The 57,671-nt window shown below is 62.1% G+C and carries 49 protein-coding genes, 2 tRNA genes and 1 pseudogene (1 of these 52 running past the window's edge); 24 read left to right on the top strand and 28 right to left on the bottom strand.

All coding sequences use genetic code 11. The features are described from left to right. The 3 genes from NKH71_RS20425 to NKH71_RS20415 all read left to right on the top strand — a co-directional run. A protein-coding gene (locus tag NKH71_RS20425; RefSeq protein WP_352789688.1) for a putative bifunctional lysylphosphatidylglycerol flippase/synthetase crosses the window boundary here: on the top strand, positions 1–230 show its 3' portion. The gene continues 703 nt to the left of window position 1, outside the view; only the last 230 of its 933 coding nucleotides appear in the window; its start codon lies beyond the left edge, outside the window; its stop codon occupies positions 228–230. Between the two features lie 119 nt (positions 231–349). Then, a tRNA-Gln gene (locus tag NKH71_RS20420) sits at positions 350–423 on the top strand. Between the two features lie 113 nt (positions 424–536). Next, positions 537–1,166 carry a hypothetical protein gene (locus tag NKH71_RS20415; protein ID WP_352501487.1) on the top strand — a complete coding sequence of 210 codons (630 nt, stop codon included), beginning with the start codon at positions 537–539 and terminating at the stop codon, positions 1,164–1,166. Positions 1,167–1,486: 320 nt separating this feature from the next. Here the strand turns inward: NKH71_RS20415 and NKH71_RS20410 are convergent, their stop codons facing one another. Next, positions 1,487–1,918: a YybH family protein gene (locus NKH71_RS20410; protein WP_352789634.1), complete on the bottom strand. Its 432-nt coding sequence runs from the start codon at positions 1,916–1,918 to the stop codon at positions 1,487–1,489. A 447-nt stretch (positions 1,919–2,365) separates the two neighbouring features. Here NKH71_RS20410 and NKH71_RS20405 point away from each other — a divergent pair. Continuing rightward, positions 2,366–2,439, top strand: a tRNA-Gln gene (locus NKH71_RS20405). 164 nt (positions 2,440–2,603) lie between these two features. Here NKH71_RS20405 and NKH71_RS20400 read toward each other — a convergent pair. The 8 genes from NKH71_RS20400 to NKH71_RS20365 form a co-directional block, all read right to left on the bottom strand. After that, positions 2,604–3,074, bottom strand: coding sequence for a hypothetical protein (locus tag NKH71_RS20400; RefSeq protein WP_352789637.1), 471 nt, complete (start codon positions 3,072–3,074; stop codon positions 2,604–2,606). Between the two features lie 28 nt (positions 3,075–3,102). Then, positions 3,103–5,361 (bottom strand): multicopper oxidase domain-containing protein, encoded by a 2,259-nt coding sequence (locus tag NKH71_RS20395; RefSeq protein WP_352789640.1) that lies wholly within the window; start codon positions 5,359–5,361, stop codon positions 3,103–3,105. 253 nt (positions 5,362–5,614) lie between these two features. Next, a complete protein-coding gene (locus NKH71_RS20390) occupies positions 5,615–5,983 on the bottom strand; it encodes an acyl-homoserine-lactone synthase (protein ID WP_352895303.1) in 369 nt (122 codons plus the stop codon). A 322-nt stretch (positions 5,984–6,305) separates the two neighbouring features. Beyond that, complete coding sequence (locus NKH71_RS20385) at positions 6,306–6,875, bottom strand: hypothetical protein (protein ID WP_352789645.1); 570 nt, start codon at positions 6,873–6,875, stop codon at positions 6,306–6,308. Positions 6,876–6,926: 51 nt separating this feature from the next. After that, positions 6,927–8,402 carry a tyrosinase family protein gene (locus NKH71_RS20380; RefSeq protein ID WP_352789648.1) on the bottom strand — a complete coding sequence of 492 codons (1,476 nt, stop codon included), beginning with the start codon at positions 8,400–8,402 and terminating at the stop codon, positions 6,927–6,929. A gap of 94 nt (positions 8,403–8,496) precedes the next feature. Next, the gene (locus NKH71_RS20375) at positions 8,497–9,024 is read right to left on the bottom strand and encodes a hypothetical protein (protein ID WP_352789651.1); all 528 of its coding nucleotides are present in this window, start codon (positions 9,022–9,024) and stop codon (positions 8,497–8,499) included. A 16-nt stretch (positions 9,025–9,040) separates the two neighbouring features. Continuing rightward, positions 9,041–9,694: an acyl-homoserine-lactone synthase gene (locus NKH71_RS20370; protein ID WP_352789654.1), complete on the bottom strand. Its 654-nt coding sequence runs from the start codon at positions 9,692–9,694 to the stop codon at positions 9,041–9,043. Positions 9,695–9,777: 83 nt separating this feature from the next. After that, a complete protein-coding gene (locus NKH71_RS20365; RefSeq protein ID WP_352789657.1) occupies positions 9,778–10,500 on the bottom strand; it encodes a LuxR family transcriptional regulator in 723 nt (240 codons plus the stop codon). A 152-nt stretch (positions 10,501–10,652) separates the two neighbouring features. Between NKH71_RS20365 and NKH71_RS20360 the strand changes: the two genes are divergently transcribed. Genes NKH71_RS20360 through NKH71_RS20350 form a run of 3 tightly spaced genes read left to right on the top strand, consistent with a single transcriptional unit; the run spans position 10,653 to position 13,392 of the window. Further along, a complete protein-coding gene (locus NKH71_RS20360) occupies positions 10,653–11,300 on the top strand; it encodes a cysteine hydrolase family protein (protein WP_352789660.1) in 648 nt (215 codons plus the stop codon). Continuing rightward, complete coding sequence (locus tag NKH71_RS20355; protein WP_352789662.1) at positions 11,297–12,616, top strand: type I glutamate--ammonia ligase; 1,320 nt, start codon at positions 11,297–11,299, stop codon at positions 12,614–12,616. The genes NKH71_RS20360 and NKH71_RS20355 overlap by 4 nt, the downstream gene beginning before the upstream one ends. Further along, positions 12,616–13,392, top strand: coding sequence for an N-formylglutamate amidohydrolase (locus NKH71_RS20350; RefSeq protein ID WP_352789665.1), 777 nt, complete (start codon positions 12,616–12,618; stop codon positions 13,390–13,392). The genes NKH71_RS20355 and NKH71_RS20350 overlap by 1 nt, the downstream gene beginning before the upstream one ends. A 60-nt stretch (positions 13,393–13,452) precedes the next feature. On the opposite strand, the gene NKH71_RS20345 is transcribed toward NKH71_RS20350, so the two are convergent. Further along, on the bottom strand, positions 13,453–14,235 hold the full coding sequence (locus tag NKH71_RS20345; RefSeq protein ID WP_023717223.1) for a hypothetical protein: 783 nt from the start codon (positions 14,233–14,235) through the stop codon (positions 13,453–13,455). A 149-nt stretch (positions 14,236–14,384) separates the two neighbouring features. On the opposite strand from NKH71_RS20345, the gene NKH71_RS20340 reads away from it, so the two are divergent. Genes NKH71_RS20340 through NKH71_RS20315 form a run of 6 tightly spaced genes read left to right on the top strand, consistent with a single transcriptional unit; the run spans position 14,385 to position 20,338 of the window. Continuing rightward, positions 14,385–15,011, top strand: coding sequence for a DUF4129 domain-containing protein (locus NKH71_RS20340; RefSeq protein WP_352789668.1), 627 nt, complete (start codon positions 14,385–14,387; stop codon positions 15,009–15,011). Further along, a complete protein-coding gene (locus NKH71_RS20335; RefSeq protein ID WP_352789671.1) occupies positions 15,008–16,207 on the top strand; it encodes a DUF4350 domain-containing protein in 1,200 nt (399 codons plus the stop codon). The genes NKH71_RS20340 and NKH71_RS20335 overlap by 4 nt, the downstream gene beginning before the upstream one ends. After that, entirely contained in the window at positions 16,194–17,150 is a 957-nt protein-coding gene (locus NKH71_RS20330; protein ID WP_352816007.1) for an AAA family ATPase, read from the top strand. Before NKH71_RS20335 ends, NKH71_RS20330 begins: the two co-directional genes overlap by 14 nt. Continuing rightward, positions 17,147–18,457: a DUF58 domain-containing protein gene (locus tag NKH71_RS20325; RefSeq protein ID WP_352895302.1), complete on the top strand. Its 1,311-nt coding sequence runs from the start codon at positions 17,147–17,149 to the stop codon at positions 18,455–18,457. Before NKH71_RS20330 ends, NKH71_RS20325 begins: the two co-directional genes overlap by 4 nt. After that, positions 18,454–19,485 carry a stage II sporulation protein M gene (locus NKH71_RS20320; RefSeq protein ID WP_352895301.1) on the top strand — a complete coding sequence of 344 codons (1,032 nt, stop codon included), beginning with the start codon at positions 18,454–18,456 and terminating at the stop codon, positions 19,483–19,485. Before NKH71_RS20325 ends, NKH71_RS20320 begins: the two co-directional genes overlap by 4 nt. Further along, positions 19,472–20,338, top strand: a complete 867-nt coding sequence (locus tag NKH71_RS20315; RefSeq protein WP_023717217.1) for an RDD family protein — start codon at positions 19,472–19,474, stop codon at positions 20,336–20,338. The genes NKH71_RS20320 and NKH71_RS20315 overlap by 14 nt, the downstream gene beginning before the upstream one ends. 751 nt (positions 20,339–21,089) lie before the next feature. Here the strand turns inward: NKH71_RS20315 and NKH71_RS20310 are convergent. After that, the gene (locus NKH71_RS20310) at positions 21,090–21,776 is read right to left on the bottom strand and encodes a D-lyxose/D-mannose family sugar isomerase (protein ID WP_023674428.1); all 687 of its coding nucleotides are present in this window, start codon (positions 21,774–21,776) and stop codon (positions 21,090–21,092) included. 145 nt (positions 21,777–21,921) lie between these two features. Between NKH71_RS20310 and NKH71_RS20305 the strand changes: the two are divergent. Further along, positions 21,922–22,981, top strand: a pseudogene (locus tag NKH71_RS20305) (D-TA family PLP-dependent enzyme). A gap of 240 nt (positions 22,982–23,221) precedes the next feature. On the opposite strand, the gene NKH71_RS20300 reads toward NKH71_RS20305, so the two are convergent. The 10 genes from NKH71_RS20300 to hutI form a co-directional block, all read right to left on the bottom strand. Continuing rightward, positions 23,222–23,986: a heme ABC transporter permease gene (locus NKH71_RS20300; RefSeq protein ID WP_352895300.1), complete on the bottom strand. Its 765-nt coding sequence runs from the start codon at positions 23,984–23,986 to the stop codon at positions 23,222–23,224. A 264-nt stretch (positions 23,987–24,250) separates the two neighbouring features. Then, entirely contained in the window at positions 24,251–24,913 is a 663-nt protein-coding gene (locus NKH71_RS20295; protein WP_352495272.1) for a glutathione S-transferase family protein, read from the bottom strand. Positions 24,914–25,656: 743 nt separating this feature from the next. Further along, complete coding sequence (locus tag NKH71_RS20290; RefSeq protein ID WP_023717425.1) at positions 25,657–26,643, bottom strand: IS5 family transposase; 987 nt, start codon at positions 26,641–26,643, stop codon at positions 25,657–25,659. A gap of 89 nt (positions 26,644–26,732) precedes the next feature. Continuing rightward, entirely contained in the window at positions 26,733–28,502 is a 1,770-nt protein-coding gene (locus tag NKH71_RS20285; protein ID WP_023717211.1) for a glucan ABC transporter ATP-binding protein/ permease, read from the bottom strand. A 364-nt stretch (positions 28,503–28,866) separates the two neighbouring features. After that, positions 28,867–37,437, bottom strand: a complete 8,571-nt coding sequence (locus NKH71_RS20280) for a glycoside hydrolase family 94 protein (protein ID WP_352895299.1) — start codon at positions 37,435–37,437, stop codon at positions 28,867–28,869. A gap of 268 nt (positions 37,438–37,705) precedes the next feature. Next, positions 37,706–38,293, bottom strand: a complete 588-nt coding sequence (locus tag NKH71_RS20275) for a HutD/Ves family protein (RefSeq protein WP_023717208.1) — start codon at positions 38,291–38,293, stop codon at positions 37,706–37,708. Between the two features lie 8 nt (positions 38,294–38,301). Further along, a complete protein-coding gene (gene hutU / locus NKH71_RS20270) occupies positions 38,302–39,972 on the bottom strand; it encodes a urocanate hydratase (RefSeq protein ID WP_352895298.1) in 1,671 nt (556 codons plus the stop codon). A gap of 32 nt (positions 39,973–40,004) precedes the next feature. Continuing rightward, the gene (gene hutG, locus NKH71_RS20265; RefSeq protein ID WP_352895297.1) at positions 40,005–40,814 is read right to left on the bottom strand and encodes an N-formylglutamate deformylase; all 810 of its coding nucleotides are present in this window, start codon (positions 40,812–40,814) and stop codon (positions 40,005–40,007) included. Positions 40,815–41,304: 490 nt separating this feature from the next. Beyond that, positions 41,305–42,840: a histidine ammonia-lyase gene (gene hutH, locus NKH71_RS20260; protein ID WP_352895296.1), complete on the bottom strand. Its 1,536-nt coding sequence runs from the start codon at positions 42,838–42,840 to the stop codon at positions 41,305–41,307. Next, positions 42,837–44,087 (bottom strand): imidazolonepropionase, encoded by a 1,251-nt coding sequence (gene hutI, locus NKH71_RS20255; protein WP_352895295.1) that lies wholly within the window; start codon positions 44,085–44,087, stop codon positions 42,837–42,839. The genes hutH and hutI overlap by 4 nt, the downstream gene beginning before the upstream one ends. Before the next feature lie 98 nt (positions 44,088–44,185). On the opposite strand from hutI, the gene NKH71_RS20250 reads away from it, so the two are divergent. Both NKH71_RS20250 and hutC read left to right on the top strand, forming a co-directional pair. Then, positions 44,186–45,538 (top strand): formimidoylglutamate deiminase, encoded by a 1,353-nt coding sequence (locus tag NKH71_RS20250; RefSeq protein ID WP_352895312.1) that lies wholly within the window; start codon positions 44,186–44,188, stop codon positions 45,536–45,538. Continuing rightward, positions 45,535–46,296 carry a histidine utilization transcriptional repressor HutC gene (gene hutC, locus NKH71_RS20245; protein ID WP_352895294.1) on the top strand — a complete coding sequence of 254 codons (762 nt, stop codon included), beginning with the start codon at positions 45,535–45,537 and terminating at the stop codon, positions 46,294–46,296. The genes NKH71_RS20250 and hutC overlap by 4 nt, the downstream gene beginning before the upstream one ends. A gap of 179 nt (positions 46,297–46,475) precedes the next feature. Here hutC and NKH71_RS20240 read toward each other — a convergent pair whose 3' ends face one another. Beyond that, entirely contained in the window at positions 46,476–46,820 is a 345-nt protein-coding gene (locus NKH71_RS20240) for a RidA family protein (protein ID WP_352481272.1), read from the bottom strand. 224 nt (positions 46,821–47,044) lie between these two features. Between NKH71_RS20240 and aztA the strand changes: the two genes are divergently transcribed. The 4 genes from aztA (at position 47,045) to NKH71_RS20220 (ending at position 50,209) form a co-directional block, all read left to right on the top strand. Continuing rightward, positions 47,045–47,860 (top strand): zinc ABC transporter ATP-binding protein AztA, encoded by an 816-nt coding sequence (gene aztA / locus NKH71_RS20235; protein WP_352895293.1) that lies wholly within the window; start codon positions 47,045–47,047, stop codon positions 47,858–47,860. After that, positions 47,860–48,735 (top strand): zinc ABC transporter permease AztB, encoded by an 876-nt coding sequence (aztB, locus tag NKH71_RS20230; RefSeq protein WP_352481316.1) that lies wholly within the window; start codon positions 47,860–47,862, stop codon positions 48,733–48,735. Before aztA ends, aztB begins: the two co-directional genes overlap by 1 nt. A 22-nt stretch (positions 48,736–48,757) precedes the next feature. After that, positions 48,758–49,684 (top strand): zinc ABC transporter substrate-binding protein AztC, encoded by a 927-nt coding sequence (gene aztC / locus NKH71_RS20225; protein WP_023717198.1) that lies wholly within the window; start codon positions 48,758–48,760, stop codon positions 49,682–49,684. Between the two features lie 186 nt (positions 49,685–49,870). After that, a complete protein-coding gene (locus NKH71_RS20220) occupies positions 49,871–50,209 on the top strand; it encodes a protein tyrosine phosphatase family protein (protein WP_023674411.1) in 339 nt (112 codons plus the stop codon). Positions 50,210–50,221: 12 nt separating this feature from the next. Here the strand turns inward: NKH71_RS20220 and NKH71_RS20215 are convergent, their stop codons facing one another. Continuing rightward, a complete protein-coding gene (locus NKH71_RS20215) occupies positions 50,222–50,689 on the bottom strand; it encodes an Lrp/AsnC family transcriptional regulator (RefSeq protein WP_023717197.1) in 468 nt (155 codons plus the stop codon). A 153-nt stretch (positions 50,690–50,842) separates the two neighbouring features. On the opposite strand from NKH71_RS20215, the gene hppD reads away from it, so the two are divergent. From hppD to NKH71_RS20200, 3 genes are all read left to right on the top strand, one after another. Next, complete coding sequence (gene hppD, locus NKH71_RS20210; RefSeq protein ID WP_023717196.1) at positions 50,843–51,958, top strand: 4-hydroxyphenylpyruvate dioxygenase; 1,116 nt, start codon at positions 50,843–50,845, stop codon at positions 51,956–51,958. Between the two features lie 69 nt (positions 51,959–52,027). After that, positions 52,028–52,252 (top strand): type II toxin-antitoxin system Phd/YefM family antitoxin, encoded by a 225-nt coding sequence (locus tag NKH71_RS20205; RefSeq protein WP_023717195.1) that lies wholly within the window; start codon positions 52,028–52,030, stop codon positions 52,250–52,252. Continuing rightward, entirely contained in the window at positions 52,249–52,626 is a 378-nt protein-coding gene (locus tag NKH71_RS20200) for a type II toxin-antitoxin system VapC family toxin (RefSeq protein ID WP_023717194.1), read from the top strand. Before NKH71_RS20205 ends, NKH71_RS20200 begins: the two co-directional genes overlap by 4 nt. Here NKH71_RS20200 and NKH71_RS20195 read toward each other — a convergent pair whose 3' ends face one another. The 5 genes from NKH71_RS20195 to hmgA are packed head-to-tail and all read right to left on the bottom strand — an operon-like array spanning position 52,627 to position 56,770. Beyond that, positions 52,627–53,181: a DinB family protein gene (locus NKH71_RS20195; RefSeq protein WP_023717193.1), complete on the bottom strand. Its 555-nt coding sequence runs from the start codon at positions 53,179–53,181 to the stop codon at positions 52,627–52,629. A gap of 4 nt (positions 53,182–53,185) precedes the next feature. Next, the gene (locus NKH71_RS20190; RefSeq protein WP_352481275.1) at positions 53,186–53,479 is read right to left on the bottom strand and encodes a hypothetical protein; all 294 of its coding nucleotides are present in this window, start codon (positions 53,477–53,479) and stop codon (positions 53,186–53,188) included. Then, positions 53,476–54,498, bottom strand: coding sequence for a fumarylacetoacetate hydrolase family protein (locus NKH71_RS20185; protein WP_023717191.1), 1,023 nt, complete (start codon positions 54,496–54,498; stop codon positions 53,476–53,478). Before NKH71_RS20185 ends, NKH71_RS20190 begins: the two co-directional genes overlap by 4 nt. A 48-nt stretch (positions 54,499–54,546) precedes the next feature. Beyond that, the gene (locus NKH71_RS20180) at positions 54,547–55,446 is read right to left on the bottom strand and encodes an MBL fold metallo-hydrolase (protein WP_352481276.1); all 900 of its coding nucleotides are present in this window, start codon (positions 55,444–55,446) and stop codon (positions 54,547–54,549) included. A 10-nt stretch (positions 55,447–55,456) separates the two neighbouring features. Then, positions 55,457–56,770 (bottom strand): homogentisate 1,2-dioxygenase, encoded by a 1,314-nt coding sequence (hmgA, locus tag NKH71_RS20175; protein WP_352640013.1) that lies wholly within the window; start codon positions 56,768–56,770, stop codon positions 55,457–55,459. A gap of 137 nt (positions 56,771–56,907) precedes the next feature. Here hmgA and NKH71_RS20170 point away from each other — a divergent pair, with 137 nt between their 5' ends. Beyond that, the gene (locus NKH71_RS20170) at positions 56,908–57,357 is read left to right on the top strand and encodes a MarR family winged helix-turn-helix transcriptional regulator (protein ID WP_023717189.1); all 450 of its coding nucleotides are present in this window, start codon (positions 56,908–56,910) and stop codon (positions 57,355–57,357) included. Positions 57,358–57,671 lie beyond the last annotated feature (314 nt).

Genomic DNA, 57,671 nt, shown 5'->3' with positions numbered 1-57,671 from the left:
TGCTCGGCGTGTTCCTGGTGTCGTTCTCGATCGCGCAGATCTCGCATGCGCCGGGCGGGCTCGGGGTGTTCGAGGTGGTGTTCCTGGCAGGCTTGTCGCATATGGACCAGGTCGGCGTGCTGGCGGCGCTGCTGGTGTTCCGGCTGTTCTACCTGATCATCCCGCTGCTGATCGCGCTGGGCGTGGTGCTGTTCTTCGAGCACTCGCAATACAGCCGCAGCGAGAGTTGAAGCGCCGGAAGCCGACGATTGAACCCAGACACAGGGTTGACTATTTTCCGGCGGCGGCTACAAGGCACGCGCGGCGACATCGCCGCCCTGCCCACGCGGTTTTCTCCAACCGCGCCTGCTGGGGAATAGGTTAACGGTAGACCCACGGACTCTGACTCCGTTAGTCCTGGTTCGAATCCAGGTTCCCCAGCCAGTTGATTCCCTTTCAATAACATAGACACGATTTTGCCCGACACTTGTGTAGGGCGATGCTTGCGTCTGCGGTGATCTTGCGCGATGCTTCCCTTTGCCTGGGGAGGGCTGGGGATGAAATATAGAAAGTTGGCCGTTTTTGCGGCTGCATTTGCGCTTGCCGGCTGTCAATATAAAGCCGAGCCAATGCCAATCGCCGCTTATAACGTTTATTCGAGCTACGGCGAAAAGCTCCCTGGAAAATATCTGCTGTTTATAGACTCCGCCGCGCTAAATAGATCGATCAAGCCTTCGGATCTAAATTGCGCCGCTCACAGTTACCCGATCGATATGCGAAGCGGTTTCTCCGGATCTGTCCGCAAGACGCTGGAATCCCTCGTCACAGAACTCGAGATCGTGGATCAGCCAGTCGATGCCGCTGGCCTCGCGGAGCGTAAGAGCCGTGGGATGATTATGGTCAAAGGCGAAGAGATGAATGCCCGACTGCGGGTTGTACCAGGTTTTTGGTCTGCCGGCATAGAAACCGATGTTGACTTGGTTGCTTCGATAACTGTTGACGGTCGAAAAGGTCGATTGCTCGGTTCAACTGTGGAAGGTCAGGGAAATGCACAAGGCGATGCAGGTGTCCTCTGCGAGGGCGGCGCTAAATCGCTAACCGATTCCGCGGAAAAGGCACTGAAACAAGCGGTGGGCCGCCTCGGCGAAGCCCTGACCAATTCGGAACGGGTTCGTAACGGCGTTTGAAGGAAAATAGATGCGCTCGCTTGCATCTGTTCCCCGGAATACCGCTGATCAACGAAGCCTTGCCCGCGTTCCCGGTCTGCCGCATCCCCCAGCACCGTACGGGCGAGCCAAAGTGTTTTCACGTCCGAAGACTATGTGTTCCACAAGAACTGCTCATAGAATATTGCCGCGTCGCCGATGTCGCGGTTTTTCGATACACCCGTGGGCCGAGAGTATCGCCGGGCAAATCGGCAAAGCCGTGAGAACCCGGAAAACGAGGCACGCGGCGAAAGAAATGGTGCACCGTCACCGTAATTCCTAAAACCTCTCGGGCAACCCTTCTACTCCCCGACAATGGACGTCGGCGGGCGTGCCGAGGTTATCGCATCGGCATGACGAAGGACGATCCTCCACGTGCCTTCCTCGCGCCGGAATATGGTAGTGACTCGAAGCGCAATCGGCACCAGTTTGTTGCCACCGCCGACCTTGGATTGGAACCGCTCGACCTCGATGATGTATCCCAAGTCGGCTGTCGCATACTCCGAGATGCGCTCAAAGCCGACGGCCTTGCCGTGCCGGTAATTGGTGGCGGCCCGTTCCATGGTCTCAGCGGCCTTTCTCCATCCCTTCGCCGGCGGGCCAAAGGGATTGGCAATAATGACGTCGTCCTGTCGCGAGTAGAGGTTTTTCAAGGGCTCAGGATCGCCCTTTACGAAGGCGTCCAGAGCCAGATGATCCTGCTCGATAAATTTCGTCAGGTCCGAGGCTAACATCTTAACATCGCCACATGACTACAAAGAGAACTCTATCAAGCGCTTCATCAGCCCTTCGCCTAGGCGTTCGGGCTGGTATCCGGAGTATAGATCAGAATTGCGGTGAGTGCACTTTTTACAATGTCGCCCCGCCGCATGGTGCACCTTGCCGGCGTTCCCGATCTGCCGCATCCCCAGCACCGTGCGGGCGAGCCAAAGTGTTTTCACGTCCGGAGACTATGTGTTCCACGAGAACTGCTCATCGAGGATTGCCGCGTCGCCGACGTCGCGGTTTTCGACGCACCCGTGGGCCGAGCATCGCCGGGCAAATCGGCAAAGCCGTGAAACCGGGAAAACGAGGCAGGCGGCGAAAAGAAAATGGTGCACTGTCACCGTAATCCCGGCGGCTACAAGGCACGCGCGGCGACATCGTCGCCCTGCCGCGTGGTTTTCAACAGCCGCGCCTGCTGGGGAATAGGTTAACGGTAGACCCACGGACTCTGACTCCGTTAGTCCTGGTCCGAATCCAGGTTCCCCAGCCACTTGATTGCGAAGAATCAATGATTTCCAAAAAAGCTTTGCGCTTCGTCCGCAGTGTTTGAGCACAATTAGGGAACGGCTACGGCCCCCGGGGAAAAAACAGCTCTTTAAATCGGCTCTGGCGCTCCGACGGCTGATCGTATGAACGAAGTAGATAGATCCAAAATTATTGCTTTAGCTTCAACGTTCCCCGCATACCAGCACGGTGTATCACGCACCAAAAATCGACTGGGTCCGTAAAGCCGTTCAGTACCTCCAGCCGCATTTTCCCCTTGAATTGAACGCCGAATTGACTCGCAGCCCCGCAATCTGTTTCATGGAGAACCGCGTTTGATCCTTCACCTTGACCGCAGGCCCAGACAAGATCCTTAGCCTCGGTGGAAGTTCCATCCTTAGTTCTTATTGTGAGGAATCCGTGGGGGATTGGCCCGTCAATCTGGATTTCGACGATATCTCCTATCTTGAGATCATCGACGATGAGTGGTGTGGTCGTCGTCGAAGCCTGTCCGTTGTAGGTCCACGCAACTTTCTTAGTCGCAACAACATGGGTATCAGCTGCAAAGCTTGCACCCCCAGTTACGACAATCGCGCCCAATGCCAGGCCAAAAACTAAAGAACTTGCCACAGACGTTCTCATTTCACTTCCTCCCTTGTTCGAAGCTTTGCTATTGCGCCATTGCTCCCACCGTTGGCTCCCACACTTCAATGGGAGCCATCAGCCCGCCGTCCTCGTGCTTGAGGATATGGCAGTGAAAAACAAACCTTCCGATCTGCTGCGTGGCATCGAAGCTCATCATGATAAAAACCGTGCTGAAGGCCGGCAGAGGAATGGTATCATGCCAGAGAGGTGTCGCGCCGGGATCGGCAGGATCAGTCTCCTTTTCCTCATAGAATTTGATATTAGGCTGCATACATTCTTCAAGCGTTTTTTCTCCGCAGGTATCCGATGGCGTCGGCGGCTCAATGTGATAAATATCTACAAGTTCTTTTCGCGCTGCCAATCGAAATTTAATCTGATGAATGTGAAAATTGTGTAAGGTGGCTGTTGCGTTATTAAGCACCCACAATTGTTTGTGACTCCCATCATGACTTCCGTGATCTATGAAGATGCAGACATGCCTCTTTTTCCAATCAACGGTTCCATCCGCTTTCACATAATCTTCAAACGGAACAGCTATTTCAGCTTTCTTTTGCAGATCATAACCTACAGTCGTTTTGCTGGGATCATCGGGCTCGTAGTTCGCCTCATCCTGCAATTTTGGTCCGACCTTGGGGCGCACGATTTGCGTTAGAATGCTCCAATCCGTTTTCATACCGGTAGATGTCTCCCCCCCGGGAATGAAGGTCACCCGGCGGTATTCGTGGAAGGTCGGATCCAAATCCCGGACGCAGCCATCCGGTAGCTCCGCTCGTTCGGCAACAGGCGGCTGGACCTGAATGAGATTTGGGAAAGCCTCGACGGAAGCGTTCAATGCAACTCTAATAGGACTTGCAGCGGTGTTCGGCTCTAACACAATCCTTGCAAGCTGGATCGCGGGCCACTTGTCTGTTCCCGCATCTAGTCCCCGCGTACTAAGAATGTAATTTTGAGGCTTATCATGCGATTTCTCGTCATTCCGGATGTAGATCTCGGCGCGAGAAGCAGGCATCAACAATAGGTTACCATAATTATTTGCTTCGATAGGTTTCTCTTTCTGTTCAGGCAGGACAGGTCTTGCTGGGACCACACCATCGAGACCCAGTATTGTCAGTGGCAAAACCGTTCCGTCGGCCTCGTTGCGCAGCTCAAGCCAGTAGCCCACATTCGCGCTGAGATTACCCAATCGAAGCAGAAGGTTTTTCCCTCCTTCCAACGTAACCGTTGGAAAACGTTGCCCGTTCAGGGTGAATAGCCAAGCCGAGTTTTGGTCGAGTTGACAGAAGCCGGTTCGAATTGACAAGTCATCCGTATCCAGTTTGCCCTTCTTCCAAACTCCGCACTTGGTACCCGGGGCCTTCGTCGGTGGAAAATCGCGTTCAGCGGGCGCCCATTCAGCCGTCGCGTTACCATCGGCTTCCTCTGGAAGCTTGCTGATTTTCTGCAGTGGAATGTCCCGAAGGAGAGCGTATCGGACATTCGTCTCACGCCTCAGATCGGTCGTGTCCTTGGCCACGTCGTTCAGGCATTTGGAAGGATTAAGAAGATCCGTCCGGCAGCCTGCCTTCACGTTGGCAGTGGCTTCGCCGACCGAAAGCAAGCCCGACATGCCGCCCATGACTTGGTCGGATGAAATTCCGTGCATGTGAGAGTGGTACCAGCCAAGACCTGAGGGGTGAGGAATATATCCCTTACCTTCCAGGACTCGCGCATCGAGCTTCCCCTCACCTGGTATTGGGACAACGAGGTCGAAGCTGTTTGGGCTTCCCTCGGCGTCTCGACCGGCCTTCAAATGGACGTAGACGTTGTCGCCGTTTCCCAATTCTGCAGGGTTAGGCCTCGTATTGTTGGGCGATACAATTCCACCATGAAAATAGTGAAGGTTGGTCGGGTTTTCGTCCGCGTCTTCGTGTGCCATTCCGTCATGCGCACGAGGGTCAAGTAGGTTTTCGAGATGCGCAGCGACAGTGTCGCCTGGCATAGCCTCGATGACCGGTGTCAGGTAGTTGCCGTTGTAATTTTCAGTGATGACCTTATAGCCGCCGACCTCGATCTCATAGGTCTCAGCCGTGAGATTCACCTTCACCTCGTTGTGGCCATCGGCCAGAGTTTTGGCGAAACATTTGCCGTTGAGTGCCGGCTGACCCGCCGTCGCCACTGAGCAAATTGGTGGCTGCACGAGTTCGGACGAGTGGTCGGCGGCTACCGCAGCTCGCAAAATCAAACCTGTGCCAATGCCCAAGCCTAAAGCCCTTCCGATCAACCTCCGCTTTGATTCTTTCATCATCTTGGGTATCTTCCCATTGGCGTTCGTTACGACAGTGCAGGCCGTTTATTCCTTCATTTCGCGCTGCTTCTGGGTCCGCACCAGCAGGGACATCTGGGTAGAGGTCGACATCTATCATCGACGACCAGAGCGCCCTCTACGCATCCTTGCCGAAGGCATCAAATCCGCCTGATGCGCTCACTGGGAGGTACCGCTCGAAAATCGCTGAAGAAACTCTTTCAATACTTCTTCGCGCGCAGGAAGGAGCACCAGCTTAAGCGTATCCGAAATGGCAAATCGCGATTTCGGCCCGTCCGGCGCGTCGGCAGGTGCGCGTCCATTCGGCCCAGTTGGGACGCCTCGGGACGCCCGATTTTTCGCACATATGAGAAAAAACCTCCGAGACCATATGCGGCTCGCTCGTTGGGATCAATCGAGCCGAGGTCACCACGCGACCATCTTCGATACCGAGCAGGTAAGTCGCCGCGTCGATATCGAATTGGTCTAGCTCGCGACCGTCCGGGCTCGGAGGGCGCCAATGTTTCTGGTGCACGAAGAAGTCGTGCCGCCGGCGCAGAAACTCGTCGAATTCGTTTTCGTAGAGATGCTTGTTATGCGCATTGACTACGTGGGCCGTTATCATTGGCGCGATCCCCGGTCGTTCTCAAAGGGATACTCGCAGTCGCGCTAATATACGTCACCTGTCCGATGGGACAGTTGACGCGATTAGGGATGGATCAGGCGCCGGCGCACCGCCTCGACGACCGCTTGCGTGAGGAACAGGGCCGCATTTGGATGAACTTAAGTCTTAAACAGACAAATGCCGATCGCGAAGAAACTCTGATTATCTCAATTCCAGGCGACGAATGGAAAAGAGTTCTCATTGCGGCATATGCCTTCTCTGCACCAACACCCCTACACTTATTGCGGTTCTATACATAAGTTCCATATGCATGCGGTCTGATTTAAGGCAACAAGTCGACTGTCAAAATCTCGATCGCTGACTCGATTGGAGCCTCATTCCCGTCTGACCGGACAACAGCAACGATGGCGGCGTAAGGTGGGGTGACGGAGCGCCACCCATCTGCCAATGAAAGATACACCTCGGTTGTTTCCCCCACGCGCAAAGGTTTGAAGAAGGCTGATCCGGCTGCGTTCGGCGGAACTATATCCACGGTCATCCCAGCAATTGGGAGTTTTACATCGGATAGCCCTGCTTGAATCAACAAGCTTTCCCGAGGATCGACCTTAAGCGGACATAGCGTGATCTTTATAATGATTGTCCTAGAGGTTAAGATATTGGCATCGATATGTTCAAGCGGAAAGACCACGGCGTGGCGCGCCGTGGCGACGTTCGGTCTCGATAAGTTACTGTCTGTCACAGCGGCTCGACAACCCGGACCAACGGCCGCGAGTGGGTTGCTGGCCGCGTCAGTTTCAATAGACATTAACAGAACCGCACTCGTGATAAGAGCCGCGATACCAGGAAAGCGCTCGGTAACCTTGGAGTTCACACACGCCTCGAGTTTGTCCACGCGCCATCATGGCGCTTACGACAAAAATGTACAATCCCGACCGAATTGCGATCAAGCCGACAGGATTGTAATCCCGCCGAAGTCAACATTGGTGTCTGCCGGCACGTCACCGGCAACCGGAACAACCATTAGCTGAGCCTTGAAGCCATTACCGGCGAGCCGGCCCTGACCTGCTAGCGTTCGAATGGTTTCTGAAAGGTCTATGTATACGTTTTCGCCGTGCGCAGCATGAGCTCCGCCTGGGCCGAAGAAGCTGAAGACCCCCGCGCAATGCAAATCGTCCGACGGCGTTTCTGGAGACAAGTACGGACAATTTACAAATACGCCCACCACAACATCTCGATTGTGAGGAGCCACAACGCCTTCTATGCGCGCTATAATCCGGCTTGGTTCTACGGCCTTTAGCGGTACGCCCATTGCCTCTGGCGCCCGGAAAACACGAACACCCGAAAGCGTCTTGATGAGGTCCGATACTTCGACGGTAACTGCCTTTTCGATGTTCACCCTCGCCGCCCCCCCTGAAGCGCCTTTTCCGATAGGCGTTGGGGACGTCAAGTCTAACTTTGAAAATAGCGAACCGCCGCCAGCGTCGAAGTTATGCAGCTCGAGTTTCGCCGAAATATCGGCGATGACCGAAGGTTCTAGTGTGTCATAGACGTAGTCGAACGATCCAAGTGAAATCGCCCCGGTCGATGTAGCATCGGTGACCGGCTTGCCTTCCGAATCGAAGAAGCTGTCGGTGTACGAGCTACTTGGGTCGGAAGATACATTGCCAGCCGCCTGCCATTCAGCCCAAAAGCGATCAACATTGCAATGATGTAGCCAGAACACTGGGTCTAGCGGTGACATGCCGTCACCCATATGTCCTTTCGCATTATTGAACGACCCGACCGCAACATGAGTATTGTTATGCGGCTGTCTTTCGAGAAGGCCGGTGAATATCTCAAACTCGGTCTGGGTTCGAATACTATCGAGCGTATTTTTCTTAAAAGAATTTGAGAACCTGGGAATCGAAACCATCGTCTGGTCCCTTGCGATCCCACGAGTACCAATAGTGGTTACTGTGTCCGGCCCCCAATTGTCTGATTGTTCGTTCGATAGGTCTCCCCAATGTGCGACATCCAATTGGGTGACGTCGAAGAACGAATCGGGGACTTTGCTGTTGCTTTCCTGCCAGTCCCAATAGGCCAACGCAAAATCGGGCTTACCGATCAACTTGCCGCAAATCTGCTCAAAGAACGAAAGGTACCAACGGTGCCAATGAGTGAAATCGACCACCTGATGGGTACAGTGACGTATATGGATCAAAGCTTGATTTCTCCAGTTTCGCTGGTCGCTGGTGGGCAGGCCGTGCATAGCCTCAAGGGCTTGCGCGTAATCGGAAAAGAAAGGATCGCTGGCCGCCATAGTGGATGCATTGCGGCGAACGCGCGGCGCTGCCGACCAAGCCGCACGGTGACGAAGGATGGCAGGCGCAGCCACGCTCATAGCGGCGGCCGCTAACAAGTTGCGACGTGTGATCATCATTTTTCTCCACCTTTGACGCCAAGTATTCGATAGAATATTGCGTGGCAGGACAATTCAGGTGCTGCCTCCAACTCGCCACTTCTCGGTTATGGACTCACTGCTTGACGGCTATGAAAGAAGCAGCATATCCAGCTGGTGCACCGTTATGCGGCTTTGCTCTCAAAACACTGCCCACGAGCGCCGGGACTTGGGCAACGCCGTTTGGCCACGAGTGAGCCAAATAGCCGAAATAGTCGTATTCCCAATTCTCAGTCTGAGTGCCTGGCCGCCCTGTTCCAACGATCTGCACAGTCAAAGGCCCGGCTGGTCCACCAGGCTCGATGGTCCCCTGAAGATCCAACCCGCCGCCTTGCCAATCTAGCGCGCCAGTCAATAAACTATCGGCACCGACGTTAAACGTAAAAGTGGCTTCGGCAAAAAAAATCGACAAAGCGGTTTTGTCATCATCTGTAACAAGGGCGGGATTATTATGAAAACTTCGATACGTCCACTTGCCACTTAGCTCTTGGCCGAAATTCTCAGCCGCCAGAGCTGGAGTTTCGCTAATTTCAAAATAATTTATGGCAAGTAGCATCGTTGCCAAAAAACCAAATATTGATGCTCGGTGCAGGCAGACACGCATTCTATGTTCCTCTTATTTACACAACGGCCCGCAGGTGTCTTTTTTCAGCAAACGGCAGCTGCTTTCCGCGACGAACCAACAGCGAATGATCAATCCCAAGTATCTTCCTAACACTCGCCAGCGCCGCCTCGTTCACTTCGATATACGCGACGATGTACCATTCGCCGTTTTCTTCCCTGGCCATGCCCATCGGCTCGGCACGCCATTTGAGCGCGCCGTGGTGCGGCATGAAGTAGGTTTCCTGGACGCCGCCGACGGCGCTGAGGCCCTCGTCGAGTGCGTATTCCATCACCGCGCAGCACAGCTGCGTCAGCGTACCCCTCAGTCCGGCAGTTCGCTTGTCGGGAACGACGAATGTGCGGGTCCATTCGGCCCAATCGGGACGTCTTGGGACGCCCGATTTTTCGCACATGTGAGAAAAAACCTCCGAGACCATGTGCGGCTCGCTCGTTGGGATCAATCGAGCCGAAGTCACTACGCGATCGTCTTCAATGCCCAGCAGGTATGTCGCCGCGTCTGTATCGAATTGATCCAGTTCGCGACCATCCGGGCTCGGAGGGCGCCAGCGTTTTTGATGCACGAAGAAATCGTGCCGCCGGCGCAGAAACTCGTCGAATTCGTTTTCGTAGAGATGCTTGTTATGCGCGTTGACTACGTGGGCCGTTATCATGGCGCGATCCCCCGATCGTTCTCAAAGGGATACTCGCAGTCGCGCTAATATACGTCACCTGTCCGATGGGACAGTTGACGCGTTCAGGGATGGATCAGGCGCCGGCGCACCGCTTCGACGACCGCTTGCGTGGTCGTGGCAACCCCAAACGCTTCCCTGGCTCGTGTGGAGTGCCATTTGACCGTGCGCTCGGTCAGACCAAGGATTTGGGATGTTTCCGACGAGGTCTTGCCGGCCGCGGCCCAGAGCAGCACCTCTTTCTCGCGGTCGGTCAGGACGCCTTCATCGTCATCATTATCATCTGCCAAGGCCTGGATCGACATGCCGGCATAGACCGCCATGGTCACCAGTTGCACTTGATGGCGTGGCGAGAGATTGCAGGACTTCGCGGAAGAGGCGAACGACAGCACGGACTGCCAATGGTGAATGCTGAGCATCGGCACAGCGAAGCCGCTACAGATGCCGAACTCCGTCGCCTCGCCGGCGACACGTCTTGAACCTTCCGTATCCGACCACTTTGCCGGAACTTCGGACCAAAGGAACGGCTTCAGGGTCTTTGCCGAGTAGATGCAAACACCATCGACCGCGGCATGCTCGGCCTCGACATAGCGTTCAAACCAGCCGGCCGGCCAGCCATTCAGTTCAACCATCGGTGCAAGTTTCTGGCCACTGAGCGGAACCCCGCTCAGGATAAGGTGCTCGAAGCCGAGATTCCTCACCGTATCGAGAAGGTCGCTCAGCAGCGGCCCGGTAGCTGTGTGTTTCCTGCAGCGTTCGACAAAGTCGAACACGTCTGAATCGATCATCACAGAGACCCCCGTCTCCACGCCCGAAAACAAAGTTTAACTCAAATTAGCGACTTCGAATACTCCCAATAAGTGTGTCCGCCATGCAGGACGCGTGGACCAAAATCAGCTAAATCAGCCGGATTGTGATCAGCAACACAGGACCAGAAAGCATGACTCCAGCATTGCCGAAACGAAACGAGCCGTTCCGGGCCGGCGAAACCGCGTTGCTGCTGGTCGACATGCAGCGGGTCTGGCTGGAGCCCGGCGCCGATCCGGCGCATCCGGAGCGCGGTCCCGATCACTATTTCTACCGGCAGACGGCGTCGCAGACGATCCCCAACCAGGAGCGCCTGCTGTCGGCGGCGCGGGCCAATGGCGTCGAGGTGATCCATACCATCATCCAGAGCCTGACCGAAGACGGCCGCGACTGCTCGCTCGACCACAAGCTGACGCCGATACACATTGCGCCGAGCCGGCCCGAGGGCCTGCCGGTGCCGCCGCTGGCGCCGGTCGGCGACGAGATCATGCTGCCGAAGACATCGTCGGGCGTCTTCAACTCGACCAACATCGACTATGTCCTGAAAAACCTCGGCGTGCGTTACCTGATCGTCGCCGGCATTATGACCGACCAGTGCGTCGACATGGCGGTGCGCGATGCCGCCGATCGCGGCTACCTCGTCACCTGCGTATCGGACGCTTGCGCCGCCGCCTCGCAGGAGCGCCATGATGGCGCGCTCGAGGCGTTCGGCGGCTATTGCTGGATCGCCGACACCGCCATCATTACTGCCCGTTTCGAAGCCTTGGGAAAAGCTACATGACATCGACCGTCGAACCGCTCGTTGCCGTCGTCACCACCGACCTTTCGGCGATCACGCGCGGCCGCTCCGTCGTCGAAAGCAAGCTGCAGAAGATCGCCGCGACCGGCGTCGGCTGGCTGCAGGCCAATCTGTCGCTGACACCGTTCAACTCCATCGTCGACCCCAATCCGTGGGGTTCGTCCGGCGATGTGCGTCTCATTCCCGATCTCAACGCGCGGTTTCGCACGGCGCTGACCGGATCGGCGACGCCCTTCGATATGGTCGCCGCCAACATCGTCGAACTCGACGGCAGCCCGTGGGTTGGCTGCACGCGGACCATGCTGAGCGATGCGCTGGCGGAGTTGAAGGCGGCGACCGGGCTTTCCGTCATCGCCGCGTTCGAGCATGAATTCCATATCGAGGGCGACTTTGGGCCGGCTCATTCGATGTCGTTGGCCGCATTGCGCCGCGCCGATCCGTTTGCCGCCAATCTGATGGCGGCGCTGGCGGAAGCCGGCGTCGCACCGGAAGTAGTGATCGCCGAATTCGGCACCGACCAATTCGAGGTGACATGCGAGCCAGCCGATGCGCTCGCCGCGGCCGATCGGGCGGTCGCCATCCGCGAGATCGCGCGCGAAGTCGCGCGATGTGCCGGCTGGCGGACGAGCTTCGCGCCCAAGATCGCGCCGGATGCCGTCGGCAACGGCGTCCATATCCATTTCAGCTTCGTCGACGCGGCCGGCAAGCCGGCGACCTACGATCCGGCACAGCCGGGCGGCCTTTCCAGCCCGGCCGCTTCGTTCTGCGCCGGCGTGCTGCGCCACCTGCCCGCGATCACCGCCATGACGGCGGCGAGCGTGTCGTCCTACTACCGGCTGAAGCCGCACAGCTGGAGCTCGTCCTACACCTGGCTTGCCGACCGCGACCGCGAGGCGAGCCTGCGCATCTGCCCGACGGTGACCATCGGCGGGCGCGATCCGGCGCGGCAGTACAACATTGAATACCGGGCAGCCGACGCAACCGGCAATCCCTATTTGTCGCTGGCGACGATCGTGCGCGCCGGGCTGGAGGGGCTGAAAGCCAAGCTGCCGGCGCCGCCGCTGGTCACCGGCGACCCGACGCAGATGAGCGCCGCCGAACGCAAGAAGCTTGGCCTCGTGCGGCTGCCGGAAACGCTGCCGGCGGCGCTCGACGCGCTGCTCGCCGACAAGACCGTGACAGGATGGTTCGCGCCGGTGTTCGTCGAGACTTTTGTCGGCCTCAAGCGGCATGAGACCGAGCGCCTTGCCGGGCTTGATCCAGTGGCGGTCTGCGACCTCTACCGGACGCTCTATTGATGGCTGCGCCGGTTGCCAACGCCATCCTACCGGAAGGTTGGCCACCCGCGGTCGAAGCAATCAACGAAACGGGGCGTTCCGATATCGTCCTGATATGCGAGCACGCGTCCAATCATATTCCGGCCGAGTATGCGCGGCTCGGTCTCGACAGCAGCCATTTGCAGCGCCATATCGCCTGGGATATCGGCGCCGCCGAACTCACCCGCGCTCTGTCGAAGCTGCTCGATGCTCCGACTTTCCTCAGCTCCTATTCGCGGCTTTTGATCGATCTCAACCGGCCGCTTGGTTCCAGCGGCAGTATTCCGGTGCTGTCGGAAGACACCGGCATCCCCGGCAATGTCGGCCTCGATCCGGAGGAGCGAAGCCGGCGTGCCCAAATCATGTTCGCGCCGTTTCATGACCGCGTGGCCGCCCATCTCGATGACCGGGCGAAGCAGGGCAGACCGACGCGGATCGCGACGATCCACTCCTTCACGCCGGTCTTTCTCGGCATTGCGCGGCCCTGGCACGCCGGCGTGCTTTACGACCTGGCAATCGAGTTCGGCCAGGCAGTGCTTGCCGGCCTGGGCGCCGGCAGCGGGCTCAACGTCGCGGCAAACGAGCCTTACGTGATCAGCCGCGAGGGCGACTACGCCATACCGGTCCATGGCGACGATCGCGGCATTCCCGCCGTCCTCGTCGAGATCAGGCAGGATTTGCTGGCGGGCCGCTCCGGCATCGAGGAATGGGCGCACCGCCTGGCAGCAGCGTTGCCGGCACAGACAAAGGCGTTGTGACCGAGCTCGGCTGCTCGGCCGCAACGCAAGATGCCAGCCGGTGAAAAGCCTCCACCGTCCTCAGGAGAAGATTTGCGACAGTTCTTCGACGCTGGTGCCTTCCTTGACCTGCCGCAGCTCGACATAGCTGACCGCCGTGGCGACCGACAGCACCATCGACAGCACGGTCGACACCAAGGCTGCCGCCACATCGGCAATGATCCCGCCAAACATGACGATGACTGCCAGCATCACCCACTGAATGACCATCGCGATGACCATCAGGATCAGGAAAAGGCCAAATAGCGGCCAGCGGTTGCCCTTGGTCAGGACACGGCTGCGCGACATCGAACCGAACACGCCAAGCCGCTCCTGGATCAGAACCGGCACCGCCACGCACCATCCGAGCCACAAGATGATGCCGGGAACCAGCAAAGCTATCGACGCCAGGCCCGCACCCAGGCCGACGAGCAGGCCAATACCAAGGGTCGGCAGCAAATTGCGGATGGCTATCTGAATGCAGTCGCCAAAGGTCGGCCGCTTGCCGTTCAAGTCCTCGATCGTTGCCCGCACCAGCGCCGACTGGAGCAGCAGCGCGAAAACGAAGGATAGCAATCCCGCAATAACCGTAATCCATGAATTCTGAAACATCATCGAGGGATCGGCCGCGGCGCCGGGGTCGCCCTGCAGAACCGCATCTAGTTGCGGTTGGCTCCACAGCCGAAGAATAATCGCCGGCAAGCCTGAAAACAGCAGCGCGAGCCCAAGGCATAAGCCGATGTTGCGGCCGATCACGGCGAAGCTGTTGTTGAACACTCTGCCGATCTCGAATTTCTCAGGCCGTTCCAGTGTCGTTGAAGCCATGATTCCCCCCGTGTTTCGCCGTAACAGTATCACGGCGCCCTAATAGCAATTCTGCCAAGATTAACCGTGGGCGTCCAGCCCACTTGCAATTCTTGTGCTGCATTGTCAGTGTCGGCTGGGAACTGCAGGTTGCAGGGGAGCGGGTGACGGTGGCACAGCCAGGCACAGCGGAAGCCGAATGGCTGACCAATCTGCACAAGCAGCTGATCGCCGATGAGTCGATCCAGTTCGACCTGCCGGCCTATGTGCCGCCCCAGCCGCCCGACTGGCTGAAGCCGCTGCTGGATCTTTTGTCATCGCTCGGTCCCTACATGATCTATCTGTTCTGGGGGGCGGTGATATCAGGCGCCGCAATCATCCTGCTTGTGGTCTTCCTCGAGGTGAAAGGCATCGCCTGGCGCCTGCCGTGGCAGCGCGCGCGGCCCGAGGCCGAGGCCGAAGAGACCTGGCGCCCCGACGCCGGCGCCGCGCAGGTCCTGCTGTCGGAAGCCGACACGCTGGCCGCGCGCGGCGACTATGACGAGGCGGTTCACTTGCTGCTTCGGCGCAGCGTCGCCGATATTGCCGGCCGGCTGCCGGACTTCCTCCGCCCGTCGCTCACCGCGCGCGACATCGCCAATGCCCCTTCCCTGCCGGGAAGGGCACGCCATGCGTTTACCGAGATCGCCCGCATTGTCGAGGCGGCGCTGTTCGCGCGCCGGCCGGTCGGCGCGGAAGGCTGGCGGCAAGCACGCGGCGCCTATGAACGTTTCGCCTTCCGGGATGCCTGGACGTGAGCGCACCGGCGGTCGAGGCGCAGGAGCCGTTCAATCGAAAGACACTGTTTTGGGGGATTTTCGCCAGCCTGCTTGCGGCTGCCGGTTTCTTCCTGCTGTCCACCTATGCCCCCGATTTCCGGCAACCCGGCAATGGCGGCGCCACGCCGCTGTCGAAAAGCGGCGTCGGCTACGCCGGTCTGGCGGAATGGCAGAAGCTGACCGGCGAACCGCCCTTCATGGCGCGGACCGAGGACGATCTCGGCACCGACATGCTGCTGATCGTCACCATCTCGCCCGACAGCGATCCGGAGGCTCTCGACCACATCCTCAACCTTCGTCAGGACCAGAACACGCTCTTCGTGCTGCCCAAATGGCAGATCCTGCCGCTGCAGGAGCACGAAGGCTGGAATATGAAATTCGGGCGATTGCCCGGTTCGGTGGTGAACGAATGGCTTGGCCGGATCGCCGATGCAAAGATCGGTGCTGGCCAGAGTACGCCAAAGCAACTCGACATCGAGGGCCAGCTCGTCAACACCCCGGACGAATTGCAGTGGGTAGCGGACGAACACCCGGTCATTGCAGCCGGCAAAGGCCAGGCCGTCCTGACGCAAGTGGAGAACAAGCCGTTCTATATCCTGACCGACCCCGACCTGATCAACAACGCCGCCCTCAAGGATCCCGACAAGGCGGCAGCGGCGCTCGGGCTGATCGCCTTGCTCCAGCCGGACGACGGGCCGGTGATGTTCGATCTGACGCTGCACGGCGCGGGGCGGAAGTATGATCTGGCCAAGCTTCTGGTCGAGCCGCCCTTCCTGGCGCTGACACTGACGATCCTGGTCGCTGCGGCGCTGGCGTTCCTGCATGGCCTCGGCCGATTCGGCCCGCCGCGTGCCGACCAGCGTGCAATTGCTTTCGGCAAGCGTGCGCTGGTCGATACGACGGCGATGCTCATGCGGCGTGCCGGCCGGCTGGACGAGCTGGGAAGCCGCTATGCGGCCTTGATGCGGGTGCGCGCCGGCGCGCTGCTCGGGGCACCGCAAGGGTTGCAAGGCACAGCGCTCGACCACTGGCTCGACTCTCGCGATAAGGAGCAAGCTGGCGGCTTCACGATGCGCTCGCAAGCCGCCGGCGAGGCCAAGAACTTGGCGCAGATGCAACAGGCAGCTGAGCGGCTGCACGACTGGACAGCAAGGAGGCTCGGTGAACGTCGATGATGTGAAGGCCCTGGCGACACGGATCAGGGAAGAAGTGGCCAAGGCGATTAGCGGGCAGCACGATACGGTCGACCTGATGCTGACCGCCTTGTTTGCAGGCGGGCATATCCTGCTCGAAGGCCCTCCCGGCACGGCCAAGACAATGACCGCGCGCTGCTTCGCCCAAGCGCTTGGGGTCGCCTACGGGCGGATCCAGTTCACACCGGACCTGATGCCCGGCGACATCGTCGGGTCGAACATCTACAACTTCCAGACCGGGCAGTTCACGCTGACGCGCGGCCCGATCTTCTGCGATCTCCTGCTTGCCGACGAAATCAACCGCACGCCACCCAAGACGCAAGCCGCACTGCTCGAGGCGATGCAGGAACATGCGGTCACGTTCGACGGCACCACGCATTCGCTCGGCCGCAACTTCATGGTCGTCGCGACCCAGAATCCGATCGAGCACCAGGGCGTCTACCCCCTGCCCGAGGCGCAGCTCGACCGCTTCCTGTTCAAGCACCGCGTCAGCTATCCCGGCCCCGAGGAAGAACGAGCCATCATCGTCCATCACGGCGGCGGCTCCGCCTCGCACGACATCGCGCAATATGGCATCGAGGCGCAGACGGACCGCGAGACGCTGCAGGAGGCACTTGCAACCGTCGGCTCCGTCACCCTCGTCGACGATGTCGTCGGCTATATAGCGGCGCTGGTTCGGGCTACGCGCGAAAATGCCGATCTGGAAGTGGGGGCCAGCCCGCGCGCGGGCGCCATGCTGGCGCGGGCGGCTCGTGCCCGGGCGGCGCTGGACGGACGCGCCTATGTGATCCCCGACGACGTCAAGGCGCTGGCGATACCGGCGCTGCGCCACCGCGTCATCCTTTCGCCTGCCGCCCAGATCGATGGCCGCCTGGTCGAGCAGATCGTCTCCGACCTGGTCGACCAGACGGAAGCACCACGTTGATCTATCCCAGCGGCCGAGCGGTGTGGGCAGCAGCGGCCGGCGCGGTGCCGGCCTTCCTGGTCGCGCTGGCGCTGCCGTCATTCTGGTATCTGGGATTGCTGTGGAGTTGCCTGCTGCTTGCCTTCCTGGCGGTGGATGCCGCGGCCGGACGCGGACGGGCATCGCTGAATGCCAGCATCGATGCGCCGCAGCAGGTCGGTGTCGGCGGCGAGTTCAGCGTGCAAATTGCAGCCCGTCATTCGGGCCGGCCGCGCGCCGCGGAGGCTCGCGTCGGCCACGATGCGCGGCTGGCGCCGGTGGACGGCAGCGGTGGGACTTTGCGGCCGACGGCCGGAGGCGGGTCGCTCGACCTTCGCTTCCAGGCGCTGCGACGCGGCGTCGCCAGCTTCGACCGTCTCTGGGTGCGCTGGCGCGGGCCGTTCGGGCTGGTCTGGAACCAGGTGGTGCTGCCGGTGGAAAGCAAGGTTGCGGTGCTGCCCGACGTCAGCAGCGCCCGCGGCGAGGCGATCACCCTGCTGCAACATGCGGCGCTTGCCGAAGGCCATGCGCAGCGCCGCGCCGGTCAAGGCCGCGAGTTCGACGCGCTCAAGGATTACCAGCCGGGCATGGGCCGGCGGATGATCGACTGGAAGCGCAGCGCCCGCCACGGCAAGCTTTTGGCGCGCGAGTTCCGCATCGAGGAGAACAACAATATCGTGCTGGCCATCGATAGCGGACGCCTGATGTGCGAGCCGGTCGACGGTGTGCCGAAGGTGGATCGGGCGGTGACGGCCGCCCTGCTCTCGGCATTCATCGCGCTGAAGGGCGGCGACATGGTCAGCCTGTTCGGCTTCGATGCAAGGCCGCGCGTTTCGAGCGGCGCGGTACGCGGCCCCGCCAGCTTTGCGATGATCCAGAAACGGGCCGCCGAGATCGACTATTCCAGCGAGGAGACAAACTTCACCTTGGCGCTGACGACGCTGGCGGCGCGGCTCGACCGCCGTTCGCTGGTCATCATCTTCACCGATTTCGTCGATCCGATCAGTGCCGAATTGATGCTGCGCACCGTGGGCCGGCTCACCGAACGGCATCTGGTGCTGTTCATGCTGATGAAGGATACCGAACTGGAGGGCCTGGCCGACATGCCGCCACGCTCCGGCGAGGACGTTGCCCGCGCGGTCGTTGCCGGAGGGCTCTTGCGCGAAAGGCAGGTCGTCATCGGCCGGCTGCGGCTGCTCGGGGCGCATGTCATCGAAGCCAACCACAACCGGCTGGGTCCCGCGCTGGTCGAGCGTTATCTGCAGTTCAAGCAGGAGGATCTGTTGTGACGGCGCCAGTACCCGGCAGTGCGGTACGTGGCGACGCGGTACGCCAGTCGTTGGCCAGCTTTCGCCGCGAGCGCGAGGCCGACTGGAAAGCATTCGAGGCACTGCTGGCGCGTGTCGAGAAGCGTGCGCCGCGCACGCTTTCCGAAGAGGAGCTGCTGTCGCTGCCCCTACTCTATCGATCGGCGCTGTCTTCCCTTTCGGTGGCGCGGGCGACCTCGCTCGACAACGCGCTGGTCGCCTATCTCGAAGCGCTGTCGCTGCGCGGTTATTTCTATCTCTACGGCGCACGTCGCGGGCTGCGGCAGCGCCTCGCCGATTTCTTCCTGCACGACTGGCCCGAAGCCATTCGCGACCTGTGGCGCGAGACATTGGTTTCGGTCGCGCTGATGGTGATCGGCATTAGTGCAGGCGCCTGGCTGGTGGCATCCGACAAGAGCTGGTTCGACGCGATCATCCCGTCCAGCCTGGCAGGGGGCCGCGGTCCAGATGCCTCGGCCGAACTGCTGCGCAGCATGCTTTATGATGGCGACAATGGCTTTCTCTCAGGCTTTGCCGCCTATCTGTTCACGCACAACGTCCAGGTCGCAATCCTGGCCTTCGCCCTTGGCTTTGCCTTCGCCGTGCCGACGGTGCTGCTGATGCTGTTCAACGGCTGCATGATCGGTGCGTTGTTCCAAGTCTATTGGTCCAAGGGACTTGGCATGGAGCTCGGCGGCTGGCTGGCCATCCACGGCACCACCGAATTGTTCGCAATCGCTTTGGCCGGCGCGGCCGGCATGCGCATCGGCACCAGCATCGCCTTTCCCGGCGAATTGACACGCATGGCGGCAGCGGCTCGTGCCGGACGCATCGCCGCGAATGCTATGGTCGGGGTCTCGGTCATGCTGCTGTTTGCCGGGCTGCTCGAGGGCATTGGCAGGCAGACCATCACCAGCGACGTCACGCGCTACGCCATTGGCGGTGGCATGCTGGCGCTGTGGATCGGTTACTTCTACCTGTTCCGGATGGTGCGGCATGGCGATCGGTAGGCGCGCCGCCTTCGCGGCTATACGGCCGCTGATCACGCCCGAGGGCGTCGATCTTCGGATAAGGCTGGCCGACGCCGGCACGCGGGCCTCCGCCTTCCTCCTCGACATCGTGTTCATCGCGGTGGCTGCAATCGTGATCACGATCGTCGCACTGTTCGGGGCGGGAGGCCTTGGCAGCGAGGGGTTTCAGCCGCTCTTCGTCGTCTGGATCATCCTGATCTTCTTTCTGCGCAACGCCTATTTCATCGTCTTCGAAGCGGGCCGGCGCGCGGCTACGCCCGGCAAGCGGATCGTCGGCATCCGGGTCGCATCGCGCAGCGGAGACGGCCTGTCGATCGACCAGGTCATCGCCCGCAACCTGATGCGCGAGATCGAAGTGTTCCTGCCGCTGTCGATCATCGTCGGACGCAGCGGCACCGACCTTGCCGACACGCTGACGACGGTGTTCGGACTGGTGTGGACGCTGCTGTTTGCGTTGTTCCCGCTCTTCAATCGAGACCGCATGCGGATCGGCGACCTGTTGGCGGGGACCTGGGTGGTCGAGGCACCGAAGCGCGCCTTGCTGGAAGATCTGTCGGCCCGGCAGGATGCAGGCACTGGTGCGTTCCGATTCAGCCACGCCCAGCTCGACGCGTACGGAATTGCCGAACTCCACAAGCTGGAGGAAGTGCTGCGCCGCGACGACTATTTCGCGTTGCGGACGGTGGCCGAAACGATCGGACGCAAGATCGGCGCAGCACCACAAGCCCATGACGCACGCGCGTTCCTGACGGCGTATTACGGAGAGCTGCGGGCGCATCTCGAACGCAAGCTGCTGCTGGGCAACCGCAGGGCCGACAAGCATCAGCGTTAGACTCAGGAGTGGAAATGCACGAAAAGCGTGCGCAGCAGCCCATTGCCACCGAAGATTGACGCTTGACCGGTGCCATCTTCTCCCGCAAATTCAGTCTCGCGGGGTTGAAATGCCTATCCGTCCGAGGGTGCTCGTGTTCCCTATCCTCTGGAAGTCGCAAGCGGATGTTGCAAGAAAACTCCTCGAGAGTTCCAGGTTCTACGGAAATCAAGCTGCAAGGAGACTTCCTTGGCCACTTTCGTCACTCAATCCACTTTCCAACGAGCTGGCAGCCAAATGGTGTGGTTTTGGAAACTCGGAACAGGCGATGCCTACTGGGGATACTCGGTACGTGCGGCGGTCGTCCTTCGCACGGCCACTTTGCGCTGGGAAAGCCTGTATACCTACATCGACGAGTCAGGCCAGACCGAGGTAATACAGACGAACGTATCAGACGATATGCAAATAAGATTCGCGGCGATAAGTTCTCCCTGAGGAGCCAAGCCATGCCAATAGCGCTTCACGCGGTATACGATTCCCGAGGCGTCATCATTGCCGCCTCACGAGTCGATCCTGACGATGACAAGTCGGCCCCGGCGCCAATCCCACAGCCCGGCGAGGGCAATTACTACGCGCTAATCCCGCTTGACGAGGCCCACGTCAAAATGCCGCTGGATCAGCTGTGCACAACGACTCGGGTCGACTTGCGACAGAAGCGGCTGATTGCCGAGGACCTTCACTCTCGAGCGTAAGTGTTCCTCGCCACCCTGCCCTATCCCACCCACTTCTCGTAGTCGGACACCAACAGGTGCAGCGGTGCTGTGTCCTCGTCGATGTCTGCGAAGCGGCCGATTGGTTCGCGAAAGACATTGTCGGTGAGATCGTCGTTGACCGTCGAAACCTCGCCGATCAGCACGTCCTTGCCTTCCGCCCAGAAGGCGTGCCAGACGCCCGGCAGCAGCGTCACGCTCTGGCCTGGGTCGAGCTTCAGCAGCCCACCCGCAGGCAGCCTGTGGATGGTTCCGTCGACAGGCACCGATACTTCGGCCTTCGGATCGATGCCGCCATCGCGATCATGCATGAACAGCTCCAGCACCAGCTTGCCGCCACCACGGTTGATGATGTCCTCGGCCTTGATGTTGTGGCGGTGCATCGGCGACAGCTGGTCCTTGCGCGAGATCATGATCTTCTCGGCATAGAGCATGCCCATGCCCTTCTTCATGTCCTCGTAGCGGCCGTTGCGGACGGTGAACAGGAACAGGCCGAGCTCGTCGAACTTCTCCTGGCCATAATCGGTGATGTCCCAGCCGAGCCGGGAGGAGAAGATCGCCGACGAATCCTGCCGGCGCGCCTTCATCTCTTCGGGGCTCCAGTAGGCGAAGGGCGGCATGATGTAGCCGAACGAGCGGATGAAGGCGTCGGCGTCGCGGATGATGTCGTTGATGGCGGAGCGTTTCATGATCGTGGTTCCTTCCCGTCGCTTTGCGAGCGCTAACGCAATAGCCGAACGTCAATTCGGTGTCGATGCAAACTGCTGTCGCTGGCCCCATGACATGCGGTCCGATCAGGGCCATAAGGTCAACCAATTTTCCGATGGTGAGACCATGCGCAGCATAGACGACCTCGATACGCCGGCGATCCTGATCGATGCCGGCCGCGCCGAAGCCAACATCGCGCGGGCGCAGGCCCATGCCGACCGGCACGGGCTGAAACTCCGGCCGCACATCAAGACCCACAAACTGCCCTACTGGGCAAAAAAGCAGATCGCGGCCGGCGCCGTCGGCATCACCTGCCAGAAGATCGGCGAGGCCGAAATCATGGCCGACGCCGGCCTGACCGACATCTTTCTGCCCTACAATATCCTCGGGCGGGCGAAGCTGGAGCGCCTCAAGGCGCTGCACGGCCGCGTAACACTGTCGGTGACAACGGACAGCATGGACACGCTGATGGGACTTGCCGCCACCCTTTACCGATCCCGGCCACCGCCTGCCGGTGCTGGTCGAATGCGACACCGGCATGGGCCGCTGCGGTGTGCAGTCGGCCGGCGAGGCAGTCGCGCTGGCGAGCGAGATCGACAAGGTCCGGGGGCTCGTCTTCGGCGGCTTGATGACCTACCCGGGGGCGGGCCGCGCCGCAGAGACCGAGGCGTGGCTCGCCGATGCGCAGCAAGCACTTGCCGCATCCGGCCTTGCCTGCGAGCGTATCTCCAGCGGCTGCACGCCCGACATGTGGCGCTCGGGCGAGCATTCCGTCGTTACCGAATACCGGCCTGGCACCTACATCTATCTCGACCGCTACCAAGTCGCCAAAGGCGTCGGCAGCCTCGACGATTGCGCGCTGACGGTGCTGTCGACGGTGGTCAGCCGTCCAACGCCGACACGCGCCATCCTCGACGCCGGCAGCAAGGCGCTGTCCAGCGACACGCTGGGGCTCGCCGATTTCGGCGAGCTGCTGGGCATTTCAGGCGCAAGGGTGACCAGCCTCAGCGAAGAGCACGGCAATGTCACGCTTTCGGGCGGCGCCGAGCTTGGCATCGGCGAGCGCGTGCGCGTCGTGCCCGACCATTGCTGCGTCGTCACCAATCTGTTCGACGAGGTGCATCTGATTGAAGGCGAGAAAGTGATCGAGACGCTGCCGGTCAAGGCGCGCGGGCGTATGGGGTGAACCAGCCCGGAGCGCGTGCGGAGGCTTTAATGTATAGAATTTTCCGGACGCCGGAGGGACAGCACCCCCTCTGTCCTGCCGGACATCTCCCCCGCAAGGGGGGAGATTGGCAGCTCCGCCGCCCGCACCCACTTTGATACGTTGGTAATTGGCGAAAGCAGAAGCAACATCCGATCTCCCCCCTTGCGGGGAGATGTCCGGCAGGACAGAGGGGGGTGGGAAGAAACTCGACGGATAAGATCAGCCGGGTTGCCGTTCAGCTTGCCTTGCCGCGACGCGGCGCATCGAAATGACACGGCGGCGGCGGATCTCGGTGCGCATTGCCATCAGATGCAGCGCGAAGAACAGCACGGTGAAGCCGAGTGCCATCACCAGCAAGGGCCACAACAGGCTTGGATCGATGGTCGGCCCGCCAAGCCGGAACACCGAAGCCGGCTGATGCAGCGTGTTCCACCAGTCGACCGAAAATTTGATGATCGGAATGTTGATGAAGCCGACCAGGGTGATGATGGCGGCGGCCCAGGCGGCGCGCCCGGCATCGTCGAGCGCTCGGGTCAGCGCGATGATGCCGAGATACATCAGGAACAGGATGAAGACCGAGGTCAGCCGCGCGTCCCACACCCACCAGGTGCCCCACATCGGCTTGCCCCAGATTGAACCGGTGATCAGCGCAAGGGCGGTGAAGACGGCACCGATGGGCGCCGCCGATTTCAGCGCCACGTCGGCCAGCGGATGGCGCCAGACCAGCGTGCCCAACGCCGAGATCGCCATCAGCGTGTAGCACATCATGGCAAGCCAGGCGAAAGGCACGTGGATATACATCATGCGCACGGTGATGCCTTGCTGGAAATCCTCAGGCGCCGTGAAGCTCATATAGAGACCGACAGTGAGGATGATGGCGGCCACGCTCGCCAACCACGGCACTACCTTGTCGACCAGCCCGACGAACCGCGTCGGGTTGGCAAGGTCCATCCAGCCGGAGAGGCGTGAAGTCGTGTCGCTCATGCGGCTTTACATAGACCGCCGGCGGAGTTGCGGCAACCACGGCGCCGGCGGTCTCTCCTTCTTCCCTTTGTGGGAGAAGGTGGATCGGCGCGTGGGCTCCGAGTCGGATGACGGCTCATGTCGAGCCTGAATCAGTACTCATCGCAATATGAAAGCCGCCAGTCGGTAAACAACCCGATCGGGGTGTTTGATCGCGCCGAAGTTGACGCCAAAAGCGGTCAAGCTGGAAGCGTCGAGGATTGGTCAAACGCTCGGCGGCAGACTTCAAACCTGCTGTGGGCTGTTGGTTGATGGGGCGTTGATCGCAAATTGCGAGGCGAAAGCCCGGATATAGGCGGGCCGTGCTTCCCCGCGCGCAACATAGGCAGCCACGTTTTGATATTCGTCCAAAATGCCTGACATTCTTAGTCGCAGCAGCACCGATACCATCAATAGATCGCCCGCGCTGAACGCATCATCGAGCCAGTCGGCGACGCCTAAGTGAGCCGAGAGTTTGTCCAGCCGAGCGCGAACACGGTCCTTTACCAACGGCAAGCGCTCCTCGCTCCAAGGCTTGTCACTTTCGAATATTCTTGCCGTCGTTAATTCCAGGATCGGCGGCTCGACGGTGTTAAGTGCGGCAAACATCCACGTGATCGCGCGTGCGCGGGCATCGCGATCCTTCGGGAGCAGGCCCGCATGCTGCTCGGCAAGATGAAAGACGATCGAGCCGGTCTCGAACAGCGAGAGAGAACCTTCCTCATAGGTGGGGATCTGGCCGAAGGGATGGATCGCCAGATGGTCAGGCGCCTTCATCCCTGCGAAGGAAACAAGACGAACCTCATAAGGCTGACCCACTTCTTCGAGCGCCCAGCGAACGCGCGTATCGCGCGCCAGTCCCTTGCCGCCATCGGGCGATCGTTCAAATGCTGTGATAGTGATTGTCATCGCATCCGTTTCCTTGCCTGGGCGAATTTCTTCGGCTTCCTATCGTGAGACGAATGAGCCTCCCCGAAATCGACATCGGTCTTGACCTATTTCATTGCTGGGCGCCGCTCCCGATCAGAGGTCGTGATAGCGCGATGGCCAATTCGGCGAGGCTGCGCGATGGCCAACTCCGCGAGGCCGCGCGTAGGGGCTGCCTTGTTACATTGTCCGCTTTTGCGAGCTTGCGCCCTGAACGCAGACCGAGGCCCTTCCGGTCAATCCCGATTTACGGATTCACATCCTGATCTGCAGTGCGCCTACATCTCCATTTTTGGATGCAGATTTGCGCCAAGCTGGAGATGCGGGATCTGGACGCCGTCTGCGACACAATTCGCCTACGTCCGCGATGAGAGCTTGCAGCCGTGGCGGTGACGCGGTCTCCCCATCTCCCCTGTGGGAGAAGGTGGGCGTAGCGCCGAGCCGGATGAGGGGTGCTGAACGGAGTGAGGCGCCAATGATCCTATCTGCCGGGCGCCGAAGTCCGGATTTTGGATGAAGATTTGCGCCAAGCTGGAGCACCCCTCATCCGACCTCGCTTCGCGAGGCCACCTTCTCCCACAAGGAGGCCTTTGCAGAGAAGGCGTATAGATATGCGATTTGAGGCATATATGCTTTTTTGAGCGTCGGAGAGCGCTGCTTGGCCGTTCAGCGCGGCATTTTTCAGGATAATCGGCTCATCCGGCCGATTACGGACGGACTCCTGCTTATGCCGGCTTCTCGCCAGGCGGATGGAGGGTGCTGACCATGCGGCGCAGGTTGTAGGCGCAGGCCGCCAGCATGCACTGCGTTCGGTTGGCGGCGAGGTTGAAGAAGCGCAGGCGCCGCATGGCATAGCTCTCCTTGAACACGGCGAAGGGTCGCTCGACCGCCGCCCGCACCTTGGCGATCAGCTGGTTGCGCCGCTTCTGGCGCGGCGGCAACTCGGGATGATGTTTGTTGGGCCGCCGCATCAGGCGGTCCTTGATGCCTGCCTCGACCAGCCGGGCATGTCTGGCGTGGGTATAATAAGCCTGATCGCCATAGACCGCCCTTTCATCGCCGCTGATCAGTGCGTCGGCCGGCTCGGTGTCGGTGACCGAAGCGTCGCTCACCTCGACGCGCCGGATCAGCGTATGATCCTGGTCGACGCCGATGTGCATCTTGTAGCCGAAGGTGCTCTTCTTGCCCTTCTTGCCCCAGCGCGCATCCTTGTCCGCCGATGGCTTGACCGGGCCCTGGTGGCCCTTCTTGGGCTGTTTCGGCGGGCGGCCGCGAGCTTGCAGGAACGAGGCATCGACCAGCGTGCCGCGCTTGACGATCAGGCCCTTGTCCTCAAGCTGGCGGTTGATCTCCTCGAACACCTTGTCGATCAGCCGCTCGCGCGTCAGTTCCTCGCGGAAGCGCCACAGCGTCGAATGGTCGGGCGTGCGGTCCGAAAGGCTGAAGCCGGCAAAGCGGCGGAACGACAGCCGGTCGCGGATCTGTGCCTCAAGCGCTGGATCGCTCAGCCCATGCCATGCGCCCAACAAAAGGCAGCGCATCAGCACTGGCGCCGGATAGCTGGCCGTGCCCGGCCCGGCTCCGCTGCGTGCGCCCAAAAGCCCGTCGATCGGACCCCAGTCGATCTCCTTCGCAACAAGATCGAAGATCGTCTCATCCGACACCGCAAGGCCGTCCGCCAAGCTCAATTGACCAAGCACACGATCAACCATCCGCGAATCTCCCGTAGCGACCACGCCACAGAATCACCAATCCGATTCTGTGCAAAGGCCTCACAAGGGGAGAAGGCAAGGCGTGCCACTCAGGCGGCTTCGTTCACCGGATGGCTGAGGCGGCGAACCTCCTCGTCGTTGAGCAGGCCGCCGGCACGCAGCAGGCTGGCGAAGCGGCCGTTGCGCAGCGACAGTTCGGTGAACCCGCCCATCTCGACCACCCGGCCCTTGTCCATGAACACGACCAGATCGGCATCGCGAACGGTGGTCAGGCGGTGGGCGATGATGAAGGTGGTGCGGCCGCGCCGCAATTCGTCGATGGCGTCCTTGACGCGGTCTTCCGTCTCGACGTCGAGCGCGCTGGTCGCCTCGTCGAGAACCAGGATGGGCGCGTCCTTCAGCACGGCGCGGGCAATCGCGATGCGCTGGCGCTCGCCACCGGACAGCTGTCCGCCGCGTTCGCCGACGACCGTGTCGTAGCCTTCGCTCTTCGACAGGATGAAATCCTGCGCGGCGGCGGCGTTGGCAGCGGCATGGACCTCGTCATAGGTCGCCTCCGCACGGCCGACGCGGATGTTGTCCTCGATCGAGCGGTTGAGCAGGCCGGCATCCTGGAACACGGTGGCGATCGAATGGCGCAGCGACTTGCGGGTCACCGTGCGGGTGTCGATGCCATCGATCAGGATACGGCCGCCGGACGGCGTGAAGACGCGCTGCAGAAGGTTGATGAGCGTCGTCTTGCCGGCGCCCGTCGGGCCGACGATGGCGACGGTCTGGCCGGCCTGGACCTCGAACGACGCGTCGTCGACGCCCTGCCCGGAATTGCCGAACTCGAAGCAGACATTCTCGAAACGCACATGACCCGTGACGTTGACGAGGTCGCGCAGCCCGTCGGGCTCGGCGGCATCGGAAGCGGAGTCCTCGAGATGATAGAATTCCTCGAGCTTGGCGCGTGCCTCGGAAATCTGGTTGGCGAAAGCCGACATCTGGTCGAGCCGGGCAATCAGCAGCGTGGCAAAGCCGGTAAAGGCGATGACGTCGCCGATGCGCAACTGGCCGTGCGTCACCAGATAGGCGCCAATCAAGAGCACCACCATCATCGAAATCGTCGAGGACAGCCGGTGCAGCGCGTTGGCCATCGCCCACCAGTCGAGCACCGGGTTCTGCGCGTCGAGCAGGTTCTTGACGTAGCGCTTGAGCGCCTCGGTCTCGTGGCCGATGCGGTTGTAGCTCTGCAGGACGGCGACGTTGCTGACCGAGTCGGTCACATGCGCAAACACCTTGTGGTAATGCCGCTCTACGGCCGCCTGGCCTTCCTTGGTGCGCCGCATCACCAGCCGTCCGATGCCGACATAGAGTGCGCCAAGCGCCAGCAGCACCATCGACATGCGGATATCCATGCTGAGCGCCGTCGGCACCAGCAAAACCAGCGCGACCGCGGTCGACAGATGCTGCCGCATGAATTCGAGCCAGAGGCTGAACAGGGTCTCGACCGCGCGCAGGAGCGTGTGCAGGGAATTGGAGGTGCCGCGCTGATGATGCCAGGCAAGCGGCATGGTGATCACGCGCTCGAACGACTGGCAAAGAACCTCGCTACGCCGCTGGTGGGCAAAGCGATCGGCGCCGCGCGCCACCAGCACGAAGGCGATGATGTTGAACGCGCCGAGGCCGGCCCACATTGCCAGCGTCGAAAATACCGAGCCGCGGTCCGAAATGGCATCGATCACCCGGCCGAACATGATCGGCTCGAGAATGGCGATAATGGCAAGCGCGACATTCGCCCCGCAGATAAACGCAACGCGTTTCCTGTCGGCAGCGAGATAACCAAGGGCTCGCCAGTAGATTTGCAGAAGTGACACTTCAGCTACTCCGCCAATTATTTATGGTGCAGTGCGTCATTTTTTGACTCGTATCGGTTGACGCGTCGCAAAACAATGCTCGTCTACCTCTTCCGTTCCCATTCCGCGAACAAAAGATGACGACGCTTCGAAATTTGCCGTGATCGTCTAACAGTTTGAGATAAAAGGTGAAATGTCAGCGTTGCGGCAAAATCATGGCAGCTGGAAAGCACTGCCACAATTTTAATCAGCAAGACCCCGGGCACGACGTCTAAAGTCGTGTGCAGGCATTCAGCAAGGTCAAACGCAAATATAACCGGTAGAGGCACTTGGAGTGCCCGTGCGTTCCCTGGGGAAGCGCAAGGGACGCTCCAAGGCCTTGAATCTAGGCCGGTATTCTGACGATCACCTCGGCGTTGTCTCCGGCTTTTGGCTCGAAGGACGAAGATTTGGTCTTCGTGCCATTCACTTCAAGTGAGATGGCCCGAGCCTTTTTGTCGCGGACGACGCGTACCTTGATCTCGGCGCCCAGCATCTTCAGGGTCGCCGAATAACCGTCCCAATGGCTGGGAAGTCTCGGCGTGAATTGAATGCGCTGTCCGCGACGCTCGATGCCGAGAATGCTCTCGACCGCCGCGCGATAAAGCCAGCCCGCCGAACCGGTATACCAGGTCCAGCCGCCGCGGCCGCCCTTGTCCTGCCCGGAATAAACGTCGGCCGCGACGACGTAGGGTTCCACCCGGTAGCGCTCTGCCGCGGCTTCATCGAGTGCATGGTTGACCGGATTGAGCATCGAAAGGCAACGGTAGGCATCGTCGGTGCGACCCATCTCGGCGAGCGCAATGACGAACCATGTCGCCGCGTGCGTGTATTGGCCGCCGTTTTCACGGACCCCCGGCGGATAGCTCTTGATGTAGCCCGGGTCCTTTTCCGTCCTCGAGAACGGCGGGGTGAACAGCTTGACGATCTTGAGCTCGTCGTCGACGAGCGTTTTCAGCGCCTGCCCCATTGCCGTCGTCGACCGCGCCGGGTCGCCCTCGCCCGAAAGCACGCTCCAGGACTGGGCGATCGAGTCGATCTTGCACTCGTCCGATTTGCGCGAGCCGAGCGGCGTGCCGTCGTCGAAGCTGCCGCGCCGATACCACTCGCCATCCCAGGCGGTGCTTTCCAGCGCCCGCTTCAGCATCTCGGCGTGCTTTGCCCAGGCCTGCGCGCGCTTGGCATCGCTCTGCGCCTTGGCGACAGCGGCAAAGTCGCCCAGCGTCTTCAGCAGGAACCAGCCCAGCCACACGCTCTCGCCCTTGCCGTGCTCGCCGACGCGGTTCATGCCGTCGTTCCAGTCGCCGCCGAGGATCAGCGGCAGCCCGGCTGGGCTGCTGCGCTTGACGGCAAGATCGAGCGCCCGCGCGCAATGGTCATAGAGCGAGGCTGTCTTCTTCGAGATTTCCGGGATGAAGAAAGCATCGTGCTCGCCTTCGCCCAGCGCCTGCCCCTCGATGAAAGGCAATTGCTCCTTCAGGATCGCGGTATCGCCCGTCACCAGCAGGTAACGCGCCGTGGCGTGGGCCAGCCAGACCACGTCGTCCGAGATCATGGTGCGAACGCCTGCCTCTGTGCGCGGCAGCCACCAATGCTGCACGTCGCCTTCGGGAAATTGCCGCCGCGCCGCATTGAGGATCTGGTCACGCGCCAACTTGGGGTCATGCGCCAGCAAGGCCAAGGTGTCCTGCAGTTGATCGCGGAAGCCGAAGGCACCGCTTGCCTGATAGAACGCAGAGCGGGCACGGATGCGGCAGGCCAGGCTCTGATAGGGCAGCCAGTGATTGACCATGGCGTCGAGTGCCTTGTCCGGCGTCTCGACCTGGATGGTGTCAAGAAAGCCGCGCCATGTGCGCTCGTTGTCGGCCAGCCGCTGATCGAAATCCCTGGAGCGATGGGTCTGCACCAGCGCGCTGGCCTCCTCGGGCGAGGCCGCGTCGCCGAGCAGCCAGAGCAGCGTGACGTCGCCACCGGCAGCGATGTCGATGTCGCGTGCGATGGCCGCGCAGGGATCGTCGCCGGCCTCGACACGGCCCGACAGGCCGGCGCCGCTCAGCACGGCATGCGGAAACTCGCTGGAGCCCAGCCTGCCGATGAATTCGCCGCGGTCGGCGGTGACCGAATGCACCGCACCGTCGGCGGCCAGAAAGGCGATCCGTTCGCCAAAATCGAGCCCATAGGGATTTTGCGCCAGCAGAGCGCCGGTCGCGGCATCCCGGGACGGAACGATGCTTGCCGCGGTGCGCGAACGATGGCCGCCAAGAACCCATTCAGCATAGGCGTAGACGCGTAGCCGCATCGGCGCCGAACCCGAATTCTGGATGCGCAGCCGCGATATCTTCACCGGATCGACGGGATCGACGACATGGGTCAGGTCCATCGACAGCGGCCCGCGTTTTGAACGGAACGTCGAAAAACCCTGCCCGTGCCAGGTTTCGTAAGTCATTGTCGGGTCACGCACCACGGCAGCCAGCGGCGAGAACGCTTTGCCACTGGCATGATCGTAGATATAGATGCCCTCGCCCGGCCGGTTGGTGACCGGATCGTTCGACCACGGCGTCAACTGATAGTCGCGGCTGTTGCGGCTCCAGGTGAAGGCAGCGCCTTCAGCCGATATGTGGAACCCGAACGATGGGTTGGAGATGACGTTGATCCACGGTTGCGGCGTCGTGCGCCGGCCGGCAAGACGCACGACGTAGTGGCGTCCGCCGCCGTCGAAGCCGCCGAAACCGTTCCATTGGTCGAGCCCGCTGCCGTCGACGCGGGCCTCGACCAGTGCCTGGGCGGCAAACGCTTGCGCCGTCGGCACCGGCAAGGACGGCTCGCGAAGCGCTGCAAGGTCTGCCGGCTGGAGGGCGGCGTCTCGCGCCTGCAGTGCCGCGGCCTCGGCGCGCTCGATCTGGTCGAAGATGGTGCCGTTACGCGTATGCAGCACCACCCGGGCGACGGCGAGCAAAGTCCTGTAGGTCGTTTCCTCCATCAGATCGCGGCGCACCGCGAAGATGTGCTGGCGGGGTCCAAGCTCCTTGCCGCGCAACCGGCTGTTTTCGCACAGCGTCTCGACCGCGCGCTGCAAGTCCTGCACGTATGACGAAGCCTGCTCGTTGACGACGACAAAATCGATCATCATGCCGCGGGCGCGCATGTATTCCTGGAAGCGAAGCGCCTGGGCGACGATCTCCAGATCGGCGACATCGGCGATCCTGACCAGGAAAATGGGAAAATCGCCGGATATGCTGGTCGGCCACAGGCTGGACTGCCTGCCGAGCCCGGAGGCGATGGATTCGCCGGGCAGGCGCAGGAACGGATCGGGATAGATCAGGTAGCGCGCCAGCTTCTGCACATTGGCGGCGTCGGACAGGCTGAGGCCGAGGTGACGGGTCTGCACCTGCGAGCGCGTCCAGGCGAGCATCGCCTGGCGGGAGAAGCTTTCGGGATGGTCGAGCCGTGCGATAGCGGCATCCAATTCGGCGCGATCGGCGCCGACGACGGTCCAGAACGTCAGCGAAATCTTCTTGTTGGCCGGCACGCGCACCTGCCGGCGAAGCGAGGCGATCGGATCCAGGGTGAAGCCGGAATGGCCGCCAAGCTTGGCGCCGGGATCAAAGGCAGCCGCGTCCGTGATGGTGCGGCCGCGGCCGATGAAGGAGCGTCTGTCGGTTTCCGCCTCGGCATCACGCGCCGATCCAGACGGATCGGTGACGAAATGCACCATGGTGACATCGGGTTCGTCCTTTTCGCGCTTGCGCCTGGTGGCGAAAATCGCGCCGTTGTTCGGTGCAATCTCGGTTTCCACGAACATCTTCGAAAAGGCCGGATGCGCATTGTCCGAGGGCTCGGAGCCCAGCACCAGTTCGGCATACGAAGTCACTTCGATGTGCCGGTCGGCGGCGCCGTCATTGTAGAGCGTTACCCGCCGGCCCTCGCCATTGCCTTCCGAGATGACGATGCACTCGACCTCCGAACGCAGCGACCCAATCGATTTGACGAAGCTCGCCTTGTCGTCGGAAAACAGCGTCTGCACACGCTCGTCGGTGGCGCGCTTCGGCTCGGCGGTGGCCGACCACCAGTCGCCATTGCTGGCGTCGCGCAGGAAAATGTAGGAACCAAGGCGGTCCTCGGTCGGATCCGGCTGCCAGCGCGTGACGGCAAGTTCGCCCCAGCGGCTGTAGCCCGAGCCAGTGGCGGTAGCCATGACCGAGTAGCGGCCGTTGGACATGACACTGGTCGAGCGCAGCGCCCTGAGCGGATCGAGCACGATGCGTGTATCCGGGCTCTCGAGCTCGGTCTCGTCCTTGGAGCGCTCGTCGGCCTCGGTCCTGACGGTCGCCGTCGGGATGTCGCGCGGCGCCCTTTCCTGCAAGAGCAATTCGGCCGACTCGATCACCGGATCGCTGTGGAAGCGGTCGCGCAGGCGCCCTTCGAAGATCGCATCGGCAACGGCGGCGATCGACATGCCCGAGTGGTGGGCCATGTAGTTCAGCACGACGGCGTGGTCGGTACCCTCGGGGACGCGTTGCGGCGTGAAATCCACCGCGTCGTAAAAGCCATGCCGGCCCAGTGCGCCCAGCCGCCTCAGCCTGGCCAAGTTCTGCACGGATTCATGCGGCGTGAACTGCGCTGCCAGCACGGTCGCGTAGGGCGCGATCACCGTGTTTTGGCCAAGGCCGCGCTTCAGCCCGAGCCCGGGCACGCCGAAATTGGTGTACTGATAGGTCAGTTCGCGGTCGCGGGCGTTGTAGGCCGCTTCCGAAATCCCCCAGGGAACGTTCTTCGACCGGCCATACTGGATCTGGCGCTTGATGATGAGCTTGCTGGTCTGGTTGAGAATGCTGCCTTGCGGCTCCTTCATCACCAGCGGCGGCATCAGATACTCGAACATCGAGCCGGACCAGGACATCAGCGCGCCCTGGAAGCCGATCTCGACGATCGGCCGGCCGAGCCGGAACCAGTGCTCGGTCGGCAAATCGCCCTTGGCGATGGCGAACAGGCTGGTCAGCCGCGCTTCGGAGGCCAAAAGGTCGTAGCAGCTTTCGTCGAGCTGATGCTCTTCGACCCGGTAACCGATCGACAAGAGCTTGCGTTCGGGCCGCATCAGGAACGAGAAATCCATCTCGAAGGCGAAACGGCGCGTGCGCTCGCGCAAGGTCAGAAGCTTAGCCCGCAATGCCGCGACGGCGTTTTCGTCGCTGTGCGCGTCGTGGACATGCGCCTCGCAGGTGGCTTCGAGCCTGGCCGCCCAATCGGCGATGGTGTCGCTCTGGGTCGATGCGGCCTCGGTGTGGATGGCTGTCGCGAGCTTGCGTATCTCGCCGGCCAGGACGGCCAGGTTGATAGTGCGGATCGACGCCATCTCCGGCTGCGCCTTGATCAATTCCACCGCCCGCCGCATGCCGTCGAGACGGTCGGCGAGCCGCTGGCGCAAGGGCCGCAATTGACGGCGGTCGTCGGGCAACTCCTCAAGGCTTTCGTCGAGGATGGTGACGGTGTCGAGGATGCCTTCGAAGTCGCCCTGCACATGCACCGACGGCGCTTCCGCCCATTCGGCGCAGGCAGCGGCCACGGCCACCAGATGGCCGGCGAGATTGCCGCTGTCGACGGCAGAAATGTACAGCGGATAGAGCGGCTTCAACGTCGTGGTGTCGTACCAGTTGAAGAGATGGCCGCGATCGCGCGGCATGCTCTCGATGGTCGACATGGTCGCGTCGATGCGGTTGACGGCGTCGGAGAGGCTGATCCAGCCGAAATCGCGTGCCGAAATCACGGACAGCAGGTAGACGCCGATATTGGTCGGCGAGGTGCGGGGCGCCACCACGGGGGCCGGGCTTTCCTGGAAATTGTCCGGCGGCAGATGGTGATGCTCGGCCGTCACGAAGGTCTCGAAATAGTGCCACGTTCGCCGCGCCACGGTGCGCAGCGCGTGGATATCGGCGGCCGATATGCGCAGGCGATCCTCGGTTTCGGCCGAACGGCTGATCCAGCAGGCGATGGCGGGCGAGCCGATCCAGAACAAGGCAAAGAAGAAGGCGACGAAGGCGCCGGTGGAATCGGCCAGCACCGGCACAGCGAGGCCGACGACGCCGATGATCACCGCGCCGTACATGATGCTGTAATAGGAGCCGAGATCGTTGTCGCCGCCCTTGTGTGCCTGCGAGGCGGTGCGCCATTCGAGCAGGTTCTGGCGGCTGACGAACAGGCGGTAGAGCGTGCGGATGATCGCGTCGCCCATCATCCAGGCAAGATGCGCCATCAGCACGATCTTCAGCGCCACCAAGGCGGTACCGAAGGCAACGTCGCGCGCCAATGCCGAGAAATGGCCGCGCGGCGTCTGGTCGCCGCTCTTCGGCAGGATGGCGTTGACGATGTCGAAAGTGGGCGCCATGAACAGCGTGAGGATCAGCAGCGCCTGCCATTGCGCCGCCTGCGTGAATGGCAGCAGCGTCCAGCCGGCGATCGCGGCCATCACCCAGAAGATCGGCGTCACCGAGCGGCGCAGATTGTCCACCATCTTCCAACGCGACAGCGCCGGCACGTTTGAGCGCGGGCCGAGGATGAAGCCCAGAAGCTGCCAGTCGCCGCGTGCCCAGCGATGGTGGCGCGATGCGTCGACCGAATAGCGGGTCGGATAATCCTCGACCAGTTCGACGTCGGTGACCAAGGCCGATCGCGCCAGCGCGCCTTCGAGCAGATCGTGGCTGAGGATGGTGTTTTCCTCGATGCGGCCCTTCAGCGCCGCCTCGAAGGCGTCGACATGGTAGAGACCCTTGCCGGTGAAGGAACCGTCGCCGAAGATGTCCTGGTAGAGGTCCGACACGGCAAAGACGTACGGGTCGAGCCCGCGATTGGCGGAAAAGACACGCTGGAAGAACGACGCCTCGTCGCCACTGGTCAGCGACGCGGTGATGCGCGGCTGCAGGATAGAATAGCCTGCCGTGACTTCGCGCCGGGCCGCGTCGAAATGCGGACGGTTGAGCGGGTGGCAAAGCTTGCCGGCCAGCGCGGCGACGGCGTCGCGGGTTGTGCGGGTGTCGGCGTCCAGCGTCATGACGTGGACGACGCTCTCCGGCAAGGGCACTTCCAACGGCAGGAAGGTGGTGTCGCTGTCGCCGCGCAGCAAGAGGTTCAATTCGTGCAGCTTGCCGCGCTTGCGCTCCCAGCCCATCCAGACGCCTTGCGAGGCGTTGTAGAGCCGGCGCCGATGCAGCAGATAAAAGCGCGGCGCGCCATCCGAGGGATAGCGGGCGTTCAGTCGGGCGATTTCGGCGCGGGCGAATTCGAGGATTTCGACATCCGCCGTATCGATCTCGGTCTTCGAGTCCGGCCAGTCGGAAAGCAGCGCGAAATGGATCTCGCCCGCCGTGTTGGCGAGGTGATGCACTTCGATGTTGCGGATGTTCTCCTCGACGTCGTCGCGCGAGCCGATCAGCGACGGCACCACCACCAGCGTCCGTGCCTCGGGCGGTACACCATGCCTGAAATCATAGCCGATGAGACGCGTCGGCTTCAAAAACAGCGAGACGACGGTGTTGAAGAATGCGAGCGCGCCTTCGCTGGCCGGCACCGCGAACAGGGCCAGCATCAGGACGATCGACGGCACTGACAGTCCGAGATTGGCGAGCGCATTGCCGGAGACGACCAGAAGCAGGACCGTCAGCGCAAACACCGGCACGACGATGCCCAGCCATCCGGTCTTGCGGAACGTCCGGTTGATCGTCTTGCCGATGGTAGGCCGGTAGCCGATCGACCGCTCCAGTTCCATCCGGCGCGGACCGACCAGAAAGAAGCCGACGTCGGTGTGAGCGATCGGACCGGTTTCGGAGCCCGGCGCATCGGCAGCATGGCCGGCGAGTTCAATCGCCCGTTCGGCAACGCGAAATTCGGAAAGATCGGAACGGCGTGCCAGCTCCTCGATCGCAGTCCGGTATTGGTCGCGCGAAAAGAAATCGAGCGCCGCGAAATCGGTGCGCTCGCGCAGCAAAGTGTCGATGCGGCTGACGCCCTCGAACCACACCGTCCAGTCGATGTCATTGATGAGGCGCAGGCCGCGGATGATGTTGCCGGTGGTCACATTGCCGCTGGACAGCGTGCGGTGCTCGCTGAGGATGATTTCCTCGGCGTCGGAGCCCGTCCTTTCCAGCTCGCCCTCCAGCCATTCCAGCGCCCTGCCGGCATTTTGCGAGCCGTCGCGCAGCCGGTAGAGCAACTGGGTTGCGAAGGTGGTGTCCTGCGCATGGGCGCTGTAGCCGGAAAGTATCGTCTGCCGGTCGGCGCTGTCGTCCGTCGCCAGCACACGGTCGGCGACCTCGTTGGCGATCTGGCGCAACTCCCGCGTGCGATTGACGCGCACCGCGATCCGGCGAAGATTCTCGATCAGGACAAAGCGCAGCAGCGACGGCAGCGCCCATAGTTCGCCGATCTTCAGCGGCTCGACGGACTGGAAGCCTTCGACGATCGCCTTGAACATGGCCGACGAGACGGAACTGTCGGAATGCGCGACATAGGTCCATGCGACCGCCAACGCGCGCGGCACGCTGGATCCGTCGGACAGTTTCAGCGTCGGCAACTGGCGATAGAAGCGGCGCGGCAGGTCGCGCTTGACCTGGAAAATGGTCTCCTCGACCAGGTAGTTGTTGTCGAGCAGCCACTGTGCCGCGGGCGTGATCGTTTCGCCCCTCGCCTGGGCAGCGTTGGTGGAACGGTAGACATCGAGAATCTTCCTGGCGCTGTCGCGGATGCGCGCCTGAAAATCGAAAGGCGTCAGCCCGAACAAATCCTTGGCATCGCCATTGGCAAGGGCTGCGCCCAACGCGCGCAGCCGATCTTCCGTCAGGAAATGGGAGCGTATCGGCTCGTCGGTGACAGCCGGGAAGCTGGCGCTCGTCTTTTCGATCTGTGCGAGATTGGTCTGGATATTCATCTAAGGTTCCGTGTTGGGGACGCAGTGCGGCGTCACCGCCACGGCAATGTCCCTAAAACCGGTCCAAATGCAATTGGTTGCATCGCAACACTTGGCCGAATGTTTGTTTCCGCACCACGACAAGGTGTCGTCTTTCGACAACTTCCAGGCGAGCGCCTCCGAGCATCGTTTCGGCTTCTGATCGGCGGAAGATTCAGGCTTTTTCGTGATGCAGGGACCAGCTTACGCAATATTTGACCGGCGTCTCGATCATGTTTGGAAACAGGCGTTAATCGTTGCCGGCAATGCGATCGATGCGGATCACGAACAGCATCGCCGGCCGGACGGGATCAAGGCGCAGTTCCGGCGCTTGCGGCCCGAGCAACAGCGCATCGAGCGGCCCCAGTTGCACGGGCGCGGCGCCGGCCACCCTAAGCTCGCCGTCGAGGGACAGGATGAGTGTTTCATCGGCTCCAAACCGGATTTTCGTCGGAGCCGAAATCAACAGGCGCTCGATCTGGTGGATCGCCCGGGTCCGGCGGGTCATGACGTTGAGGTCGGTGATCGGACCGGCGATCAGCGTCGCTTGCGTTGGCACGTCGGCCGGAAAGGCAAGCGGTGCGGAAGCCTTGGTGATTTCGACCGGCGGCCGGCCGGCGATATCGAGGACCATGCCCTCGCCTTCCAGCAAGGCCAAAGTCCGGTCGACGCCGGGAAAGCCGGAAAACGGGCCGCCGCCCTCGACCAGCGCCATCGAGACGCGCCAGTCGAAATCGTCGAGCCCAGCACCTGCCGGCGAGACGGCAATCTCCGTCGTCACGCCGCCGCCGTTCTTCCACGGCATCGACCGGTATTCCGAGGCCCGAAGGATGCGCAAGGCGCGGCTCAGCCCAATATGCCGGGCAGGTTGAGCTGGTTCTCCCTGGCGCACTCGATCGCGATGTCGTAGCCGGCGTCGGCGTGACGCATGACGCCCGTCGCCGGATCGTTCCACAGAACCCGCTCAAGGCGCTTGGCCGCCTCACGCGTGCCGTCTGCGACGATAACCATGCCGGCATGCTGCGAAAAGCCCATGCCGACGCCGCCGCCATGGTGCAGCGACACCCAGGTGGCACCGGACGCGGTGTTGAGCAAGGCGTTGAGCAGCGGCCAGTCGGAGACGGCATCGGAGCCGTCCTTCATCGCCTCCGTCTCGCGGTTCGGCGAGGCGACCGAGCCGGAATCGAGGTGGTCGCGGCCGATGACCACCGGTGCCTTCAGTTCGCCGCTGGCGACCATCTCGTTGAAGGCGAGGCCGAGCCGGTGGCGGTCGCCAAGGCCAACCCAGCAGATGCGGGCCGGCAACCCTTGGAAGGCGATGCGCTCACGCGCCATGTCGAGCCAGTTGTGCAGATGGGTGTTACCAGGGGTCAGCTCGCGCACCTTGGCGTCGGTTCTGTAGATATCCTCGGGATCGCCGGAAAGTGCTGCCCAGCGGAACGGGCCGATGCCGCGGCAAAACAGCGGACGGATATAGGCCGGCACGAAACCCGGGAAGGCAAAGGCATGCTCAAAGCCCTCCTCCTTTGCCACCTGGCGGATGTTGTTGCCGTAGTCGAGCGTCGGCACGCCGGCGTTCCAGAACGCCACCATCGCCTCGACATGCTCGCGCATCGATGCGCGGGCAGCTTTTTCAACGGCCTTCGGGTCGCTGGTGCGTTTCTCGCGCCATTCGGCCAGCGACCAGCCCTTAGGCAGATAGCCGTTGAGCGGGTCATGTGCCGAGGTCTGGTCGGTGACGATGTCGGGGCGCACGCCGCGCTGCACCAGTTCCGGCACAATGTCGGCGGTGTTGCCGACCAGGCCGACCGATTTCGCCTCACCGGCTTTAGTCCAGCGCTCGATCTTTTCCAGAGCCTCGTCGAGCGTGTCGGCGCGCTCGTCGACATAGCGGGTGCGCAGCCGGAAATCGATGCGGTCGGGATCGCATTCGACCGCCAGGCAGCAGGCGCCGGCCATGACTGCTGCGAGCGGCTGGGCACCACCCATGCCGCCGAGGCCGCCGGTCAGGATCCATTTGCCTTTGAGATTGCCACCATAGTGCTGACGGCCTGCCTCGACGAAGGTCTCGTAGGTGCCCTGCACGATGCCTTGCGTGCCGATGTAGATCCATGAGCCGGCCGTCATCTGGCCGTACATCATAAGGCCTTTTCTATCGAGCTCGTTGAACTTCTCCCATGTCGCCCAGTGCGGCACGAGGTTCGAATTGGCGATCAGCACGCGCGGCGCATCGGCATGGGTGCGGAACACGCCGACCGGCTTGCCGGATTGCACCAACAGTGTCTCGTCGTCGCCAAGCGTCTTCAGCGAGGCAACGATGCGGTCGAAATCGTTCCAGGTGCGCGCCGCCCGGCCGATGCCGCCATAGACGACCAGTTCGTTGGGATTTTCGGCAACGTCCGGGTCGAGATTGTTCATCAGCATGCGCAACGGCGCTTCCGTCAGCCAGGTGCGGGCGTTGAGCTCGCTGCCGCGCGGGCTGCGCACTTCACGGATATTGTGGCGAGGATCGGTCATGATTGTCCCTTTCGAGTGAGGTGCACCGCGCGTCAGCGTTCGGCCCAGGCGATCGCGGTTTCCAGGATCTTTCTCAGCGTGACGCGGATCGGCGCCGCGAATTCGGCGTCGTAAGGCACCGGCCAGTTATCCGGTTCGCCCTTGCCTTCGGGCTCGCGCAGATAGCCACGGTTGGAGAGCTCCATCTGCAGCGCGTGGACGCCGGCTTGCGGCTGGCCGAAATGACGCGTGATCCAGCCGCCCTTGAAGCGGCCGTTGACGACAAAGCTCTCGCCGGTTTCTGCGACAATCTGCGTGACTTTCTCCTGCAACACCGGATCGGCGCTCTTGCCGTCATTGGTGCCGAGATTGAAGACCGGCAATTTGCCTTCGAACAGGCGCGGCAGCACCGAACGGATCGAGTGGCAGTCATAGACGACGATCTTCCCGTGCAAAGCGCGCAGCCTGTCGATCTCGGCCTGCAACGCGGCATGATAGGGCACGAAGAATTTTTCGCGGCGTTCGTCGATCTCAGACGGCCCCGGCTCCTCGCCTTCGCGGTAGAGCGGATCGCCGTCGAAGGTCTCGGTCGGGCAGAGCCCAGTCGTCGTCTGGCCGGGATAGAGCGAAACGCCAGACGGATCGCGGTTGACGTCGATGACGGTGCGCGAGATCGCCGTATGCACCACCGTCGCGCCAAGGCTCTCGGCGAAATCATAAAGCTTGTCGATCCACCAGTCGGCGTCACGGCGGCCGAGCCAGGGCGAGATAAGTCGGTTGTCGAGGCCGGCCAGATCGATGCCGGTATGCGGGATCGAAACCAGCAGGGGTGCCGTGCCTCGGGTGACGGTGAGCCAAGTCATGAGAAGTCTCCGCGCGTTGGAGCTCTACGGCGCCCCCCTCTGCCCTGCCGGGCATCTCCCCCACAAGGGGGGAGATTGGCAGCTGCGGCGCCTCGCTCAGTCCTGCAACGTTGGAGATTGGCGAAAGCCAGTGTAACGGCCAATCTCCCCACTCGTGGGGGAGATGCCCGGCAGGGCAGAGGGGGGCGCGGCAGAACGCGACCTTGCAATTGTCCGTGAACACCGACCTCGCTTTTTGCCGGCCGTGTCGTATTTTGTTCTTGCTTTGTGCCGGCAGCTATGCTACTAATATGGGTATGGTGATGATTGTCACCGACGACCCGCCCTCGTGGCGGGTTTTTTGTTTCTGACTTTGAAAATTTCGGTATTGCCGGGCTGAGGTTGGCGGGACAGCGCCGCCCTCTGTCCTGCCGGACATCTCCCCCACTTGGGGGGAGATCAGCTGGCGTCGAGGGTTTCGCCAACGTCCGACCTGTGGCGGCGTACAGTCTCACGACGTCACTCCCGGCAGCTTTACCGCGCTTGCCGCTTCCACCGCCGCGCCGCTGCGTACCATGGCGATGGCCTTCTCCATGTCGGGATGGAAGTGCCGGTCGTTGTCGAGATGCGGCACCTCTGCCCTGACCAGCCGGCGCACCGCCTCCAGTGCCGCGCTCGAGGCCAGCGGGGCATGGAAATCGCAGCCTTGCGCCGCGGCCAGCAATTCGATGCCGATGACGGCCGTCGCATTCTCGACCATGCCGATGAGCCGGCGCGCGCCATGTGCCGCCATCGAGACGTGGTCTTCCTGGTTGGCCGAGGTCGGGATCGAATCGACGCTGGCCGGATACGCTTTTTGTTTGTTTTCCGAGACGAGCGCCGCGGCTGTCACTTGCGGGATCATGAAACCGGAATTCAGACCCGGCTTGGGCGTCAGAAAGGCCGGCATGCCCGACAGCGCCGGGTCGACCAGCATGGCGATGCGCCGTTCCGACAGCGAGCCGATCTCGCAGACGGCGAGCGCGATCATGTCGGCGGCGAAGGCCACCGGCTCGGCGTGGAAATTTCCGCCAGAAAGCGCTGTGTCGTCCTCGGCAAAGATCAGCGGATTGTCGGTGACGCCATTGGCCTCGGTGCCGAGCGTATCGGCGGCCTGACGCAGCACGCTGAGTGCTGCGCCCATCACCTGCGGCTGGCAGCGCAGGCAGTATGGGTCCTGCACGCGCTCGTCGCCGACGCGGTGCGATTCACGGATGGCGCTGCCGGCCATCAAATTACGCAACGCCTCGGCCGTCTCGATCTGGCCGCGATGTTTCCTGAGCAGATGGATGCGTGGATCGAACGGCGCGTCGGAGCCCTTGGCGGCATCGGTCGACAACGCGCCGGCGACCAGCGCTGACTGATAGAGCACTTCCGCCTCGAACAAAGCCGCCAGCGCATAGGCGGTCGAAAACTGCGTACCGTTGAGCAGCGCAAGGCCTTCCTTGGCGCCCAATATCACCGGCTCCAGGCCGTGCGAGACAAAGGCGACCTTGGCCGGGAAGCGGCCATGCGGGGTAAAGCATTCGCCGACACCGATCATCACCGCGGTCATGTGCGACAGCGGCGCGAGGTCGCCGGAAGCGCCGACCGAGCCTTGCGCCGGCACCACGGGGATAACGTCGTTGGCCAGCATCGCCTCGAGCAGCTCGATCGTCCGCGGCCGCACGCCGGAGGCGCCCTGGGCCAGGCTGGCCAGCTTCAGCGCCATCATCAGCCGGCAAATTGCCAGCGGCATCGGCTCGCCGACGCCGGCGGCATGCGACAGCACGATGTTTCGCTGCAGCGTCTCGAGGTCGGCGGCGGGGATGCGAACGCTGGCCAGCTTGCCGAAGCCGGTGTTGATGCCGTAGACCGGCTCGCCCTTGGCAACGATCCTGGCGACGGCCTCGGCGCTGGCCTTGATCTTCGGCCGGCAGGCATCGTCGAGCCTCAGTGCGGCGCCGCGATAGATGGCGCGCCAATCGGCCAGCGTGGCATTGCCTGGCCTTAGCTTGAGTTCGGTCATTGTCCCCTCCAGATGCGGGCATGCAGCGGATTGAAGCCCATGCGGTAGACGAGTTCGGCCGGGCGCTCGACGTCCCAGATCGCCAGATCGGCGGATTTTCCGGCTTCCAGCGTGCCGGTCTGTCCAAGCAACCCGAGCGCGCGGGCAGCCTCGCGCGTAACGCCGGCAAGGCATTCGTCCACCGTCAGGCCGAACAACGTCGCCGCCATGTTCATGGTCAGCAGCAGCGAGGTCAGCGGCGAGGTGCCGGGATTATTGTCGGTAGCAACGGCCATCCTGACGCCATGCTGGCGAAACAGGGCGATCGGCGGCTTCTTGGTCTCGCGGATGAAGTAGTAGGCGCCGGGCAGGATGGTCGCCACGGTTCCTGCCTTCGCCATCGCCGCCGCGCCCGCCTCGTCGGTATATTCGAGGTGATCGGCCGATAGCGCACCATAGCGTGCCGCAAGTTCCGCGCCGTGCAGATTGGACAGCTGGTCTGCATGGAGCTTGACCGGCAGGCCCGCCGCCTTCGCGGCATCGAACACGCGTGCGATCTGCTCGGGCCAAAAGGCAATGCCCTCGCAAAAACCGTCGACGGCATCGGCAAGGCCGTCGGCAGCGACGGCCGGCAAAATCTCGTTGGCGACAAGATCGATAAAGGCGTCCTTGTCGCCTTTTGCTTCGGGCGGCAGCGCATGAGCGCCGAGGAAAGTGGTTCTGACCGTCACCGGCCGCTCACCGCCCAGCCGTCGCGCGGCGCGCAGCGATTTCTTCTCGTTTTCGAGGTCGAGACCGTAGCCCGACTTGATCTCGATGGTGGTGACGCCTTCGGCGATCAGCGCGTCGAGGCGTGGGAGCGACTGGGCGACCAGCTCGTCCTCGCTCGCGGCGCGCAGAGCCTTGACCGAGGAAACGATGCCGCCGCCGGCCTTGGCGACCTCCTCATAGGTGGCGCCGGCCAGCCGCATCTCGAATTCATTGGCACGGTTGCCGGCATGGACCAGATGGGTGTGGCAGTCGATCAAGCCAGGGGTGATCCAGCGGCCTTCGCAGTCGGTCGCCTCGGCGTCTTTGCCAAGTGCTCTGGGGCGGAGCGCCGCCGGCATGTCGGCTTCCGGCCCGGCATAGACGATCCGGCCGCTGCGCACCGCGATGGCGCCGTGCTCGACGACGCCTAACCCGGCGCTGTTATCGGCCATGGTCGCGAGGCGCGCATTGCGCCAGAGGCGAAGCTCCCCTGCCCGGTTTTTGCTCTCTCCAGCCATCATCTTTTCCGTTTCAATCGGGAGTTATTATGTATATACATATCAAAAGGCACTGCAAGCGCTATCATCACATGGCCAACCGGGATTTGGAGAAAGACGTGACGGCGATTTTTGCGGAACAGGCAGTTCTGCCCGACGGCTGGCGCAGCGATGTGCGGATCGTAATCTCCGACGGCAAGATCGCAACGGCCGAGGCGAATACCTCGCCTCTGCCTGGCGACGAGCGCCATTCTGTCCTTTTGTCCGGCATGCCGAACCTGCACAGCCATGCCTTCCAGCGCGGCATGGCCGGCCTTGCCGAATTGCGCGGCCCTTCCGCCGACAGTTTCTGGAGCTGGCGCGAGGTGATGTACCGCTTTGCGCTGTCGATGACGCCGGACCAGGTCGAGGCGGTCGCAGCGCAGCTCTATGTCGAGATGCTGGAGGCCGGGTTCTCGCGCGTCGGCGAGTTTCACTATCTCCACCACGACCGCGACGGCCGGCCCTATGCCAACATCGCCGAGATGGCGGAGCGTATCATTGCTGCAGCGTCCGAGACAGGCATCGGGCTGACTTTGCTGCCGGTGTTCTACGCGCATTCCTCTTTCGGCGGCGCTGCGCCAAATGAAGGCCAGCGGCGATTCATCAACGATGTGAACCAGTTCTCGCGGCTTGTTGAGAAAAGCCGCGAATCCCTTCGCGCGTTGACTCAGGCTGTCGTCGGCGTGGCCCCACACAGCCTGCGTGCCGTGACACCCGAGGAACTGGAAAACATCACGGCGATGGCGCCGGAGGGGCCGATCCACATCCACATCGCCGAGCAGATGAAGGAGGTCGAGGACTGCCTTGCCTGGTCCGGGGCGCGGCCGGTCGAATGGCTGCTTGCCAATGCCAAGGTCGACCAGCGCTGGTGCCTCATCCACGCCACCCACATGACCGACACCGAGACGACCGATATGGCGAAAAGCGGCGCCGTTGCCGGCCTCTGCCCGATCACCGAGGCCAATCTCGGCGACGGCACCTTTGCCGCGCCGCTGTTCATGCAGCATGGCGGCCGCTTCGGCATCGGTTCGGATTCCAACGTGCTGATCGGCCTGCCGAACGAGTTGCGGCAACTCGAATATTCGCAGCGCCTCGCCCACCGCGCCCGCAACGTGTTGGCGGTGGCCGGCGGATCGACCGGTCGCGCGTTGTTCGATGCGGCACTCGAGGGTGGCAGTTCCGCGTTGGGCGCCGGCGCCTCGCGGATCACTGCCGGTGCCTCGGCCGATCTCGTCTCGCTCGACGGCAAGCATCCATCGTTGGCGGGCAAGGCAGGTGATGCGATCCTCGACGCCTGGATTTTTGCCAACGGCACCAAGATCGATTGCGTCTGGGTGCATGGCAGGAAACTGGTCAGCGACGGCAGGCATGCAAGACGCGATGCCATTGCCGAGCGCTTCCGCAAGGTGATGACGGCGCTTTCGGCATGAGCATGATCGAGGCGATAAGCGCGGATTCTGGAAGCGCGGACGGCGGCGAGGCCCTTTCGCTACACCAGCGCATCCTGTCGGACATCAGCGAACGGATCCTGTCCGGCGCCTGGGCGCCCGGCCACCGCATTCCGTTCGAGCATGAACTGACGGAAGAATACAGATGTTCGCGCATGACGGTGAACAAGGCGCTGTCGCAATTGGCCAAGGCCGGGCTGATCGAGCGCCGGCGTCGCTCCGGCAGTTTTGTCCGCCGGCCGCAATCGCAGGCGGCCGTTCTCGAAATCCACGACATCCGAATCGAGGTCGAGGCACTTGGCCTGCCCTACCGCTACGAGCGCGTGGCGGGAAGCAGAAGGCGCAGCAGTGCCGACGATCGCGCCCTGCTGGAACTCGACGTCGCCGGGCCGGTGCTGGCGCTGGAATGCCGGCATTTCGCCGGCAACCGGCCGTTCGCCCACGAGCAGCGGCTGATCAACCTGGCTGCCGTGCCGGAGGCCGCCGAAGAGGCGTTTTTCGACACGGCGCCCGGTCCGTGGCTGATCGGCCGTGTGCCATGGAGTGCGGCCGAGCATCGCATCCGCGCGGTTGCAGCCGACAAGCATATCGCGGCGGCTCTCGACATCGCGACCGGCGCGCCGTGCCTGGTGATCGAGCGGCGAACATGGAGCGCCGAGCACCCCGTCACCCATGTCCGGTTCACCTACGCGGCCGAGAGCCACACGCTGGTGGCGCGGTTCACGCCGTCGCAGGGGTGAGCATTTCAACTGAGGGTCAGACCCCCTCACCCGGATTGCCCCGAATTGCGAAGAGCATTGGGGGAAATCCGACCTCTCCCCGAGGGGAGAGGAGATCGCTGGTGCCAGCGCCAGTCTCTTCTCCCTCGGGGAGAAGGTGGCCGCGAAGCGGCCGGATGAGGGGGAACCTACGGAGCTGCTCAAATCGCCGCGGTGACAATGATCTCGACCAGATATTCCGGTCCGGCAAGCTTGGCCTCGCCGGTGGCGCGGGCCGGCGTGTTGCCCTGCGGTACCCATTTGTCCCACTCGGCGTTCATCTCGGCAAAGGTGCTCATGTCGGCCAGCCAGATGATCGCCTGCAGGATCTTGGTCTTGTCGGTGCCGGCCTTGGCCAGCAATTCGTCGATCGCCGCCAGAATGTCTTTTGTCTGGGCGCCGACGTTTCCACCCGGCTTGCCGACCTGACCGGCCAGATAGACGGTGTTGCCGTGGATCACGATCTGGCTCATGCGCGGGCCCACATCGATGCGACGAATGCTCATTGGATATTCCTTCTCTTGTCCGGCTTTCTCTTGTCGGCTGCGCCTGTTTAGGATCGCTGCTGGCTTCGAGCAAGGCCGCTCGAGCGGAACCTCTTGAGCCAAGCCAAAGCGGACAACATGACGGCCCGGCCGCAATTCCGCCCGATTGGCTTGTTGACTAATGTAATAACATCACATATCGAATCCGCCCCTGCAGCACCGATCGTCGCCCCATGGATCGTCACATGAGCCAAACCTGCCTGACCTTCCGCGACCTGACGCTGGGCTATAACAGCCATCCTGCGATCCACCACCTCAATGGTACGATCCGCAAGGGGTCCTTGACGGCGGTCGTCGGCGCCAACGGCTCCGGCAAGTCGACGCTGATGAAGGGCATCGTTGGCGTCCTGAAGCCGATGGCCGGCGCGGTGATCCGGGCGCCCGGCGTGCGCGCCGCCTACCTGCCGCAGCAGTCCGAGCTCGACCGCTCCTTTCCGGCCCGGGTCGTCGACCTGGTTTCGCTTGGCCTGTGGCCGCGGCGTGGCATGCTCGGCCGCTATACCGGGGAAGATCGCGACTCGGTCAGCAAGGCGCTGATGGCCGTCGGCCTCGGCGGTTTCGAGAAGCGGCCGATCGACACGTTGTCGGGCGGCCAGCTGCAGCGCACGCTGTTTGCCCGCGTGCTGTTGCAGGATGCCGAGCTCATCCTGCTCGATGAGCCGTTCAATGCCGTCGACACGAAGACCGTCGGCGACCTGATCGCACTGATCAAGCGCTGGCATGGCGAGGAGCGTACGATCATGGTGGTCGTCCACGATCTCGACCTAGTGCGGCAGAATTTCCCCGAAACACTGCTCCTGGCGCGCCAGCCGGTCGCCTGGGGCGAGACCAGAGAGACGCTGCGGCCGGAGAATTTGTTGCGCGCGCGCCGCTTCCACGAAGCCTGGGAGGACAACGCGCCATGGTGCGAGCCTGGCGAGCATGATCACAGTGTGCACGATCACAGCAGCCACGAGCATAGCCATGACCATCATCACGGCTCCGGGCCGAGGGCGGCATGATGGACGTGCTTTACGGTCTTTTCGTCGCCCCGTTTGCCGACTACGCCTTCATGCAGCGGGCGCTCGCCGGTTCGATGATGCTGTCGCTCGGCGCCTGCCCGGTCGGCGTGTTCCTGATGCTGCGGCGCATGAGCCTGTCCGGCGACGCCATGGCCCATGCCATCCTGCCGGGTGCTGCCGCCGGCTTCCTGTTTTATGGCCTGGAGATCCTGCCGATGACCATCGGCGGACTGATCGCCGGCATCATCGTGGCGCTCGGCGCCGGCGCCGTCTCGCGCTTCACCATCCAGCGCGAGGACGCCTCGATGGCGGCCTTCTATCTGATTTCGCTGGCGATCGGCGTGCTTATGGTGTCGATCCGCGGCTCCAGCGTCGATCTCATGCATGTGCTTTTCGGCACCGTGCTGGCGCTGAACAACGAGGCGCTGACGCTGATCGGCGGCATCGTCGTGGTGACGCTGGTCAGCCTCGCCATCTTCTGGCGAGCGCTGGTCGCCGAATGCCTCGACCCCTTGTTCCTGCGCTCGGTCAGCCGGATGGGCAGCCCGGTGCATTTCATCTTTCTCGGCCTCGTCGTGCTCAACCTCGTCGGCGGCTTCCAGGCGCTCGGCACCTTGCTGTCGGTCGGGCTGATGATGCTGCCGGCAGCGGCGGCCCGCTTCTGGACCTCGCGCGTCGAGCCGATGTGCGTGCTGGCGACAGTGATCGGCTTTGCCTCTTGCATTGCCGGGCTGCTGTTGTCCTATCATGCGTCGCTGCCCTCCGGCCCGGCCATCATCCTGTCCGCCGGCGTCGTCTATTTCGCCTCGATCCTGTTCGGGACGCGCGGCATCCTGCGCGCCCGCATCATCCATCACCGCCACAGAACTGCCTGATCCCAACGAAGGAGACTTGTCCATGCTGAAATCGATCCGCGCCGCTTTGGCCGTGAGCGTTATAACATTAACCGCCTTTGGCGCATCTTCGGCTTTCGCGGAGCCGTTGAAAGTGGTCGCCAGTTTCACCATCATCGGAGACTTCGCCAAGAATGTCGGCGGCGACCGGATCGATCTGACCACCATCGTCGGGCCGAACGGGGATGCGCATGTCTACGAGCCGAGCCCAGCCGATGCGGTGGCGATGGCCAAGGCCGACATCGTGCTGGTCAACGGCCTGCATTTCGAAGGTTTTCTGCAGCGCCTGGTCGACGCCAGCGCAACCAAGGCGACCGTCGCCGTGCTGACCAAGGGCGTCACGCCGATCAATTTCAAGCCCGAATTCGCCGAGGCCGACGCCCACGCCGATGGTGAGACGGCAACCGATCCGCACGCCTTCCAGTCGATCGCCAATGCCAAGATCTATGTGAAGAACATCGCCGACGCCTTCTGCACGGCCGACGCTGCGGGTTGCGACAGCTACAAGGCCAATGCAGCCGCCTATACGCAAAAGCTCGATGCGCTCGAGGGCGAGGTACAGGCAGCGATCCAGTCGATCCCGCAAGAGAAGCGCGTCGTCATCACCTCGCATGATGCCTTCGGCTATTTCGAGCAGGCCTATGGCTTGACGTTCCTGGCCCCGGAAGGCGTGTCGACCGAGTCGGAGCCCTCCGCCGCCGACGTCGCCAAGCTGGTCAGCCAGGTGAAACAGGACAAGGCGGCGGCGATCTTCGTCGAGAACATCACCAATCCGCGGCTGATCGAGCAGATCGCCAGCGAGACCGGCATCAAGGTGGGCGGCACGCTCTATTCCGATGCGCTCTCACAGCCCGACGGCCCGGCCTCGACCTATATCGACCTGATGCACAACAACATCGCCCAGATCAAAGGCGCGATCCTCGGCAGCTGAGCCGACCGATCCGGTTCATCCAGCCGGGCTGGCGCATGATGCGTCCTGGCGACATGCGGCGTTAGCCCGGCTGGATTTCCGGGATCGAAATCTCTATCTGCGCGGATGGATTTCTTTTCGCGCGGATTGCCGACCGGGTCAGGGAGTGGCAAGACTGCCGCTAACCAGATTGCGAGGACCCCAGCCATGGAATACCGTCAGATCAGCGAGGACTATTCGGTCTCGGGCCAGATCCAGCCCGAGGATGTCGCGACCATCAAGGCCGCCGGCTTCAAGAGCGTGATCTGCAACCGGCCGGACGACGAGCAGCCCGGCCAGCCATCGGCCGACACCGTCAAGGCGGCGGTCGAGGGCGCCGGGCTCGCCTTCCGCTACATCCCCGTCATCAGCGGCCAGATCACGGCCGAGAATGTCGAGGACCAGGCTGAGGCGCTCGACGAACTCGAAGGCCCGGTGTTCGCCTATTGCCGGTCCGGCGCCCGCTGCACCAATCTCTATGGGCTGATCCAGCAATCGAAGGGGTGAACGTTCGCGCCCTCAGATCGGCAGCGCGCCGGTCTCCTTCAACGTCTCCAGCACGATCGCCGTCTTCACATGCTGCACCGATTCGTGCGGGAGCAGCACGCTGTTGACGAATTCCGACAGCGACTTCAGGTCCGGCGTCACCACTTTCAATATATAATCCATCTCGCCGGTCAGCGCGTGCGCTTCCTGCACTTGCGGCAGCCGCGCCACTAATTCGCCGAAACGCCGCGCATTGTCGCGGTTGTGGGTGGCGAGCGTCACCGAAATGACGTTGACCAGGGAAAAGCCGAGCTTGTCGCGGTCGAGCACCGCCCGGTAGCCCTTGATATAACCGTCCTCCTCCAGCCGCTGGCGACGGCGCGAGCATTGCGACGCTGACAGATTCACTCGTTCCGACAAATCGTTGTTGGTCAACCGCGCGTCGGCCTGCAGCAGAGCCATTATCTTGCGGTCAAACTGGTCAATGCGCGCTTCATCCATGGATTTCGACCCGGTCATGCACAAGTTGCGCATGATCGGAACATTTCAAGCGTTTGAATGCAAGCAATTTGCACTCGCTCCGCGCTATGATTGGGCTCAGATATGGCCGATGCGGCCAATGCCAGATTTCGGGCCAGATTTCGGAGCAATGCCATGGGTCCCTTCCCGCACGACGCACCGCCCGCCAAGATCAGCAAAACCAATCCCGCCGGCACCGACGGCTTCGAATTCGTCGAATTCGCGCATGCCGAGCCGGAAAAGCTCGCCGAGCTTTTCACCCGCATGGGCTACGTGCCGGTGGCCAAGCACCGCAGCAAGGACATCACCGTCTGGCGGCAGGGCGACATCAATTATGTCGTCAATGCCGAACCCGGCTCGCATGCGATGAAATTCGTCGACAAGCACGGCCCTTGCGCCGCCTCGATGGCGTGGCGGGTGGTCGATGCCAGGCATGCCTTCGACCACGCCGTTGCCAAGGGCGCGACGCCCTATGAAGGCGCCGGCAAGTCGCTCGACGTGCCGGCAATCGTCGGTATCGGCGGATCGCTGCTCTATTTCATCGAAACCTATGGCGAGAAGGGCTCGGCTTACGACGCCGAGTTCGACTGGCTGGGCGAGCGCGATCCCAGGCCGGAAGGCGTCGGCTTCTATTATCTCGACCACCTGACCCACAATGTCTATCGCGGCCAGATGGACAAATGGTGGGATTTCTACCGCGACCTGTTCGGCTTCAAGCAGATCCATTTCTTCGACATCGACGGCAAGATCACCGGCCTGGTCAGCCGCGCCATCACCTCGCCCTGCAGCAAGATCCGCATCCCGCTCAACGAGTCCAAGGACGAGACCAGCCAGATCGCCGAATATCTGAAGAAGTACAATGGCGAGGGCATCCAGCACATCGCCGTCGGCACCGACGACATTTACGGCGCCACCGACAGGCTGGCCGCCAACGGCCTGAAGTTCATGCCGGGCCCGCCCGAGACCTATTACGACATGTCTTATGCCCGCGTGAACGGCCATGAAGAGCCGATCGAGCGCATGAAAAGGCACGGCATCCTGATCGACGGCGAAGGCGTCGTCGACGGCGGCACGACCAAGATCCTGCTGCAGATTTTTTCAAAGACTGTGATCGGGCCGATCTTCTTCGAGTTTATCCAGAGGAAGGGCGACGAAGGTTTTGGCGAGGGCAATTTCCGCGCTCTGTTCGAATCCATCGAGCAGGACCAGATCAAGCGCGGCGTGCTGAAGGTGGACGGCAAGGCAGCGTAGCCAGTTCGGCCGAGGTGCCTTGTGGTTTGATCAGTTATGACCTAAATTCTGGTCATAAAGGATCGAGTCATGAATGTTTCCATTGCCGAAGCCAAGGCCAAATTGTCGGAACTCGTCAGCCGTGCGGAAGCCGGCGAGGAGATCGTGCTCACACGCCACGGCAAGGTGGCGGCGCGTATCGTACCTCCGGCAGTGGCCGAATCCCTGCCGCGTATCGGCGCATTGAAGGGCAAGATCTGGATTGCGGACGATTTTGATGAACTCGGTCCCGAGTGGGATGAGTACGTGAAATGACGGTCGGCCCGTTTCTCGCCGACACACACATCATCCTCTGGTCGATTTCGGACGATCGGCGTCTCAGCGAGCACCACCGCGCTATTCTGGCTTCGGAAGCGGTGGTGTTCGCGAGCGCGGCTAGCGTCTGGGAAATTGCCATCAAACGCTCGATCAGAAAACTCGATGCGCCGGACGACCTGCCAACGCTGCTTCCAAGGATGCAATTTCAGCCGCTCGCCGTAACCTTCCAGCACGCAAACGCCGTCGGCAGCCTACCCCACCACCATGGTGATCCGTTCGACAGACTTCTGATTGCGCAGGCGCAAATGGAGAATCTCACCATCCTTACATCCGACCCGCATTTCGCCAGTTACGATGTGGCTTTGGCATAATTAGCCAAGCAGTTGGTCTCGCAGTCCCAGCCGCTCGACTTCGGCTTTCCTCAACTTAACATCGTAATCGAGGAAGAACTCGTCGAGTTGTGGCGGTTTCACCGAGGTGCCAGACAGCATCGCGTGCACCTGGCCGCGATGATGGATGTCGTGGATGAAGAGATGGGCGAGCAAATCGCCGATCCGCTCCGGTATCATGCCGTCCTCGCGCCGATCAGTGACGACGCGGCGTTCGAGATCGTCCGCCGACAGGCGGTCGCAAAAAGCGATCAGCCGCCGGTCGGCCTCCGCCCGCTTGCCAAAGAGCGCGTCCGCTTCGTCGAAGCGCAAGAACTCATCATAGGCCGCGGCGCCGACGCCGCCCTCTTCGAGAAAATCGAGATAGAGGTGATCGACCGCCAGAATGTGGTTCAGCGTTGCCTTGATCGACGGGAAGAAGCTGGTTCGCTCGGCTTCGAATTCACCAGGCTTAAGCTGCAGTACGGCGCCATAAAGCCGGTCGTTCGACCAGAGATTGTTGCGCGCCATGCGGCGGAAATGGTTCAGCAGGTCCATGACTTCACGCAGCTGACCGGACCAACGACAAGCCTGCCCCCATTAGCAGGAATCCAGCGAGAACAATCAGCAGCAGCCCGATCATGCGCCGCCGCATGCCTTGCGTTTCCTGGTCACGCGCGACGTTCGTGTTGGTGACGGTGTGAAACATCATCGCCTTGCGCGGAAAGCCGCTGCGGTTGGTCAGGCCGGGCGAGCGCGCCTCGATGCGATAGCTCAGCCGGATCGCCGGGATGAAGATCGCCAGCATGACAAGGGCCCAGACACCGCACAGGAGATAGAATGTCTCGCCTGTCATTCTCTTGCCCCCTCGTATTTCTCGACCTTCTGCTCGATGGCGCCGAAGATCGAATGCCCGCCCCTGTCCTTCATCTCGATGCGCACGGTATCGCCAAAGCGCAGAAACGGCGTCTTCGGTTCGCCGGCTTCGATGGTCTCGATCATACGCAACTCGGCGATACAGGAATAGCCGGCGCCGCCCGCCGAGACAGGCTTGCCCGGCCCGCCATCGAGCTTGTTGGAGACGGTGCCCGAACCGACGATGGTGCCGGCGGCCAGCGGCCGCGTTTTTGCGGCATGGGCAATCAGCGCCGGAAAGTCGAAGGTCATGTCGATGCCGGCGTTCGCCCGGCCGAACGGTTTGCCGTTGAGATCGACCAGCAGCGGCAGGCTGACCTTGCCGCCGTCCCAGGCATCGCCCAGTTCGTCCGGCGTCACCGCAACCGGCGAAAAGGCTGATGACGGTTTCGACTGGAAGAAGCCGAACCCCTTGGCAAGCTCGGGTCCGGTCAGGCCGCGCAGCGTCACGTCGTTGACCAGCATGACCAGCCGGATCGCTGCCCGCGCCTCGTCGAGGCCAGCGCCCATCGGCACGTCGTCGACAATGACGGCGACCTCGCCTTCCAGGTCGATGCCAAGGGTCTCGTCGATCATGCGGATTGGGTCGCGCGGTGCGAGGAAGGCGTCCGAACCGCCCTGGTAGATCAGCGGATCGGTCCAGAAGCTTGCCGGCATCTCGGCGCCGCGCGCCTTCCGCACCAGCTCGACATGGTTCACATAGGCCGAGCCGTCGGCCCATTGGTAGGCGCGCGGCAGCGGCGAATGGGCGTCGTGCTCGTGAAAGCGAGCCGACGGCACCGCATTGTTCTCCAGCGATTCGGCCATGGCGGTGAGATGCGGCGCGATCCGACGCCAGTCATCGAGCGCGGCCTGCAGCGTCCGCACCAGGAACGACGCATCGGTAAACCGCGTCAGGTCGCGCGAGACGACGACGAGTTTTCCGTCGCGCGTCCCGTCCTTCAAGGTGGCAAGCTTCATGCGGTTTCCTCTCCTGGCGCAGCTTTGGTGCTGCTTTGATTTTTTGTTCTAGGCATGATCTCTTCCGAAAACCGGTTTCCACTTTTCGAGATCATGCTCCAGCCCCACAACAAGGCCGTCGCGGGCGATCGTCAAGTCGCCGGCCCATGTTTTCCTGACGGCGGCAATCCAGTCGGCCTCGCCGATCTCGGGATCGTCGGCGGGAATGAGATGGTTGAGGACCAGTCTTTTGACGCCTGCATCGCTGGCGATGCGGCCCGCTTCCTCGGCAAAGCTGTGGCTGGCAAGCAGGTGTTCCCTCAGTCTTGCACCGTTGCCGGTCTTCGCGACCAACCGCTCGATGCCCTCTTCCAGCATGGCCTCGTGGACCAGGACGTCGGCGCCTTCGGCGAAATCCGACAATGGCGGAAAGAACGCCGTATCGGACGAGAAGACGATGCTTTGCCCGGCTTGCTCGAAGCGCAGCGCAAAGCAGTCCGTCACCGGCGGGTGGTCGACACGCAAGGCCGATATTTTGAGACCGCGCTCTTCCGCCACCTGCCCTTCACCAAACTCGACAATCGAGACCAGGTCGCGGAGATCCGGCCGCCCTTCGTCGGCGATGCGGATCTCGATGTCGAACTCCATCGCCTGGCAAAAGCGCTGCCAGTAGTAGCCGATGCCGGGCGGGCCGAATACGGTGACCTTTGTCCCCAGGCCGGCCGTCCATGCGGTGTGGATCAACGGTCCGAGTTCCAGCACATGGTCTGAATGCAAATGCGTGATGAAGATCAGGTCAAGCGCCTTCAGACTGACGCCGGCATCGGTCAGCCCGCGCGTTACGCCCAGCCCGCAATCGACGACGAGGGTGCGGCCGCCAATCTCCAGCAGCGATGAACTCGGCCACGGTCCGCCCGGCCGGAGCGCCGGACCACCCTTCGAGCCAAGAAGCACCAGACGATCCATCATGCGACGGCGCTCAAGACCAGTCGCCCTCGGGCGTGCCGTTGAAGCGTTTCTTCAGATCGGCCCAGCAGTCGATATAATTGTCCTGCCGGGTTTCGAGCTCGGCGCCATAGCGGGTCACCATCTGCGGGAAGCGTGTCTCGAACATGAAGGCCATGGTGTTGGCGAGCTTGACCGGTTTCAGCTCCGCGCGCGAGGCCTTTTCGAAGCCAGGCGCATCGGGTCCGTGGGCCAGCATCATGTTGTGCAGGCTGATGCCGCCGGGCACAAAGCCCTCTTCCTTGGCATCGTACTGACCATGGATCAGGCCCATGAACTCGCTCATGATGTTGCGGTGATACCACGGCGGGCGGAACGTATTTTCGGCAACCAGCCAGCGCGGCGGAAAGATGACGAAATCGATATTGGCAGTGCCTTCCTCGCCGCTCGGCGCGGTCAGCACGGTGAAGATCGATGGGTCGGGATGATCGAACAGGATCGCGCCGACGGGGGAAAACGTCGCAAGATCATATTTGTAGGGTGAATAGTTGCCGTGCCACGCCACCACATCGAGCGGTGAATGATCGATCTCGGTGACATGGAACTGGCCACACCATTTCACGATCAGCCGACAGGGCGTGTCCTTATCCTCGAACCAGGCGCAGGGCGTCTTGAAATCGCGCGGATTGGCCAGGCAATTGGCGCCGATCGGGCCGCGATCCGGCAGCGTCAGCTTGGCGCCGTAATTCTCGCAGACATAGCCGCGCACTTCGGCATCCAACAGTTCGACCTTGAACACCAGGCCACGCGGTAGCACGGCGATCTCGCCTGGCGTGAGTTCGATGACGCCCATCTCGGTGATCAAGCGCAAGGCTCCAACCTGGGGCACGACCAGCAACTCGCCGTCGGCGTTGAAGAAATGGTCGTCGGCCATCGAACGGTTGGCGACATAGACATGTGCCGCCATGCCGGTCTGGCCGAGCACGTCGCCGGCGGTGGTGATCGAGCGCATGCCGGCGATGAAGTCTGTCGGCTCTTTCGGCATCGGCACGGGGCTCCAGCGATACTGGCCGAGAGCGAGCTGGTGGTCGCCGACGTTCGGCGCGCTTTTCCACAGCGGATAATTCGCCGCTTTGAAGCGACCGGTATGCCTGACGCTCGGCCTTATCCGATAAAGCCAGGAGCGCTCATTGGTGCCGCGCGGCGCAGTGAAAGGAGAGCCCGAAAGCTGCTCGGCGTAGAGGCCGTAGGCCGGCCGCTGCGGCGAGTTGCGTCCTTGCGGCAGCGAGCCCGGCAAAGTCTCGGTCTCGAAGTCGTTGCCGAAACCCGGCATGTAGGAATAGGCCATGGCATCCTCCCTGGATACTGACAGAGCGCGCTCCTCGCCTCCGATGGCTGCGGCACTCAAGCATTGACCAAACTGGTTTCATCGGTAACCATTGAAAATGTAACTATCAACCGCGGCGTCTGCCGGGATACAAAATCATGGACGTCCTGGAACTCGAAAGCTTCCTGCCCTACCGGCTCTACCGTCTCGCCGATGCCGTCAGCCGGGAATTCTCCAGGATATACAAGGACCGTCACGGCCTGACCCGACCCGAATGGCGCACGCTGGCCGGGCTCGGCCAGCACGGCACCATGACCGCGACGGAACTCGGCGAGCAGTCGGCCATGCACAAGACCAAGGTTTCGCGAGCCGTCGCCGAGCTCGAACGGCGCCGCTGGCTCACTCGCACACCGGATGGAAAAGACAGGCGGGTCGAGCATCTGACGCTGACCCGAGCTGGCCTTGTCGCCTATCGCGAGATGGTGCCGCTGGCTAAAGCGTTCGAGCTGGAATTGCTTGCGAGGCTGAGCACGGAACAGCGAGCGGCCGTTGTCAGCGGAGTGGCGGCCCTGGAGATGGCGTTGCCGGATCGACGAAAGGAGCTGTGAAAGCTGCTACGCAGCGATCGTTCACACCCCCTCTGTCCTGCCGGACATCTCCCCCTCAAGGGGGAGATTGGACGTCGCTTCGGCTTTCGCCAATCTCCAAAGAAGAGCGATGTCGGCGAAGCTGCCAATCCCCCCCTTGAGGGCAGGGGAATCGCATATGGCGATTTTGGGGTTGAGTTTAGGCTGAGAAAGGATTCTTTGGAGAGGCAGGTGAGCGAAGGAGCGACTGCCATTTCCTGCCTTGAGAGCTACTTTGGCGCGGTGCCTGATCCACGCGCGCCCAACGCCACGCACCGGCTTGGCGACCTGATCGT

Source organism: Mesorhizobium sp. M0983, from assembly GCF_040318975.1.
Classification (GTDB): domain Bacteria; phylum Pseudomonadota; class Alphaproteobacteria; order Rhizobiales; family Rhizobiaceae; genus Mesorhizobium.
Note: the sequence above shows the minus strand (reverse complement) of the source record. Positions and strands in the feature narration are given on the sequence as shown.

Excerpts from the sequence above, each read along its gene's own strand:
- NKH71_RS20390 (WP_352895303.1), bottom strand. The coding sequence starts at position 5,983 with ATGATAACGGCCCACGTAGTCAATGCGCATAACAAGCATCTCTACGAA.
- NKH71_RS20400 (WP_352789637.1), bottom strand. The coding sequence starts at position 3,074 with ATGAGAACGTCTGTGGCAAGTTCTTTAGTTTTTGGCCTGGCATTGGGC.
- NKH71_RS20360 (WP_352789660.1), top strand. The coding sequence starts at position 10,653 with ATGACTCCAGCATTGCCGAAACGAAACGAGCCGTTCCGGGCCGGCGAA.
- NKH71_RS20380 (WP_352789648.1), bottom strand. The coding sequence starts at position 8,402 with ATGATGATCACACGTCGCAACTTGTTAGCGGCCGCCGCTATGAGCGTG.
- NKH71_RS20290 (WP_023717425.1), bottom strand. The coding sequence starts at position 26,643 with ATGGTTGATCGTGTGCTTGGTCAATTGAGCTTGGCGGACGGCCTTGCG.
- NKH71_RS20220 (WP_023674411.1), top strand. The coding sequence starts at position 49,871 with ATGGAATACCGTCAGATCAGCGAGGACTATTCGGTCTCGGGCCAGATC.
- NKH71_RS20280 (WP_352895299.1), bottom strand. The coding sequence starts at position 37,437 with ATGAATATCCAGACCAATCTCGCACAGATCGAAAAGACGAGCGCCAGC.
- NKH71_RS20410 (WP_352789634.1), bottom strand. The coding sequence starts at position 1,918 with ATGTTAGCCTCGGACCTGACGAAATTTATCGAGCAGGATCATCTGGCT.
- NKH71_RS20215 (WP_023717197.1), bottom strand. The coding sequence starts at position 50,689 with ATGGATGAAGCGCGCATTGACCAGTTTGACCGCAAGATAATGGCTCTG.
- NKH71_RS20370 (WP_352789654.1), bottom strand. The coding sequence starts at position 9,694 with ATGATAACGGCCCACGTAGTCAACGCGCATAACAAGCATCTCTACGAA.
- NKH71_RS20375 (WP_352789651.1), bottom strand. The coding sequence starts at position 9,024 with ATGCGTGTCTGCCTGCACCGAGCATCAATATTTGGTTTTTTGGCAACG.
- NKH71_RS20190 (WP_352481275.1), bottom strand. The coding sequence starts at position 53,479 with ATGACAGGCGAGACATTCTATCTCCTGTGCGGTGTCTGGGCCCTTGTC.
- NKH71_RS20395 (WP_352789640.1), bottom strand. The coding sequence starts at position 5,361 with ATGATGAAAGAATCAAAGCGGAGGTTGATCGGAAGGGCTTTAGGCTTG.
- aztA (WP_352895293.1), top strand. The coding sequence starts at position 47,045 with ATGAGCCAAACCTGCCTGACCTTCCGCGACCTGACGCTGGGCTATAAC.
- hutU (WP_352895298.1), bottom strand. The coding sequence starts at position 39,972 with ATGACCGATCCTCGCCACAATATCCGTGAAGTGCGCAGCCCGCGCGGC.
- NKH71_RS20365 (WP_352789657.1), bottom strand. The coding sequence starts at position 10,500 with ATGATCGATTCAGACGTGTTCGACTTTGTCGAACGCTGCAGGAAACAC.
- hmgA (WP_352640013.1), bottom strand. The coding sequence starts at position 56,770 with ATGGCCTATTCCTACATGCCGGGTTTCGGCAACGACTTCGAGACCGAG.
- hppD (WP_023717196.1), top strand. The coding sequence starts at position 50,843 with ATGGGTCCCTTCCCGCACGACGCACCGCCCGCCAAGATCAGCAAAACC.
- NKH71_RS20170 (WP_023717189.1), top strand. The coding sequence starts at position 56,908 with ATGGACGTCCTGGAACTCGAAAGCTTCCTGCCCTACCGGCTCTACCGT.
- NKH71_RS20180 (WP_352481276.1), bottom strand. The coding sequence starts at position 55,446 with ATGATGGATCGTCTGGTGCTTCTTGGCTCGAAGGGTGGTCCGGCGCTC.
- hutC (WP_352895294.1), top strand. The coding sequence starts at position 45,535 with ATGAGCATGATCGAGGCGATAAGCGCGGATTCTGGAAGCGCGGACGGC.
- hutI (WP_352895295.1), bottom strand. The coding sequence starts at position 44,087 with ATGGCTGGAGAGAGCAAAAACCGGGCAGGGGAGCTTCGCCTCTGGCGC.
- NKH71_RS20195 (WP_023717193.1), bottom strand. The coding sequence starts at position 53,181 with ATGGACCTGCTGAACCATTTCCGCCGCATGGCGCGCAACAATCTCTGG.
- aztB (WP_352481316.1), top strand. The coding sequence starts at position 47,860 with ATGGACGTGCTTTACGGTCTTTTCGTCGCCCCGTTTGCCGACTACGCC.
- NKH71_RS20240 (WP_352481272.1), bottom strand. The coding sequence starts at position 46,820 with ATGAGCATTCGTCGCATCGATGTGGGCCCGCGCATGAGCCAGATCGTG.
- NKH71_RS20185 (WP_023717191.1), bottom strand. The coding sequence starts at position 54,498 with ATGAAGCTTGCCACCTTGAAGGACGGGACGCGCGACGGAAAACTCGTC.
- NKH71_RS20415 (WP_352501487.1), top strand. The coding sequence starts at position 537 with ATGAAATATAGAAAGTTGGCCGTTTTTGCGGCTGCATTTGCGCTTGCC.
- hutH (WP_352895296.1), bottom strand. The coding sequence starts at position 42,840 with ATGACCGAACTCAAGCTAAGGCCAGGCAATGCCACGCTGGCCGATTGG.
- NKH71_RS20315 (WP_023717217.1), top strand. The coding sequence starts at position 19,472 with ATGGCGATCGGTAGGCGCGCCGCCTTCGCGGCTATACGGCCGCTGATC.
- NKH71_RS20345 (WP_023717223.1), bottom strand. The coding sequence starts at position 14,235 with ATGGCTTCAACGACACTGGAACGGCCTGAGAAATTCGAGATCGGCAGA.
- aztC (WP_023717198.1), top strand. The coding sequence starts at position 48,758 with ATGCTGAAATCGATCCGCGCCGCTTTGGCCGTGAGCGTTATAACATTA.
- NKH71_RS20310 (WP_023674428.1), bottom strand. The coding sequence starts at position 21,776 with ATGAAACGCTCCGCCATCAACGACATCATCCGCGACGCCGACGCCTTC.
- NKH71_RS20205 (WP_023717195.1), top strand. The coding sequence starts at position 52,028 with ATGAATGTTTCCATTGCCGAAGCCAAGGCCAAATTGTCGGAACTCGTC.
- NKH71_RS20200 (WP_023717194.1), top strand. The coding sequence starts at position 52,249 with ATGACGGTCGGCCCGTTTCTCGCCGACACACACATCATCCTCTGGTCG.
- NKH71_RS20295 (WP_352495272.1), bottom strand. The coding sequence starts at position 24,913 with ATGACAATCACTATCACAGCATTTGAACGATCGCCCGATGGCGGCAAG.
- NKH71_RS20350 (WP_352789665.1), top strand. The coding sequence starts at position 12,616 with ATGGCTGCGCCGGTTGCCAACGCCATCCTACCGGAAGGTTGGCCACCC.
- hutG (WP_352895297.1), bottom strand. The coding sequence starts at position 40,814 with ATGACTTGGCTCACCGTCACCCGAGGCACGGCACCCCTGCTGGTTTCG.
- NKH71_RS20355 (WP_352789662.1), top strand. The coding sequence starts at position 11,297 with ATGACATCGACCGTCGAACCGCTCGTTGCCGTCGTCACCACCGACCTT.
- NKH71_RS20300 (WP_352895300.1), bottom strand. The coding sequence starts at position 23,986 with ATGAGCGACACGACTTCACGCCTCTCCGGCTGGATGGACCTTGCCAAC.